The sequence below is a fragment of the Absiella sp. AM09-50 genome, from assembly GCF_003433845.1.
Taxonomy (GTDB): domain Bacteria; phylum Bacillota_I; class Bacilli_A; order Erysipelotrichales; family Erysipelotrichaceae; genus Hoskinsella; species Hoskinsella hominis.
The window spans coordinates 173,276-230,946 of sequence record NZ_QVFI01000002.1 but is presented as its reverse complement, the minus strand read 5'-3'; the positions used below and the strand labels follow the sequence as shown (position 1 = coordinate 230,946).

General features: G+C 35.9%; 52 protein-coding genes and 1 other annotated feature (2 of these 53 running past the window's edge). Of the genes, 48 read left to right on the top strand and 4 right to left on the bottom strand.

Translation table 11 applies throughout. The features are described from left to right. The 8 genes from DW114_RS03570 to DW114_RS03530 form a co-directional block, all read left to right on the top strand. Nucleotides 1-410, top strand: partial view of an ATP-binding protein gene (locus tag DW114_RS03570; RefSeq protein ID WP_117452422.1) — the 3' end only. The gene continues 505 nt to the left of window position 1, outside the view; 410 of the gene's 915 nt are visible here — the last part of the coding sequence; its start codon lies off the left edge, out of view; its stop codon occupies nt 408-410. A gap of 100 nt (nt 411-510) precedes the next feature. Beyond that, a complete protein-coding gene (gene pfkA, locus DW114_RS03565) occupies nt 511-1,473 on the top strand; it encodes a 6-phosphofructokinase (RefSeq protein ID WP_117452421.1) in 963 nt (320 codons plus the stop codon). A gap of 55 nt (nt 1,474-1,528) precedes the next feature. Next, entirely contained in the window at nt 1,529-2,950 is a 1,422-nt protein-coding gene (pyk, locus tag DW114_RS03560) for a pyruvate kinase (protein WP_117452420.1), read from the top strand. 153 nt (nt 2,951-3,103) lie between these two features. Next, nucleotides 3,104-3,697: a hypothetical protein gene (locus tag DW114_RS21225; protein ID WP_158552155.1), complete on the top strand. Its 594-nt coding sequence runs from the start codon at nt 3,104-3,106 to the stop codon at nt 3,695-3,697. A 146-nt stretch (nt 3,698-3,843) separates the two neighbouring features. After that, on the top strand, nt 3,844-4,758 hold the full coding sequence (locus tag DW114_RS03545) for an ROK family protein (protein WP_117452417.1): 915 nt from the start codon (nt 3,844-3,846) through the stop codon (nt 4,756-4,758). Further along, nucleotides 4,755-5,996, top strand: a complete 1,242-nt coding sequence (locus DW114_RS03540) for an aminopeptidase (RefSeq protein WP_117452416.1) — start codon at nt 4,755-4,757, stop codon at nt 5,994-5,996. The genes DW114_RS03545 and DW114_RS03540 overlap by 4 nt, the downstream gene beginning before the upstream one ends. Before the next feature lie 152 nt (nt 5,997-6,148). Further along, nucleotides 6,149-6,706, top strand: coding sequence for a LemA family protein (locus DW114_RS03535; protein ID WP_187426201.1), 558 nt, complete (start codon nt 6,149-6,151; stop codon nt 6,704-6,706). A gap of 61 nt (nt 6,707-6,767) precedes the next feature. Beyond that, a complete protein-coding gene (locus tag DW114_RS03530; protein ID WP_117452415.1) occupies nt 6,768-8,645 on the top strand; it encodes a DUF2207 family protein in 1,878 nt (625 codons plus the stop codon). A 32-nt stretch (nt 8,646-8,677) separates the two neighbouring features. Here DW114_RS03530 and DW114_RS03525 read toward each other — a convergent pair whose 3' ends face one another. Beyond that, nucleotides 8,678-9,292, bottom strand: coding sequence for a recombinase family protein (locus DW114_RS03525; protein ID WP_117452414.1), 615 nt, complete (start codon nt 9,290-9,292; stop codon nt 8,678-8,680). Between the two features lie 260 nt (nt 9,293-9,552). After that, nucleotides 9,553-9,762 (top strand) — a binding site (T-box leader). Nucleotides 9,763-9,808: 46 nt separating this feature from the next. On the opposite strand from DW114_RS03525, the gene thrS reads away from it, so the two are divergent. The 9 genes from thrS (at nt 9,809) to DW114_RS03480 (ending at nt 18,387) form a co-directional block, all read left to right on the top strand. Continuing rightward, a complete protein-coding gene (gene thrS, locus DW114_RS03520) occupies nt 9,809-11,542 on the top strand; it encodes a threonine--tRNA ligase (RefSeq protein ID WP_233509523.1) in 1,734 nt (577 codons plus the stop codon). Beyond that, nucleotides 11,539-12,456, top strand: a complete 918-nt coding sequence (locus tag DW114_RS03515) for a hypothetical protein (RefSeq protein ID WP_117452413.1) — start codon at nt 11,539-11,541, stop codon at nt 12,454-12,456. Before thrS ends, DW114_RS03515 begins: the two co-directional genes overlap by 4 nt. A 13-nt stretch (nt 12,457-12,469) precedes the next feature. Continuing rightward, nucleotides 12,470-12,856, top strand: coding sequence for a NifB/NifX family molybdenum-iron cluster-binding protein (locus tag DW114_RS03510; protein WP_117452412.1), 387 nt, complete (start codon nt 12,470-12,472; stop codon nt 12,854-12,856). Between the two features lie 58 nt (nt 12,857-12,914). Next, entirely contained in the window at nt 12,915-13,415 is a 501-nt protein-coding gene (locus DW114_RS03505) for a GNAT family N-acetyltransferase (protein ID WP_117452411.1), read from the top strand. Between the two features lie 244 nt (nt 13,416-13,659). Next, nucleotides 13,660-13,920: a GroES family chaperonin gene (locus DW114_RS03500; protein WP_117452410.1), complete on the top strand. Its 261-nt coding sequence runs from the start codon at nt 13,660-13,662 to the stop codon at nt 13,918-13,920. Nucleotides 13,921-13,939: 19 nt separating this feature from the next. Beyond that, the gene (groL, locus tag DW114_RS03495; RefSeq protein WP_117452409.1) at nt 13,940-15,559 is read left to right on the top strand and encodes a chaperonin GroEL; all 1,620 of its coding nucleotides are present in this window, start codon (nt 13,940-13,942) and stop codon (nt 15,557-15,559) included. A 135-nt stretch (nt 15,560-15,694) separates the two neighbouring features. Continuing rightward, nucleotides 15,695-17,572, top strand: coding sequence for a diguanylate cyclase domain-containing protein (locus DW114_RS03490; RefSeq protein WP_158552156.1), 1,878 nt, complete (start codon nt 15,695-15,697; stop codon nt 17,570-17,572). Nucleotides 17,573-17,585: 13 nt separating this feature from the next. Continuing rightward, nucleotides 17,586-18,056, top strand: coding sequence for a hypothetical protein (locus tag DW114_RS03485; RefSeq protein WP_117452407.1), 471 nt, complete (start codon nt 17,586-17,588; stop codon nt 18,054-18,056). Between the two features lie 127 nt (nt 18,057-18,183). Beyond that, nucleotides 18,184-18,387: a hypothetical protein gene (locus DW114_RS03480; protein ID WP_117452406.1), complete on the top strand. Its 204-nt coding sequence runs from the start codon at nt 18,184-18,186 to the stop codon at nt 18,385-18,387. A 24-nt stretch (nt 18,388-18,411) separates the two neighbouring features. Here the strand turns inward: DW114_RS03480 and bcp are convergent, their stop codons facing one another. Next, the gene (bcp, locus tag DW114_RS03475; protein ID WP_117452405.1) at nt 18,412-18,873 is read right to left on the bottom strand and encodes a thioredoxin-dependent thiol peroxidase; all 462 of its coding nucleotides are present in this window, start codon (nt 18,871-18,873) and stop codon (nt 18,412-18,414) included. Nucleotides 18,874-18,967: 94 nt separating this feature from the next. Between bcp and DW114_RS03470 the strand changes: the two genes are divergently transcribed. Both DW114_RS03470 and DW114_RS03465 read left to right on the top strand, forming a co-directional pair. Further along, entirely contained in the window at nt 18,968-19,819 is an 852-nt protein-coding gene (locus DW114_RS03470; RefSeq protein ID WP_158552157.1) for an HAD family hydrolase, read from the top strand. Nucleotides 19,820-19,886: 67 nt separating this feature from the next. Next, a complete protein-coding gene (locus tag DW114_RS03465) occupies nt 19,887-20,936 on the top strand; it encodes a LacI family DNA-binding transcriptional regulator (protein WP_117452403.1) in 1,050 nt (349 codons plus the stop codon). A gap of 37 nt (nt 20,937-20,973) precedes the next feature. Here DW114_RS03465 and DW114_RS03460 read toward each other — a convergent pair whose 3' ends face one another. Next, nucleotides 20,974-21,801 carry a phosphotransferase gene (locus tag DW114_RS03460; protein ID WP_117452402.1) on the bottom strand — a complete coding sequence of 276 codons (828 nt, stop codon included), beginning with the start codon at nt 21,799-21,801 and terminating at the stop codon, nt 20,974-20,976. 73 nt (nt 21,802-21,874) lie between these two features. On the opposite strand from DW114_RS03460, the gene DW114_RS03455 reads away from it, so the two are divergent. The 4 genes from DW114_RS03455 to DW114_RS03440 are packed head-to-tail and all read left to right on the top strand — an operon-like array spanning nt 21,875 to nt 25,225. Beyond that, nucleotides 21,875-23,548 carry a B12-binding domain-containing radical SAM protein gene (locus DW114_RS03455; protein ID WP_117452401.1) on the top strand — a complete coding sequence of 558 codons (1,674 nt, stop codon included), beginning with the start codon at nt 21,875-21,877 and terminating at the stop codon, nt 23,546-23,548. Then, entirely contained in the window at nt 23,545-24,132 is a 588-nt protein-coding gene (rdgB, locus tag DW114_RS03450; protein ID WP_117452400.1) for an RdgB/HAM1 family non-canonical purine NTP pyrophosphatase, read from the top strand. Before DW114_RS03455 ends, rdgB begins: the two co-directional genes overlap by 4 nt. 2 nt (nt 24,133-24,134) lie before the next feature. Then, a complete protein-coding gene (locus tag DW114_RS03445) occupies nt 24,135-24,644 on the top strand; it encodes a tRNA (cytidine(34)-2'-O)-methyltransferase (RefSeq protein WP_117452399.1) in 510 nt (169 codons plus the stop codon). Continuing rightward, complete coding sequence (locus DW114_RS03440) at nt 24,641-25,225, top strand: hypothetical protein (protein WP_117452398.1); 585 nt, start codon at nt 24,641-24,643, stop codon at nt 25,223-25,225. Before DW114_RS03445 ends, DW114_RS03440 begins: the two co-directional genes overlap by 4 nt. Nucleotides 25,226-25,249: 24 nt before the next feature. Here DW114_RS03440 and DW114_RS03435 read toward each other — a convergent pair whose 3' ends face one another. Continuing rightward, the gene (locus DW114_RS03435) at nt 25,250-25,498 is read right to left on the bottom strand and encodes a DUF3892 domain-containing protein (RefSeq protein ID WP_117452397.1); all 249 of its coding nucleotides are present in this window, start codon (nt 25,496-25,498) and stop codon (nt 25,250-25,252) included. A 327-nt stretch (nt 25,499-25,825) separates the two neighbouring features. Between DW114_RS03435 and DW114_RS03430 the strand changes: the two genes are divergently transcribed. The 25 genes from DW114_RS03430 to DW114_RS03315 form a co-directional block, all read left to right on the top strand. Next, nucleotides 25,826-26,407, top strand: coding sequence for a hypothetical protein (locus DW114_RS03430; RefSeq protein WP_117452396.1), 582 nt, complete (start codon nt 25,826-25,828; stop codon nt 26,405-26,407). 426 nt (nt 26,408-26,833) lie between these two features. Further along, a complete protein-coding gene (locus tag DW114_RS03425) occupies nt 26,834-27,451 on the top strand; it encodes a type III toxin-antitoxin system ToxN/AbiQ family toxin (protein ID WP_117452395.1) in 618 nt (205 codons plus the stop codon). A 239-nt stretch (nt 27,452-27,690) separates the two neighbouring features. Next, the gene (locus tag DW114_RS03420; protein WP_117452394.1) at nt 27,691-28,593 is read left to right on the top strand and encodes an aspartate carbamoyltransferase catalytic subunit; all 903 of its coding nucleotides are present in this window, start codon (nt 27,691-27,693) and stop codon (nt 28,591-28,593) included. Next, on the top strand, nt 28,590-29,870 hold the full coding sequence (locus tag DW114_RS03415; protein WP_117452393.1) for a dihydroorotase: 1,281 nt from the start codon (nt 28,590-28,592) through the stop codon (nt 29,868-29,870). The genes DW114_RS03420 and DW114_RS03415 overlap by 4 nt, the downstream gene beginning before the upstream one ends. Continuing rightward, on the top strand, nt 29,867-30,937 hold the full coding sequence (locus DW114_RS03410) for a carbamoyl phosphate synthase small subunit (protein ID WP_117452392.1): 1,071 nt from the start codon (nt 29,867-29,869) through the stop codon (nt 30,935-30,937). The genes DW114_RS03415 and DW114_RS03410 overlap by 4 nt, the downstream gene beginning before the upstream one ends. 3 nt (nt 30,938-30,940) lie before the next feature. Then, nucleotides 30,941-34,141 carry a carbamoyl-phosphate synthase large subunit gene (gene carB, locus DW114_RS03405; protein WP_117452391.1) on the top strand — a complete coding sequence of 1,067 codons (3,201 nt, stop codon included), beginning with the start codon at nt 30,941-30,943 and terminating at the stop codon, nt 34,139-34,141. A 1-nt stretch (nt 34,142) separates the two neighbouring features. Beyond that, a complete protein-coding gene (locus DW114_RS03400; RefSeq protein WP_117452390.1) occupies nt 34,143-34,889 on the top strand; it encodes a dihydroorotate dehydrogenase electron transfer subunit in 747 nt (248 codons plus the stop codon). Further along, nucleotides 34,889-35,800, top strand: coding sequence for a dihydroorotate dehydrogenase (locus DW114_RS03395; RefSeq protein WP_117452389.1), 912 nt, complete (start codon nt 34,889-34,891; stop codon nt 35,798-35,800). The genes DW114_RS03400 and DW114_RS03395 overlap by 1 nt, the downstream gene beginning before the upstream one ends. Next, complete coding sequence (gene pyrF / locus DW114_RS03390) at nt 35,797-36,498, top strand: orotidine-5'-phosphate decarboxylase (RefSeq protein ID WP_117452388.1); 702 nt, start codon at nt 35,797-35,799, stop codon at nt 36,496-36,498. The genes DW114_RS03395 and pyrF overlap by 4 nt, the downstream gene beginning before the upstream one ends. Continuing rightward, nucleotides 36,498-37,136, top strand: a complete 639-nt coding sequence (gene pyrE, locus DW114_RS03385; RefSeq protein ID WP_117452387.1) for an orotate phosphoribosyltransferase — start codon at nt 36,498-36,500, stop codon at nt 37,134-37,136. Before pyrF ends, pyrE begins: the two co-directional genes overlap by 1 nt. A gap of 42 nt (nt 37,137-37,178) precedes the next feature. After that, a complete protein-coding gene (carA, locus tag DW114_RS03380) occupies nt 37,179-38,255 on the top strand; it encodes a glutamine-hydrolyzing carbamoyl-phosphate synthase small subunit (protein WP_117452386.1) in 1,077 nt (358 codons plus the stop codon). A 1-nt stretch (nt 38,256) separates the two neighbouring features. Continuing rightward, the gene (carB, locus tag DW114_RS03375; protein ID WP_117452385.1) at nt 38,257-41,460 is read left to right on the top strand and encodes a carbamoyl-phosphate synthase large subunit; all 3,204 of its coding nucleotides are present in this window, start codon (nt 38,257-38,259) and stop codon (nt 41,458-41,460) included. Between the two features lie 76 nt (nt 41,461-41,536). Continuing rightward, nucleotides 41,537-41,869 carry a hypothetical protein gene (locus DW114_RS03370; protein WP_117452384.1) on the top strand — a complete coding sequence of 111 codons (333 nt, stop codon included), beginning with the start codon at nt 41,537-41,539 and terminating at the stop codon, nt 41,867-41,869. Nucleotides 41,870-41,891: 22 nt separating this feature from the next. Next, nucleotides 41,892-42,299, top strand: coding sequence for a DUF4259 domain-containing protein (locus DW114_RS03365; RefSeq protein WP_117452383.1), 408 nt, complete (start codon nt 41,892-41,894; stop codon nt 42,297-42,299). Between the two features lie 187 nt (nt 42,300-42,486). Next, complete coding sequence (locus DW114_RS03360; protein ID WP_158552158.1) at nt 42,487-44,421, top strand: diguanylate cyclase domain-containing protein; 1,935 nt, start codon at nt 42,487-42,489, stop codon at nt 44,419-44,421. A gap of 216 nt (nt 44,422-44,637) precedes the next feature. Then, entirely contained in the window at nt 44,638-46,047 is a 1,410-nt protein-coding gene (locus DW114_RS03355; RefSeq protein WP_117452381.1) for a cache domain-containing protein, read from the top strand. Nucleotides 46,048-46,068: 21 nt separating this feature from the next. Then, nucleotides 46,069-48,348 (top strand): EAL domain-containing protein, encoded by a 2,280-nt coding sequence (locus tag DW114_RS03350; protein ID WP_117452380.1) that lies wholly within the window; start codon nt 46,069-46,071, stop codon nt 48,346-48,348. A gap of 4 nt (nt 48,349-48,352) precedes the next feature. Next, nucleotides 48,353-49,636: an ABC transporter substrate-binding protein gene (locus DW114_RS03345; RefSeq protein WP_158552159.1), complete on the top strand. Its 1,284-nt coding sequence runs from the start codon at nt 48,353-48,355 to the stop codon at nt 49,634-49,636. 3 nt (nt 49,637-49,639) lie between these two features. Next, the gene (locus DW114_RS03340) at nt 49,640-50,461 is read left to right on the top strand and encodes a TIGR02452 family protein (RefSeq protein WP_117452378.1); all 822 of its coding nucleotides are present in this window, start codon (nt 49,640-49,642) and stop codon (nt 50,459-50,461) included. Beyond that, a complete protein-coding gene (locus tag DW114_RS03335; protein ID WP_117452377.1) occupies nt 50,458-50,982 on the top strand; it encodes a GNAT family N-acetyltransferase in 525 nt (174 codons plus the stop codon). The genes DW114_RS03340 and DW114_RS03335 overlap by 4 nt, the downstream gene beginning before the upstream one ends. A gap of 27 nt (nt 50,983-51,009) precedes the next feature. After that, a complete protein-coding gene (locus tag DW114_RS21950) occupies nt 51,010-51,141 on the top strand; it encodes a hypothetical protein (RefSeq protein WP_255411888.1) in 132 nt (43 codons plus the stop codon). A gap of 89 nt (nt 51,142-51,230) precedes the next feature. Beyond that, the gene (locus DW114_RS03330; RefSeq protein ID WP_117452376.1) at nt 51,231-52,406 is read left to right on the top strand and encodes an AraC family transcriptional regulator; all 1,176 of its coding nucleotides are present in this window, start codon (nt 51,231-51,233) and stop codon (nt 52,404-52,406) included. 78 nt (nt 52,407-52,484) lie between these two features. Continuing rightward, a complete protein-coding gene (locus DW114_RS03325) occupies nt 52,485-54,416 on the top strand; it encodes an FAD-dependent oxidoreductase (RefSeq protein ID WP_117452375.1) in 1,932 nt (643 codons plus the stop codon). Nucleotides 54,417-54,428: 12 nt separating this feature from the next. Then, a complete protein-coding gene (locus DW114_RS03320; protein WP_117452374.1) occupies nt 54,429-56,354 on the top strand; it encodes an FAD-dependent oxidoreductase in 1,926 nt (641 codons plus the stop codon). Nucleotides 56,355-56,481: 127 nt separating this feature from the next. Continuing rightward, nucleotides 56,482-57,671, top strand: partial view of a hypothetical protein gene (locus DW114_RS03315; protein ID WP_117452373.1) — the 5' portion only. The gene runs 931 nt beyond the window's last position; only the first 1,190 of its 2,121 coding nucleotides appear in the window; its start codon is at nt 56,482-56,484; its stop codon lies beyond the right edge, outside the window.

Below are 57,671 nucleotides of genomic sequence, written 5' to 3'. Positions count from 1 at the left end.
ATCTTGCGGCTGGTATGACCAATTTCTATACAAGAAGAAATGTGCCATGTGCATTTGTCCATGTGCCAAAGCTCATTTCGGATTTAAAACTGATGTTTCAAGATCCAGAAGGCATGGAACGAAAATTAAATATGTTAAAACGCATAGATGTTCTAGTATTAGATGATATCGGTGGAGAAAGTATTACCAGCTGGAGTCGTGATGATATCTTATTAACGATATTGGAAGCCAGAATGCAGGCAAAAAAGAAAACCATCTTTACAAGTAATTATTCTATGAAGGATTTAAAAGAACGTCTGCGTGTGACAACGAACAAATCATCCGAGCCGATTGCCGCAGAGCGATTAATGGAAAGAATTAAAGCGTTATCAGATGAAATATTCGTCAAAGGAGAAACGCGAAGATTCTAACTTGTACATAAATCGTAAATAAATACACGTAAAACGTAAAGAAATGCTAGTCAAAATTGTAAGAAAATGGTATTATAAAGAAGTGAATGGAGGAATTATTATGGTAAAGCGTATTGGTATTCTGACATCTGGTGGAGATGCACCGGGAATGAATGCTGCCATTCGTGCCGTCACAAGGGTTGCATTAAATAGTGGAATTGAAGTTTTCGGTATCTATGATGGATACAAGGGAATGGTAGAAGGCTATATAGAACCTTTGACGAAGGCCTCCGTTGGTGAAATCATTGACCGTGGCGGGACTATATTAGGATCTGCACGTTTGCCGGAGTTCAAGGATATTGAAGTTCGTAAAAAAGCTGTATCCCAGCTGAAGAAACGTGGAATCGAGGCAGTTGTTGTAATTGGTGGGGACGGATCTTATCGTGGTGCACTGGCCTTAACGGAAATGGGCATCAACTGTATCGGTCTGCCTGGCACGATCGACAATGATATCACATGTACTGATTTTACAATCGGTTTTGATACTGCACTTACGACTATCGTAGAAGCTGTCGATAAACTGAGAGATACCTCCAGTTCGCATCACCGCTGTTCTATTGTAGAAGTAATGGGAAACCGTTGTGGTGATTTAGCAATATGGGCAGGCATTGCCTGTGGTGCTGAAATCGTTATTACTTCTTCCACTGGCTTTGAGGAAGGCGAAGTGCTGGAGAGATTGCGTGATTTTGATTTGATCAAAAAGAAACGTCATGCAATTGTGGTAATTTCTGAAAAAATCACAGACGTACACCAGTTTGCGAAAAAGGTTAGTCTGAATACTGGATTCTCTGGTAGAGCCACGGTATTAGGCCACGTACAGCGTGGTGGATCACCGACACCAAGTGATCGAGTATTGGCAAGCCGCATGGGTGAAAAAGCTGTTGATTTATTGATGCAAGGCATTGGTGGACAATGTGTAAGCATCAAAGACAACCAGATTATATCAGTTCCTATTGAAGAAGCATTAAGTATGCCTAGAGAGTCACGTAAACGACTGCTTAACTTATTTGAAAGACTGGTTTAATCAGAAACAAAAAAAATTACAAACACGTAGGTAATTAGGAAAGGAAATTGAATTTATGCTGCAAAAAAGAAAAACAAAAATCATCTGTACCATTGGTCCAGCTTCTGAAAGCAAAGAAATGATGACCAAGCTGGTAAACAACGGAATGAACATCATCCGTTTAAACTTCTCTCATGGAGATTATGAAGAACATGGAAATCGTATTAAAACGATTCGTGAAGTTGTAAAAGAAACAGGAAAAAGTGTTGCGATTTTACTTGATACAAAAGGCCCAGAAGTACGTTTAGGTGACTTCGCTAATGGATCAGAAACTTATGAAAAAGGTGAAATCGTAAAAATCGTTCGTGAAAAAATCGAAGGAACACACGAAAAATTCCACATCCAGTGTCCAGAAATCTTTGACGATTTACAGGTTGATGGAACTATCCTGATTGATGATGGTAAATGCCGTTTAACAGTAATCGATAAAAAAGACGGTGAATTAACATGCCGTATTGAAAATCCTCATACATTAAAGAGCAAAAAAGGATGTAACCTGCCAGGCGTTAAATTAAGTATGCCATTCATCTCAGAAAAAGATGATGCAGATATCCGTTTCGGTTGTAAAATGGGTGTTGATTACATCGCTGCATCTTTCACAAGAAGAAAAGATGATGTATTAGCTATCCGTCAGATTTTAAAAGAAGAAGGAAGAGAAGATATTCAGATTATTCCAAAGATTGAAAACCAAGAAGGTTTCGATAATTTGGAAGAAATTCTTGAAGTTGCTGATGGTGTTATGGTTGCACGTGGTGACTTGGGAGTTGACGTATCTCTTGAATTAGTTCCTATTTATCAGAAGAAAATTATCAAGACTGCAAATGCATTAGGTAAACCAGTTGTAACTGCAACTCACATGTTGGAAAGTATGCAGGGCAACCCTAGACCTACACGTGCAGAAGCAAGTGATGTTGCGAATGCAATCCTTGATGGAACAGATGCAATCATGTTATCTGGTGAATCAGCAGCTGGTTTATATCCAGTAGAAGCTGTTCAGACAATGGATAAGATTGCAAAAGCTATGGAACCAGAAATTCCTTATGCAGTACGTTTAAAGAATGCAATCAAGACTAGCCAGAGAACAAAGAACGATGCAATCGCTATCTCTGTAGCGGATACTGCAATGGCACTTGATGTTGCTGCTGTTATCGCATTTACACAGAGTGGAACAACTGCAAGAAGAATCTCTAAATTCCGTCCAGAAGCACCAATCATCGCTGTTACTTTTGATGAAAAGACACAGCGTTCATTAGCTGCAAACTGGGGTGTTACAACTGTTCTTTCTGAAGTAACAAACAACCAGAACAATGAATGTGAATTGGCTCGTGCCATCGCAAAAGATATGGGAATCAAAGTTGGTGAAACAATCATCATCGTTGCTGGATATCCTGTAGGATGCGGTGCTACAAACACAATGAAGATCATTGAAGTAAAATAATCAAAACAGATTTTATGAAAGCATAGCAGAAACGCTATGCTTTTTTTGTCAGAATTGAACACTTTTATATACGGATATCCAAATTTTTTTTAATATCTAGACAGTAGCTATAAGAAATGATAAACTACTTGAAAAGAGAAATGAGGATGGACAATGAAGAAAAAGCTATCAGATCATTTATTTACAATGGTTGCAGTTGCGATTATCCTTTTTGCAGGTATTACCTATCTGAAACCGGAAGTACAGGAAAAAAAGCCTGGCTATGCTTTTCTGGATACCTTGGGAGAAACAAGGAACAGTTTAACACCACGTCTTGATCGAGAAGGACCTGTAGAAGAAATCAAACCAAAAGAAATAACCCCAGCCGAGTTGGAAGAGCGGATTGCGGCTAGTGAAAAAAAAGAAGAAAAAGTGGAACAGAAACAGGAACAGCCAAAAGAAGAAGTAAAAAAGGAAGATAAGAAAGAAGATAAAAAAGAAGAAAAGACAGAAACAAAACAAGAAGAGAAAACAGTGGTAAAAGAAGAAGTAACGGTTCCAAAAGAAGAAGTTGTCGTCATGAGTAATACACAATATATTGGAAACAGTGGACAGGTATTTATGACTTATGAAGAAGCGGAAAACTATGCGAAAAAAGAAGCAGAAGAATGTCCAGATACCATAAGCAGTTATCAAATCGTTCCATCATGGGAGCATCCAATTGATGGAAACCGTCAGTTTACTGTTGATTTTGTCTATCAATCATAGCATTTTCTGTATGATTGTGGTGTGAAAACAAAAACGTTTGTGATATCTTGTTTTATTTTTCTAAAATCGTTCATATTAAGTGGGAAAATACACATAAAAGTGGTAAAATATTGATATACAAGGATTTTAAAGGAGGAGTTTTTTTTATGAAAACGTATATTGGAGTAGACCTAGGTGGTACAAATGTCCGTGTAGCAAAAGTTGATGAAGAAGGTAATATTTTACAGATTGTAAAAGAACCTACAGAAGTTGCACAGGGAACAGAGCATGTGATTAATAAAATCATTTCTATGATTGAAAAAATTGATGGCTATGCTGATTGTGAAGGAATCGGTATGGGTGTTCCAGGACCAGTGAATACCATTGAAGGAAAAATGGTTTTAGCTACCAACCTTCCAGGATTTGAAGGCTTCCCAATCGCAAAAACAATCAGTGATCATTTCCATATGCCAACATTCGTTGACAATGATGTAAATGTTGCTGGTATGGGTGAAGCTATGCTTGGTGCCGGAAAAGGTCTGCCTGTAGTATATTATGTAACCATCTCTACTGGTATTGGTGGCGCATTGGTTGTAAATCAGCGTGTAGTTGCTGGTAAAAATGGTCACGCAGGTGAAGTAGCAAATATCATCATTGACCGTAACCGTGAAAAAGTAAATTACTTAAATGTAGGCGCAGTAGAAAATGAAGCTAGTGGAACTGCAATCACAAGAAAAGGAAAAGCAATCTTTGGTGATGACAAGATCAGACATGCAGGTGATGTTTTTGATTTAGCAAGAGAAGGCAATGAAAAAGCATTGAAGCTTTGTGATGAAGTTGCTTATGATTTAGCGGTTATGTTCTCAGCTATCGCACATGTTGTTGACCCATATGTATTCGTTGTTGGTGGAGGCGTTATGAAGGGTAAAGATGTATTCTTCGATAAGATGGAAGCTTACTATCGTACAATGATTCATAAAGGTATGCAGACAGTAGAATTCAAAGAAGCACAGTTGGAAGAACCAGGTATTGTTGGTGCAGCAATGCTGCCTAGATCTTATGTTGACAAGGAGAACATATGATTGACCAAAAAAGATTAGAGAAATATGCAGAGCTTGCTATCGTAAAAGGTGTCAATCTTCAAAAAGATCAGACACTGATGATCAACGCAAGCATTGATGCAGTAGATATGACACGTGCATGTGTAAAAGCAGCTTATGCACATGGCGCAAAACAGGTAATTGTAACCTATGTAGATGATTATAATATCAGAGAAGATTATATACACCAAAGTGAAGAAACATTAAGCAATGTTCATGCATGGCAGGTAGATAGTAAGCTGGATTATTTTAAAGAAGGTGGATGCATCCTGCATATCATCAGTGATATTCCAGGTATTATGAAAGATGTGCCAGCTGATAAAATCAGTAAACGTCGTATGGCAATGGCTTCAGCAAGTAAAGAAGTACGCGCATATACCAATGCCAATAAGGCACAATGGAGCATTGTCGCAGTACCAAATCCTGAATGGGCAGCCCTTGTATTCCCTGAATTTGAAGATGTGGATGCAGCTGTAGAAGAATTATGGGAACGCATTTTATCCTGTGTACATGTTCGTGAGGATAATGATCCAATTGAAGAATGGACAGAATTAAATGAAAGCTTCCAAAAACGTGTGAAGATTTTAAATGATCACAATTTCAAAGAATTGCATTTCACAAATTCTTTAGGTACAGATTTACATGTAGGACTTGTGAAAGGTCATATCTGGGCTGGTGGAAATGATGTCACAATTGAAACAAATATTCCATTTAATCCTAATATGCCAACCGAAGAAATCTTTACCACACCATCACGCAGTGGGGTATATGGTAAAGTTGTTGCTAGTAAACCATTAGATTATAATGGTACACTGGTAAAAGATTTCTGGCTGACATTTGAAGATGGCGTCGTAAAAGATTTTGATGCAAAAGAGGGAAAAGATGCTTTGGCAAGCCTTGTTCATTTTGATGAAGGCAGCAATCGCCTAGGTGAAGTAGCACTTGTTCCTTATGAATCACCAATCTCACAAAGCGGTATTTTATTCTATAACACTTTATTTGATGAAAATGCAAGCTGCCATCTGGCACTTGGAAGTGCCTATCCGGGCAATATTGAACATGGAACAGATATGAGTGAAGAAGAATTACTGGCAGCAGATGTCAATCAGTCATTAACGCATGTGGACTTCATGTTTGGTAATGAAGATATGAAAGTCATCGGTATCAAAGAAGATGGCACACAGGTAACTGTCTTTGAGAATGGAAACTTTGTATTTTAGACTAACGTATATGCGTTAGTCTTTTTTTGGATATTGCATATAAAATTGTAAGAAAACAGCAATCTGATGATATAAATTTCCATAATTACAAGAAATATTGCGTACTGTTTTCATAAATGGTATAATCAAAAAAACAAGAGAGGAGAATATATATGCAAATTGCGTTGATTGTTATAGGAATCGTATTAGTAATTGCAGTCATCTGGCTGATCAGCAGTTACAACAAATTTATCAAAATGGGGAATAAAGTAGAAGAAGCATTCTCTACTATGGATGTATTCTTGAAGAAACGTTATGATTTGATCCCTAATCTGGTAGAAACAATTAAAGGTTATGCCAAACATGAATCTCAAACATTGGAAAAGGTAATTGCAGCAAGAAGCAGTGCAATGAATGCCACATCAATGGATGAAAAAATCAAGTGTGAACAAAAATTCCAAAGCATGATTGGATCATTATTTGCAATCAGTGAACAATATCCACAATTAAAAGCTAATGAAAACTTCATGTCTTTACAGGCTGATTTAAAGTCAATTGAGGATGATATCGCGAATGCACGTAAATACTACAATGCTGTATGTCTGAAGTTTAATAACCTTGTCATGATGTTTCCTACCAATATATTAGCCGGTATCTTCCATTTTACAAAGAAACCAATGTATGAGGTAAATGACGCATCACAAAGAGAAAATGTAAACGTACAGTTTTAAATAATCTGAAGGAATCGTTTACCATATTATGCATACGATTCCTTTTTTCAAAGGAGGGACTATGAAAAAGATAAGTTTATGGATCATGATCATGGTTTGCTGCATGATGTCACTGACACCGCTGTCCGCAAAGGAAGCATTCGATATTGAAAAGGCGAACATAGAAATGGTCGTACATGAAAATGGCAGTATTGATATCACTGAAACCTATGATTTAAAGTTCCTGCAAAGACGTCATGGCTTTTATCGTAACATTCCAACCGTATATGATATGGATTGGAATGTAGATGGCGTAAAAGAAAAGAAGTCCTATTACTTTCCTATTAGTCATATAGAATGTGATGGACCATATAAGGTAGAAAAGAACTATGATGGGATTTCCATACGTTTAGGCGATGAAGATGAAGAAGTCATAGGAAAACAGTCTTATCGTCTTTCTTATCGTGTACAAACAAAAGATCTAGATCTTGATGGCATACAGATGCTGTACTGGAATCTGATAGGAAGCTTTGACACAACCATTAAGGACTTTACCTATCGTATTACCATGCCAAAAGTATTTGATAGTGAAAACATATATGTTTCTACAGGGCGCTATGGTCAAAATAACAATAAATTAAGTGTAAAAGTAGATGGTAATATCATCAGTGGACACAATACAAAAATGTTGTTTTCACAAGAGCAGGCGACCATTATGGTTAATCTACCAAAAGATTATTTTACTTTTACAAAAGATAAAAACTATGATACGTATGTGATTGGTATTACTCTGATCATCCTGCTTGGCAGTCTGATTTTATTTATTCGTTTTGGTAAAGATGATGAAGTCATTGTGACAGTGGAATTTGATCCACCAAAAGATTTAGATAGTGCAGGTGTGGGCTATGTAATCGATCATATCGTAGATGATCGGGATGCGGTATCTTTGATTTTGAAGTGGGCAAACAATGGGAATATTTTGATTCATGATGAAAATGAAGGCTTCCAGCTTGAGAAACGTAAAGAACTTGGCATAGAAGCTAATGATTATGAGCGAACGCTGTTTTCTGCAATCTTCTCTAAGGATTATATCGTAAAAGAAGATGATTTAAAAACGGAGAAAATGAGTAAAGCGATGAATGAAACAAAAATACAGATTCAAAATCATTTTAAAAAAGAGAATCAGGTATATATGAAAGCCTCTTTGGTATTACAATGTGTGATGTTGTTTATTGTTGTGTTGCCACAGGCAATCGCATCCTTTGCGGGGGCATATGCCAAATATGATGCAATATCACTTTCTTTACCATTTATGATACCATCATTGATTTTATTAATCACAATCATTCCATGGATTTTATTCATCAGAAAACGTTATGCGATGAAACGCTCTACTTTCTTTATCCTGATGATCGTTTTATTGATATGTAACGGCATCTGTATTGGTGCTGGTGTGATTTTACAAATGCAGCTGGAAACAAGCTGGTATGTAATCTTATTGACAACCCTTGTGACACTTGGACTATTGGTCATTATGGTTTTCATGGATAAACGCAGTAAGAAAGGCAATGCATGGCTGGGACAGATTCTTGGGTTAAAAGAGTTTATTGAAAGCTGTGAAAAAGATCGAATTGAAGCGTTGGCAAAGGATGATCCATATGCATTCTTTAAAGTACTGCCTTATGCGTATGTACTTGGAATCAGTGATGTATGGGTGAAAAAATTTGAAAACATCGGCTTGCCAAACCCTGGCTGGTATGTAGGCAATCAGGGAGATGTCTTTATGAGTATGTTGTGGTGGAATCATTTCCATTATTGTATGCGTGATATTTCAAAAGCAGTCTGTTATATCCCACCTGCGAAATCTGGAAGTGGAGGTGGAAGCTTCTCTTCTGGTGGATTTGGCGGTGGAGGCTTCTCCGGCGGCGGTTTTGGCGGCGGTAGTGGTGGAAGCTGGTAAGCTGTAGAAAAGGTAGGAGTTTTTCCTACCTTTTATGCTTTATGCATGATTTCTTTATACTCTTTTACTTTCTTATAAAAAGTTGAATACTTAAATCCTGATAATGCAATGGCCTCTTTGCTTTGCAGCTCACTTTTTTCCCATAAATAGATGATTTCTCCAAAGTCCTCTGGAAAGTCAATTTTTGGCCTTCCAAAATGAACACCGCGTATCTTTGCGGCACGAATGCCTTCTGCTTGTCGCTGTCGTATATTGATGCGTTCATTTTCCGCAACAAACGACAATAGCTGTAAAACAATATCCCCTATTAAAGTTCCAATTAAGTCCTTACTTTGATCCGTGTCTAATAATGGCATATCCAGAATTTTAATATCTACATTTTTTTCCTTTGTGATGTATTTCCATTCATTTAGAATCTCATTATAATTTCTGCCAAGACGATCAATACTTTTGATGACCAGCAGATCTCCCGGCTTTATTTTCTTATATACCAGCTGATGATAGGAAGGACGGTTAAAATCTTTTCCGCTTAATTTATCCATATAGATGTATTTTTCTTCAATCCCGAATTCAATCAACTCCAGATACTGTCGTGCTTCGTTTTGATCCTGGCTCGATACACGAACATAGCCATAAGTCTTTCTCATAATACACCCTCTTTCATGATGTCGATTATACTGAATATTGGTAAATTTCACAGTTACCAATATTTTGATGAAATCTACATGAGATTATTCTATCACAAGTACTCATAGAATGTTTAATTCATATAATGTTAATTTTTCTTATTTTTTAGCATTCTGAATGGTAAAATAGAAATCAAAATACTGGAATTGGAGGAAAAAGGAAGGAAAAAACGCGAAAGAATTGACATATCTTAAAAAAAGTTGTATAAAATAAAAGTAAAACAAAAACGAAGAAAAGGATATGGGTACAAATATTCTGATGTAGAGAGGAAAGCGGCAGGTGAAAGCTTTCTGAAAGATGTTGTACTTACTCCCTTGGAGTTGCCCCTGAAAAGGTGTGCCGCATATAACCAGCGTTAACAGGTAAGAGGGCATATTTCATTTGAAATATGAACAAAGGTGGTACCGCGTGTAAGACTGACGTCCTTTGATGGCAGTCTTTTTTATATGTATAAATGTAAGAAAGGAATGAAGAACATGATCGACATTAAAGAAAATGAAAGATTAAGTGTAATGAATCACAGCTGTGCACATATGATGGCACAGGCCGTTAAGCGTTTATATCCAAACGCAAAATTCTGGGTAGGACCAGTGATTAGTGAAGGGTTCTACTACGATATTGATTTAGGAGATGAAGTAATCCGTGATGAGGATCTTCCTAAAATCGAAAAAGAAATGAAGAAAATCGCAAAAGATGGAAAACGTATCGTACGTAAAGAAATCTCAAAGGCAGAAGCTTTGGAAATGTTTAAAGATGATCCTTATAAAATCGATTTGATTCAAGATTTAGAAGATGGAAACATCACTTGCTATCAACAGGGAGAATTCATCGACTTATGCCGTGGACCTCACGTAGATACTGTGAAAGAATTAAAGAACTTTAAACTGTTAAAACACTCAGGCGCTTATTGGAAAGGCGATGCCAACAATAAGATGTTACAGAGAATCTATGGTGTATGCTTTGAAACAAAAGAGGAATTAGAAGAACATTTAAATCTGTTGGAAGAAGCAAAAAAACGTGACCACAAAAAGATTGGTAGAGAATTAGGCTTGTTCATGATGAGTGAATATGCACCTGGTATGCCATTCTTCTTGCCAAATGGTATGATTATCCGTAATCTGTTAGAAAACTTCTGGTATGAAGAACATACAAAAGAAAACTATAAATTCATCAAAACACCAATTATGATGAGTAAGGAATTATGGGAAGTCAGTGGACATTGGGAAAACTATAAAGAAAACATGTATACAACAATGGTAGATGATCGTGAATTCGCAATCAAACCAATGAACTGTCCTGGTTCTTTATTAGTATTTAAAAACGCTTTACATTCCTATAAAGATTTACCACTTCGTATGGGTGAACTTGGACAGGTACACCGCCATGAAGCAAGTGGAGCATTAAATGGTTTATTCCGTGTACGTACATTTACACAGGATGATGCACATATCTTCATGCGTCCAGATCAGATTGAAAGCGAAGTTATGGAATTGATCAAATTTATTGACCGTGTATATTCCGTATTTGGATTAAGCTACCGTATTGAATTATCTACTCGTCCTGAAAAGAAATATATTGGAGATTTAGCAATTTGGGAAAAGAGTGAAAAAGCACTTGCGGATGCATGTGTTCACGCAGGTAAAGAATATAAAGTCAATCCAGGCGATGGTGCATTCTATGGCCCTAAATTAGACTTCCATATCAAAGACTCTTTAGGAAGAGAATGGCAGTGTGGAACAATCCAGCTGGATATGAACCTGCCAGAACGTTTTGATTTATCTTATGTAGAAAGTGATGGCAGCAAGGCACGTCCTGTTATGTTACACCGTGTTATCTTTGGTTCCATCGAGCGTTTCATCGGTATCCTGATTGAACACTTTGCAGGACACTTCCCAACTTGGTTAGCACCAACACAAGTCATGGTCGTACCCGTACACTATGAAAAACATGTAGATTTCGCATCAGAAATCAATGAAAAACTGAATGCTTTAGGATTTAGAAGCAAATTAGATGCAAGAAATGAAAAATTGGGGTATCGTATAAGAGAAGCACAGATGCAGAAGGTACCTTATCAGTTGGTCATTGGTGATGGTGAAATCGAAAATCGAAGTGTAACAATACGTAAAGCGATGAGTAAAGAATCCATCACAATGCCTCTTGATGAATTTATCACTATGTTGAGTGCAGAAGTGAAGGAGAAACGTTTATGAAATTATTCAAGGGAGCACTGGCAGCAGTATTAGCCTTAACGCTTACTGCATGCTCAACAGCAAAGCAAGAAGAACCAATCAAAGTATTGACACCAATGGGAGCACCAAGTCTTTCTTTATTAGGCTTATATGGAAATGACAAGGTGACCATGGAAACAGTAGATGGTGCGGACACGCTTGCGGCAGAGTTATCCAAGGAGGATGGCAGCTATGATATCATTGTAGCACCAATCAACCAGGGAGCAGCTTTGATGAATAAAGGAAAAAGCAATTATACATTGAGCCAGGTTGTGACTTGGGGTAATCTGTATATCGTTGGTACAAGTGATGATGCCTTAGATAAAGAAGGTACATTTGCAGTATTCGGTGAAAAAGCAGTACCTCAGAAAGTATTAAATGCAAGCATGGATTTATCCACAATCAAAGCAACACCTACATACTTCAATTCCGTGAATGATGTACAGGCACAGTTGTTAAGTGGTAAAGCTAGTGTTGGCTTAATGGCAGAACCTGCAGCGACTGCTACAATTGCGAAAGCAAAAGAAAAAGGTATTGAGTTAAAAATTATCAAGGATCTGCAGAAAGAATACAAAGAAAAAAACAATCTGGAATCCAGCGGATATCCACAGGCAGCATTGTTTGTGAAAAAAGGCAGTGAAGATAAAGTCGCAAGCTATATCGAAGAAGCCGCAAAATTCGCAAATGAAACAGCACCTAAAGACAGCGATAAAATCAAAGCGCAGGTAGAAGCCGCAACTGTTGAAAAACTTGGTATTCCAAATGCAGAAATCGCAGTGAAAACATGGGAACGTCAAAATATCCATATCAAAAAAGCAACAGATGTAAAAACCGATATTGAAACATTCTTAAAACAGTTTAAATTAACACTTACAGATGAGATGTATACAAAATAGGGAGATGAACAAAATGAGATATGCAATTACAATGGAAAACAATATGGTGTTCCAGCACTTTGGAAAGTGTCCTTCATTCTTATTAGTGAATATGGAAAATGGTGAAATCGTATCCAAAGAAGTATTATCAAGTGGAGGAAGTGGACATGGTGCACTTGCTACCTTACTTGCGCAGGCAAATGTAGATACGCTGATCTGCGGAGGTATTGGGCAGGGTGCTAGAGATGCTTTGGCACAAAACAATATCCAGGTGATTGCTGGAGCGAATGGAAACGTGGATGTCATCATTGATGCCTTAAAAGCAGGTACATTGAAAGATGATCCAAGTGGAAGCTGTAACCATCATCATGAAGAAGGACACACCTGTGGAGATCACAGTGAAGGTGGATGTCATCATTAATCACGCAGACAATCAGCGATTATTTCACTGATTGTCTTTTTTATAGGGAGGAGAATATATGCTAATAAATGTACAAGAAGAATACAAAGAAGCTATCATGCAGTATCGATTAGAGCATTTAGATGAAGCAGTTATCTGTGGAAGTGGTGATCTTCAAAACTATGAGCATTATGAAGATTGGAAGAAATGGATCGATTGTCATGAACAAAAGCAGACGCTGCCAGAAGGCAGGGTATGTGCCAGACAATATTTATTTGTGGAAGACCATCAATTATTGGGAATGGTTAATATCCGCTTAGAATTAAATGACTACCTTTTTCAATATGGTGGACATATCGGTTATAGTATCGCTAGAAATCAAAGAGGAAAAGGCTATGGCAAAAAGATGCTGAAGGAAGCTTTGGCAATATGCAGACGATTTGCAATTCATGATGTATTACTTGTGGCAAAGAAAGATAATTTGGCAAGCATTCATACAATTCTATCAAATGGTGGAGTTTTTGAAAATGAAGTAAAAGATGGAAAAGAAATATTAAAACGCTATTTTATACATATTTAAGAAGCTGTATGCGTAACTTATAATATTCATATCTTGTAGATGTTAGTTTCATTTCTTTATAAATATTGAGAAAACAACAGGTAAATATATCTTAACAACGTATTTTTATGTTTATTTTCATCCTTTTAAAATTTCTTCAAAAAATTTTAGCAATCCTATTGCATAAGTGCTAAAAGTGAGTATAATATATGGTGTTAGCAGTAATGAACTGCGAGTGCTAAAATGATGAAGGAGGTACTTTGAAATGTTAAAACCATTACACAAGAACGTCATTTTAAAGAAAGAAGAAGTAGAAAAGAAAACAGCAAGCGGAATTATCTTGACTGAGCCAAACAAGACACAGCCAAGCATTGCTACCGTAGTAGCAGTTGGACCAGACAGTGAAGCGGATATCAAAGAAAATGACCGCGTTGTTTACAAAGAATATTCTGGTACAAAAGTTAAAGTAGATGAAGTAGAATATATCATCATCGAAGATGAAGATATCTTAGCTGTGATGGCTTAATCAAGGAGGTAATGGAAAGATGGCAAAAGAAGTTCGTTTTTCAAAAGATGCAAGAGATGCAATGTTAAAAGGTGTAAATACACTAGCTGATGCTGTACGTGTAACATTAGGACCTAAAGGACGTAATGTCGTACTTGAAAAAGAATATGGTTCTCCATTAATTACCAATGATGGTGTCAGCATCGCAAAAGAAATTGAATTAGAAGATAAATTTGAAAATATGGGTGCAAAACTGGTTTATGAAGTAGCAAACAAAACCAATGATACTGCAGGTGATGGAACAACAACTGCAACAATTTTAGCCCAGAGCATGATCAGCAACGGTTTACGTCAGGTTGAAAAAGGCGCAAATCCAGTCCTGATGAGAGAAGGTATTGAATATGCCAGCAAGGAAGTTGCAAAACACATCCTTGATAAATCTCGTAAAGTAGAAACAAGTAATGATATCGCAAGTGTTGCGGCAATTTCTAGTGGAAGCAAAGAAATCGGTCAGATTATCGCAGAAGCAATGGAAAAAGTTGGACGTAGCGGTGTAATCTCTGTAGATGAATCTAATGGTTTTGATACAGAATTAGAAATCAGTGAAGGTATGCAGTATGACAAAGGATATGTTTCTCCATACATGGTAAGTGATCATGAAAAAATGGAAGCTGTTCTTGAAAATGCGTTTGTCCTTGTAACTGATCAGAAAATCAGCAATGTTCAGGAAATCCTGCCATTATTAGAACAGGTATTACAGGCAAACAAACCATTATTGATCATCGCAGATGATATTGAAAATGAAGTCGTATCTACTCTTGTTGTCAATAAATTACGTGGTACATTCAATGTTGTAGCTACAAAAGCCCCAGGCTTTGGTGACAACCAGAAAGATATCTTAGCAGATATCGCAACTCTTACAAATGCAACTTTCTATTCTAAAGATTTAAGCATGGATCTAAAAGAAATGAAGATTGAAGATTTAGGTACTGTGAAGAAAGTAGTTGTCACAAAAGACAATACAACTATGATCGGTGGTGCTGGTGATAAAGCAGCAATCGAAGCACGTATCAATGAAATCAGCGCACAGATGGAAAACTGCAAGAGCGAATATGATAAGAAACGTTATGCAGAACGTCTTGGTAAATTAAGTGATGGTGTCGCAATCATCAAAGTTGGCGCAACAACAGAATCTGAATTAAAAGAAAAGAAATTACGTATTGAAGATGCATTAAATGCAACACGTGCTGCTGTTGCTGAAGGTATCGTTATCGGTGGTGGCGCTGCTCTTGTGGAAGCTTATAAAGCATTAAAAGATGAATTGAAATCTGAAACAGTGGATGTTCAAAAAGGTATCAAAGTGGTATTTGATGCATTGTTGGCACCAATTGAACAGATTGCTGAAAATGCAGGATATAACGCTGAAGAAATCGTAGAAGCTCAAAAACATGCAGAAGAAAATGTTGGATTTGATGCGAAGAACGGTGTTTGGGTAAATATGTTTGATGAAGGCATCATCGACCCTACAAAGGTAACAAGAAGTGCATTATTGAATGCCGCAAGTATTTCTGCTCTGTTCTTAACAACAGAAGCTGGTGTTGCTGCTATCAAAGAAAAAGAAGCACCAATGCCTCCTATGCCACAGGGTGGAATGTACTAAGATAAAATCAAGGCAAGATACAAAACATCTTGCCTTTTTTATAACATAAATTTCCACGCATGCCCTAAATCATGATATACTTAAGCTGTATATATTTATGTTTTGTGCATGCATGTGTAAATGGGGTGGCTAGACATGAACAAAAGAAGGTCGTTTATCACAATCAGTATATCTGCATTAATGGCGGTTTCCATTCTGGTTTTATGCCTGTTAACATTTCAAACTAATCACAAGGTATTTTTTGATGCAGCAGTAAATCAAACATTAGAAACCATTCACGTGATCCGTGATCTTGGTGTAGAGAAGGTAGAATCACAAATTAAAAATTTAAAAATGGATGTTGAAGGCCAGATTAAAGAACACCATGATATCCTTTTACATGGCTCACAAATGGAACAAGCAGATGCGTTGTCTAATATGTTATTACCAGAAGATGGCATTGATTATGTTTTGGCTAATAGCGATGGTACAATGCTGGATGCAAAAGGAAATATCATAAATTGGAAGAATGAATTAGATTTAAACGAGGCATTTAAAAATAAGAATACTAGTGTGATTGAACCAGATTTTACATCTGATCAACAATATGTGTTTGCAATCGCTTCACCTCTTTTGGAAAATGGAAAAATAAAATCTTTACTGGTCATACGTCTAGATGGTTTTTGTATCAGTCATTGGTTAGAGAGTATTCAATTTGATACAGGAGAGGGCACTGCTTATATCGTAAGAAAAGATGGAAGAAATATTGCGTCCGCACGTGAAGAAAACTATGATTGGATCACGACAAAATACAATGCACAGGAAATTAAAGATCAGGATGAGGAATCTAAAACGGTTGCTGATTTAGAGGCACAGGCATTGAATGGAAAAACAGGATATGGATCATATTTGTGGGAAGGTTCTCGAAATTATCTGACTTATGCACCAATAAAGGAAACTGGCTGGGGATTATATGTTGGATTTTATGGAGAATTAATGAATAACTTTATTGAACAAAGCGCTGGAAGAAGTATGATTAGCAGTGCACCATTCTTTATTATTCTGGCAGCATTCTTAATTTTATTATATAGTTATACGAATTATAACTTAAAAAAAGAAAAACAATATGCCAATGAATTATTACTTCAAAAAAAGGAAATTCAACAACAGGCAGAAGATATAAAAATGAATGAAGAACGCTTTCGTGTAGCTCTTGCACAAACCAATAATATCCTTTTTGAATATGATTTACAAACAGGTGGTATTACAAAGTTTTACACCACAAAAATCAAACAAATCACCAGCTCTTTAAACGATTTAAAGGAACAGATTTTTATGAATGGAGAACTGGATGATGAATCATTAGAAAAACTGCAAAAGATGCTTTTAGAAACACGAAAAGGTATTTATGATAACGAATGTACCATAAAGGTCATGTATTCTAATGGAAAATTTGCATGGTATAAAGTATCTATTTCACCTTTATCTGAACAAAGAAAACGTGTTATTGGCATTATGAAAGACATCACAAAGGAAAAACTAGGAGAATTGGATCCATTAACCGGCTTATTGAATAAGCGAGTTATGAATGAAAAAACGGCTGCTTATCTTCAAAAGATTCAGGAGCAGGAAACTTGTGCTTTATTGATATTTGACATTGATGATTTTAAAAATATCAATGATCAGTTTGGACATCCAGAAGGCGACAAAGTCATTATGAAAACTGGTAATTATCTAAAACAGGTATTTAAAGATAATGCCTATGTTGGTAGAATCGGTGGAGATGAATATTGTGTATTCTGTTTTAATATCTCGAAAGAAGCATTAGAAGGAAAACTTAGATGTTTTTATCAGGAAGCTTTTAGAAATGAAAAAAAATATATCACGTTTAGCTGTGGCGTTGTGTTTGGTCATCATTTAAGAAATATCACTTTTGAAGAATTATATAAACAAAGTGATCAGGCATTATATAAAGCCAAACATCAGGGAAAGAATCAATATTGTATACAAGAGATTGCATCCTTAAAACAATAGAAAGAAGGATTATATGGCAGGTCATTTAGGATTTTCTTATATTGGTGTTATATTTTTGATGATGTTGATGATACCAAATATTATATGGACAAAGCATCAGCCAAAAGGATATGATCCTATTGGAGAAAATAAAATATTATTACTGTTTGAGCGGATTGGACAGGTGCTGGTATGCACATGTGCAATTATATTTTCAGATTTTAATATTCATGATACATGGCAGGCAAATATCTGGTTGATCATCGCTTTCATCTGTATGTTGTTATATGAAGGATTTTGGATGCAATATTTTAGAAGTGAGCAATCTTTGCACGATTTCTATAGTGATTTTTTACATATTCCACTTGCTGGCGCAACCCTTCCAGTACTTGCCTTTTTCTTGTTAGGAATACATGGTCAGGTAATTTGGATGTTGCTTTCTATCACGATTTTAGGTATCGGACATATTGGCATTCATCTTCAGCATGCATTACAATTGTCGTAATCACGCAATGTAACCGCCTCTATTGTACAAAAATGAAGGGTCATTTCCAAAATTTCTTTAACCCGTTGACCTATTTGTAGGTTTCAACTACAATTAAGGTATAACCAACGTTAAAGGGGGATTTTTGATGAACGTCAGAATAAAGACATCCGATAAGATTTTATTATTTCTTGCCACTATGTTAATGCTGTTGAATACTTTAGGATTTGTATTTCAGGTATTTGGCACAAAAATCGGTCATGTACTAAGTCTTTTTAACTGTATCAGCATTACAGCAATTTATTTTTTAGATAAAAAGCCATTTGATCGAAAACCCACGAAAGCATCATAAAAAAACCAGCACTGCTGGTTTTCTTTATAACTGATTTAAGAATGCTAAAATTTCACCAGCATTTTTATCCGGACTTGCTTTTGGATATGTCTGAATAATCATGCCATCTTCATCAATCACATAAGTGCTTCTGGTAATACCCATATATGTTTTTCCATATAATTTCTTTTCTTTCCAACAATCATAAGCCTCAATGACTTTGTGGTCTACATCACTTAATAAGATAAAAGGCAGTTCGTATTTCTTTTTGAAATTCTGATGAGCCTTCTGGGTATCTTTACTGATGCCAATAACCACAACATCTTCTTTTTTAAAGCCATCATAAGCAGCTTTGAAAGCACATGCTTCCTTTGTACAACCCGGGGTATTATCTTTTGGATAAAAATAAATTACAACTTTCTTTCCTTTAAAATCATGTAAAGAAACTTCATTTCCCAATTCATCTGGCAAGGTAAAATCAATTGCCTTTGTACCTATCTCTAACATATTATCACTCCTTGTTTTTATTTTAACATAAATTTGGTGTTGGAATACAGTGATTTGAATGGTAAAATATACCCTGGAGAAAGAGGTAGATAAAATGATCAAATTAGTAGCATGTGATTTGGATGGTACTTTGCTGGATGGTACCCACAGCATTCCAAAAGAAAATGCAGAAGCAATTAAACAGTTACAGGAAAAAGGAATCACCTTTATGAGTGCAACTGGAAGAACATATGACAGTGTTGTTTCCATATTTGAACCACATGGCATTACCTGTAATCATCTATTGGTAAATGGCGCAATGATCGCTGATGAAAAGGGAAATGTCTTATTTGAAAATCCAATGAAATTAGAAAATGTCAGGGTTGTTATGGAAATCATGCAGGGACAGGATTTGTGCTACAATATGTACACAAAAGAAGGAACTTGTACACCAGATATAGAAAAAGCCAAACGTGAATTTATCGAACATATGAAACAGCATGGCCTAGAAGAAACGGAAATCATAGATGTGATGGAGCGGAATGCTTTTTGTAAGTATGAACGTGAAATCAAGGATATCGATGCTTACTTAAGTGAGAAACCAGTCATTTATAAAATGGAAACATTCGGTGGGAATGTGGAAGTTGCACGCAAGGTAAAAAAACAACTGAGTGAACATAAAGAACTGGCATTATCTGATTCTATTTCAGAAAATATTGAGATTACAGAAGTCAGTGCACAAAAAGGTACGACTCTAATGCAATATATCAAACGCATTGGCATCAAACCTGAAGAAGTAGTGGTTATTGGAGATAGTATGAACGATCTTTCCATGATGCAATTATTTCCACACAGCATTGCGGTAGGCAATGCCACACAGGCAATTAAAGATGCCGCAAGTTATGTTACCAAAACAAATGACGAATATGCAGTCGCATATATTATAGAAACTATCTGTAAGGCTTAAAAAAGCCTTTTCATTTGAGAAAAAATAAGGTAAAATAAAAAGCAAAGGCAAAGAGAGGATGTTTGTTATGAAAAAACCTACCATTGCAGATGTTGCAGAGAAAGCGGGCGTATCAAAACCAACGGTTTCACGTTATTTGAAACAGGAAAACGTAAAGCCACAAATTGCAGAAAAAATTCAGGCGGCCATTGATGAATTGGGATATGTGCCAAAAGGCGCATCCGTAAAAGAAGAAACATTATTTAGTGCACCTGAGAAAAAAGAGCCAGTCAAAAAAGAAGAAGTGAAAAAACCAAAAGCCAAAGCAAAGAAAAGTGTTGAGAAAAAAGGTTATAAATTAGCACTTCTAACAAAAGATTTAAGTGATTATCGTACTAGAACGATGCTGAAATATCTTCAACAGACTTTATCTGCAGCTGGATGTATGCTTCAAATCGTTATGACAGAAGGAAAAGAAGAATTGGAAGAACAGTACCTGACAACTTTTATTGTACAAAATGTAAATGGTATTCTGATCGAAAGCTGCAGCAGTGCTGAATTTATCATGAAACAGCTTCGCACAACTGCGATTCCTTATGTATTCTTACGCAGTCATATGGAAGGCAATGATGTAGCGATGGATGAAGTGCATGCCGCAAATCTTCTGGCAAAATATCTGTTGGATAAACAGCATTTGATTATACGCTACCTTGGCAGTGATGAAGAATTGACGAAAGATCATTTAGAAGGTATCCGCAATGCATACCATGCTTTGAAACAGCCAATTGATATTATTCCTGTCATTAGTGATGGTACCTATGATGACCTGTTTGAAAAGATTAAGGATGTATTTAAAGAAAAAATCGATCTGCTGATTCTGCAATCAGATGAAATGGCAATTCCGGTAAACAAATATCTAAAAGAATATCATATTTCTGTTCCTCAAAATGTATCTATGGTATGTTTTGGTGGTACTTCCATTACGAATGTCATGTCACCGGCAATCACATCACTACAATATGATTATGAAGCTTATACATCATATGTATGTCAGTGTTTATTTGCCATGATTGAAAAGAAAATGCTGCCAGAAAAGAAACCATTCTATCGTGTAGAAGAAAAGGACAGTGTAAGATAACGAAAAAAGAACCACAACATGTAACGTGGTTCTTTTCTTATGCTTGATTCTTCTGCATCAATGCCTGATATTTATCCATTGCAATATCTTTATATACATCTTCACGGCGGCTTTCATACATCATCATTGCCCAATAACACCAAAGATAATTATGGAAGTTCTCCCATAAATCCAATTCTTTTCTTATCTGATCATTCATTTCATCAAAATAAACAGCATAGAAGCGTTCACGAAGAGTTTCATCTGTAATCTGATTTTCACTTAAAAAGCTCATAACATCAAATAAAGGATCATTATCAGCAGCATATTCATAGTCAATCAAATATACACGTTGATTACAAAATAACATATTACCATCGACCCAGTCATTATGACACAATACTTTTGGATTGTTTAAATGAGAAATGCTATCTTCTATCCATGCAAATTCTGATACATCCACACATGGATGCTGCACCTGAGATTGATAATTGCGTAAACGTTTGAGTGGGTCAAAATCTTCATGAATCAGTTTATGTAACCCATGAAATTTCTTCATCAAAGCCGCGACCTGTTCAATCTTATTTTCATCCTGACATTCTCCATATGTCAAAGCGTTTTCCATATAACGGGTTACTTTATAACCGCTGATTTCATCATAATAAATGGTTTCTACATCAATATCGGCATCTTTAATCGCTTCTAACGCCAGCGTTTCATGGTGTCGCTCCACGATTTGATCTGCATCACTGCCAGGTACTCTCAACACCAGTTTTTCATTGTTCATCTCTAATAAATAATTGTGGTTGGTCAATCCTTTTTGCATATCTTCCAACACAATATCTGTATTAAAAAATAAAGAATCCATTAAATCTTTATAGTCCATCAATAATCACCGCCTATTATCATAGCATATTTTACGTAAATTTGGTAAAATACTAACGAGAAGGTGAAAATAAATGAACATTATGCTTGCTAGTTGTAATGCCAAATATATACATAAAAACCTGGCTATCCGCTGGTTGTATACCACATCCCCCTGTAAGGAAGATGTTATCATCAAGGAATATACCATCAAAGATGATGTAAAACGTATCGCAAAAGAAATCATGGAACAAGGTGTTGATGTCTTATGTTTGAGCACATATATCTGGAATATTGAAATTCATAAAGCATTGATTAAAACCATCAAAGCATTAAAACCTGAAATACATGTCATTGTAGGGGGACCTGAAGTCACCTATGAATCTTATGATTTATTAGAGGAAGGCGTCGATGCCATTTGTATTGGAGAAGGAGAAAAATGCATTTGGGAATATATTGAAATGTTAAAACAGCCAGTTGCTTATGAAGTAAAAGGCATGTATACCAAAGCATATCCCAACAAAGAATATCAGCGTGTTGATTTAACATGGCTGGAAAGTTTTGATGATCCTTATTTTATGGAGATGGATCAATCCCATATGAAAGATCGTTATTTATATCTTGAAACAAGCAGAGGATGTCCTTATGGCTGTACCTATTGCTTAAGCAGTGCTGATCGTTGTGTACGTATGTTTTCTGATGATTATGTTTTTCATCTGTTGGAGAAAATCAAAGATAGTGATGTAAAACAGGTGAAGTTATTAGATCGTACGTTTAACAGTAATCCCAAACGTGCCCTTGCTATCGCAAGATATATGAATACATATTGCGTAAATCAAATATTTCAATTTGAAATTGTCGCAGAAACACTGAGTGAAGAATTATTAGATTTCTTTTGTGAAGAAGCCGATGTCACACGCTTTCGATTTGAAATCGGTGTACAATCCTTCCACCAACAGACCTTAGAATCTGTCGGCAGGATACAAAACAATAAACGTTTGAAAGAAGTCATAGAGCGCCTTCGTAAAGCAGGTTGTACAATGCATGTAGATTTGATTGCCGGCCTTCCTTATGAAGATTTAGAATGTTTTCATAAATCCTATGATGAACTATTCGCTTTACAGGCAAGTGAAGTACAATTAGGTATCTTAAAATTATTAAAAGGTACCAAACTAAAATCCCAGCAGGAAGAATATGGCTTTCAGTATTCTATCATACCACCTTATGATATCCAGAAAACCAATTGGCTGAGTGAAGAAGAATTACAATCCATTCATCATTGTGCCGATGCAACTGAAAAATTCTGGAACAGTGGAAAGCTTCGTTATACTTTATCACAAGTATTGAAACAAGGCTGGTATACAAGTCCTTTCACCATGTTTATGGCATTAGGAAAAGCATATGCGAAATTGCCACGTCCTTATCAGCCATATCAATTGTTTACCTGTGTAAAAGATATTCTAAAAGATCAAGATGAAATGATGGTGGATGCACTCTTATTGATGGAATATTATGCTATCCATAAACAGCGTCCAAAGCGCTTTATAAAATCTTATGTATCACTGGAAAAAAAGAAAGAATTGATGTATCATTGTGTAGATGCAGGCATTGGAAACCAGGACCAGCTGTTTCGTTATGGACTTATAGATCTTGGATATGATAATGGTCATATATGTTATCAGCTCGTAGTGTACAATACCTCACAAAGCTATCCAAAACAATACTTAATTGATAAAGATACGCTGGAAATAAAGGAGTGGAAACGATGAAACAGATTATGATTGCGACAAGTAATGCGCATAAAGTAGAAGAATTTAAACGTATGTTACAACCATATGGCTATGAAGTAAGAAGCCTGCTTGATTTAGATGAAGAAATAGATATTGAAGAAAATGGAACCACCTTTGAAGAAAATGCATTGATAAAGGCCAAAACCATTTATGATAAGTTGCATATCGAAGTAATCGCAGATGATAGTGGTCTTGCGGTCAATGCGATGAATGGAGAACCTGGTATTTACTCCGCACGTTTTTTAGGCAGAGATACCAGTTATGATGTAAAGAATCAATATATCATTGATCAGGTAAAAGATGCGCAAGATAAAGGAGCACAATTCGTATGTGCGATTGCCTATATCGATGCAGATGGACATGAAAATGTATTTACAGGTGTTGTAGAAGGAGAAATCTATGATCATATCGAAGGTGCGAAAGGCTTTGGATACGATCCAATCTTCTATTATCCGCCATTTAAAACTACATTAGCGAATGTGAGTGAAGATCAAAAGAATGAAGTCAGCCATCGTGGAAAAGCAATTCAAATGCTTTTAAATTATATGAAAGAAGGTAAATAACGATGTTACATTTGGTATTATATGAACCAGAAATTCCTCAAAACACAGGAAATATGATGCGTACATGTATGGCAACAGGAAGTGTGTTGCATTTGATCAAACCATTAGGCTTCTCATTAGATGAACAGCACTTAAAACGCGCTGGCATGGATTATGTAAAAGAGCTGGAATATCATGTATATGAAAACTGGGATGAATTTGTATCCCAGCACCCTAGTGAAAACTATTATTATATGACAAGATATGGAAAGAAAGCACCAAGCCAGTTTGACTTTACAGCATGTGAGGGAGATATTTATCTTGTATTAGGAAAAGAAAGTACAGGTATTCCAAAAGAAATACTTTCCCAGCATTTGGATCGTTGTATGCGTTTGCCAATGGTTGCCAATGCCAGAAGTCTGAATTTAAGCAATTGTGCAGCAATTATCATTTATGAAGTATTGCGACAGTTAGATTATCCAGGCTTATCCGGCGTAGAAGTCATCAAAGGGGAAGACTGGTTAGAAAAATGATGCTGCCTTATGATGCGTGGATCGATACAAGAGAAAAACGTGTCCATGTCTGTATGTTGATATTTCTGATTGTTTCTATCATCTTTATCATTCCATATATTTTATTAGGCATATTATTAGTATCCCGTGGTTCTTATACCTCATTATTTGAAATGCTGTCTTATCCAATTTTAGATTCTAGTTATATATCACGAGTCATCTTGGATGCGATATCATTGACGAAAGTAACGCCTTTAGGAATATTAAAGTTATTGTTAGAAAATATCGGAACAATGGAGTTGTTAGAAGGATTTGTCTGTATCATGGCATACGCACTCTATATCAATAAAAAAAAGACAACTTATGTCATCAGTTTGCTGTTGGCAGAATTTATTGTCTGTACGATTCTTGTTGTGATTGCTTTACGTGCTTCTTCTCTTAATGGCGCAATTATCTATATCCGATTGATTGGTCAGGTATTTTTAATTGTCAACATTGTATTATTGGTAATAGCATTTCTATCTTTGCATATAACGATAGGAAATTATAAAGAAAGCTTAGCTTATGAAGTAGAAGAAATAAAAGAACATATGGAAGATTAATTTCTCCATATGTTCTTTTTCATACTAGAATTCTTTTAAGTTTCTTAAGTTTGTTGATTCATCTCCGTCATTTACTCCACGGATATGACGTGCACCATCACGGCCAGTAAAAGGCAATGCATTTTCAATCAAACCTTGTTCAACTGCTTCTAATGCCTGTTCATAATCATAAGTGTTTCCTTCTGCATCTTTAAACTCACTTAGAGTTCCATCAGAATTACGACGTGCTGCCACAAACTTAGTGCTCTGTTTTTTAGATTTTTCTTTTTTCATTTTTAATTACCTCCTGACATTATTGTGAACCTGCATGTGAGTATTATGCGAAAAGTTTATTGATAAAATATGGAAAATGAGGGAGTATCCATTAGATTATGCAGATAGAATGCCTTCCTAATTATTGTATAGATAAAGAAATCTATAGTTTTTGCATAATGCAAGAGTATGAAAAACTTAAAAATTGCTATTTTAAATTTACCAATCCATACTCTTTGTTTAATCTGTTTTTTTGGATTTTTATAAATAATCTTTAATGCTGTAGAAATCATGATATAATAGTGGCGTGAACTGTTGTGAACTATAAAACAACTTAGGAGGTATACTATGAAATCGCAATCATTTATAAATAAGGATTTTGAGCTAAATTGGCAAGTTATCACTATGAACGATTTAAATCAAAGTGTTTCAGTAGAAGCAATGAGATATGATGACGAAGTGATAGGTAGTATAATAAAACAAATTTGTATGTATATGAAAACTTCAAAGAAAAGTGAATATATGAAAAAATTTGATGCTCTACACTATGATATATTTGATCAGATTGATGATCTAGATTTATCAGAACATCAATTACTTTATCAAACATTTCGAATAGGACAATTATTCGCTTTTATAAAAATCGAGGAATTTATGGATAACTTAAAAGAAGAAAGCGTAAATCCTAAAACAATATTAGATTTGAATTGTCATATGATAGATATTATAAAAATAGTTTATAAAGAAAGACGAATCACACACCAAGAATTAGCAGACAAGCTAGGTTTACAAAAAAATTATTTGACGAATATTATGAAAAAGGTATATACATATGATATATTCGATGTTGAAAAAATAGGAAAAAATAAATGGTATGAATTAACAAAAACAGGTATGGAAATTTATTTTTATATTATGGATAATGTTTGATGATGAATCATCATTTATGATTTTTTTGAAAATTGTGATAAAGATATAGATATAACAATACGAAATACAATATATATAAATATGCAAAAGTTAAGCTTTTCAATATATAGAAACGTATAGAAATAATAGAGAATAAACCATCATAAATTAGATATCCAATATATAGAATTCGTAAGGAAGAATTTATTAATGTTGTACAGACAACTGTGATGCAAAAAAGTTGATCTTTCCTAAATGGTTTGATTTGTATACTAATTGCAAATAGTTAATATTATCATTGACATTTCTTATATAAAATGTATAATATAAGTGAAGGTAGAAATACCTAAAAACGAGAGAGGTCCTGCTTTAGTGGACGATGTAAAACGAGAGAGGTCCTGCTTTAGTGGACGATGTAAAACGAGAGTGGCCTTGCTATAGTAGGCGATGAAAAACAGAGAAGGTCCTACTTTAGTGGACAAAAAAATTGAGATTGCATTAAGCAATCTCAATTTTTATTTAAAATTAAAAAGGGGTGAAAAAATGGATGAATTAACGCTGTTGGATCAAAAGATAAGGTTTTATGAAGTGGAAGATGAATATAGGCGATATTTATATCAATTTGATAAGAAAGTCAGTTTAAAAAGCGATAGAAAATATACGGGAATTATTGTATCTTTAGAAAACATTTTTTATGTAATTCCGTTAACATCAAAACCATTAAGAAAAGATGGTAGAAAAAGAAATAAAAGAACTACTGTAGAAATTTATAATGAGAGTGGTATATTAATTTCGGCGTTATTGATTAATAATATGATTCCTGTTGATTTAAGATATTGTAACTTAGTAAATATAGAAAAAGAAAAATATAAAGATTATTTGATAAGTGAATATACATATTTGAGAAAAAAAGAGGTGATAAAAGAGATATTATTAAAGGTGTCAAATGTATATGATATCGTTAAGCATGATAAAGATGATTTTTTAAAAAGTTTTTGTTGTGATTTTAAATTATTAGAAGATAAGTGTGTTATATATAAGAAACAAAAGCCACATTTAAAATAAGAAAAAACCTCCATAAAAGCAATTACTGAATATTGACATTATTAAGACATTCACCATTCTGCAATATTTTAAAAAAAATCTTGTAAAATGATGTAGAATAAGGTAAAATAGTAACGATAAAAAGGTCCTTTAAGATAATCCAGAGAGGTTATGAAGGCAACATATATTTCCGCTTTAGATATTATAGGTCCTTTTGCATATCAAAATGGACCTTTTTTGTGGTCTGATGGAGGTTGTTTATGAATCAGAATAGTTTGCTAAGAATCAGTGATTTAACGAAAGAAGAACTACTTGACATTCTTAACGATGCTCATGCTTTTTCATGTTCCCATAGAGATTGGCAATTACCTGATCGTACGTTAATTGCTAATCTTTTTTTTGAACCAAGCACCCGTACACATTATTCCTTTGCTTCAGCGGAATTACAGCTTGGTGCCAGGGTTGAAGATTTCAGCGCAGCCGGAAGCAGCGTGGAAAAAGGAGAAACCCTTTATGACACGGTTAAGACATTTGAAAGTATTGGGTACAACGCTGTTGTTATTCGTCACAGTAAAGATGAATACTTTAAAGAACTGGAAAATATCAATATTCCTATTCTGAATGCCGGAGATGGATGTGGAAATCATCCTACCCAGTGCTTATTGGATCTGCTGACGATCTATCAGGAATTTAAGACTTTTGAAAATATCAAGGTGGCTGTCATTGGGGATGTGACACATTCCCGTGTTGCTAACAGTATTAAAGAAGCCATGGCGATGCTGGGAGGAGAAACAAGATTTTCCGGTCCAGATGAATGGATACATAAAGACGAGTCTTATATGCCAGTGGATGAAGCTGTAAAATGGGCAGATGTGGTTATGATGCTTCGTATTCAACATGAACGTCATAAGGAAACCATGGCAATGAGTAAGGAAGAGTACTTGGAAAGATATGGATTAACCAAAAAACGTGCAGAAATGATGAAACCACATGCGATTATTATGCACCCAGCGCCAGTGAATCGTGGTGTAGAAATTGATAATGATCTGGTAGAATGTGAAAAGAGTAGAATCTTTAAACAGATGGAAAACGGTGTGCTAGTAAGAAAAGCTGTTGTGAAAAGAGCATTTGGCTTTGCGCCATTTAAGGATGTGAAACTATGAAGCTGATTAAAAACGCAAATATCCTGCAAGCGGATCATACGTATTGTAAGATGGATGTTGCATATGATGAAACAGGGATCAAAGAAATCAAAGAACATTTAGAGATAGATGCTGATGAAACAATCGATGCGAATGGTCTTGTATTGTTGCCTGGACTTATCGATGTGCATGTACACTTACGTGAACCTGGAAATGAACATAAAGAAACGATAAAAACCGGAACAATGGCAGCGGCACATGGTGGCTTTACAACAGTCATGGCAATGCCAAATGTCATTCCTTATCCAGATAATGTAGAAACAATGAAGGCATACCTTCAGAAAATAAAAGAAGATGCCGTTGTGAATGTCATTCCTTATGGATGCATTACAAAGGGTGAAAAAAGTAAAGAATTAAGTGATATAGCCGGTTTAAGCAAACTTGGCATCCACGCATTCAGTGATGATGGTGTTGGTGTTGCGAGCAAAGATATGATGAAGGCAGCTATGGAAGCCTGTAAGAAAGAAAATGCGATGATCGTGGCACATACGGAGGATATGGATTATCGAAAACCAGGTGCTTGCATGCATGAGGGGATCCGTAACAAAGAACTAGGTTATATTGGTATTCCAAGTGCTTGTGAATATGCGCAAATGCTGCGTGATTTAAAGCTGGCAAAAGAAACTGGTGTGAAATATCATGTGTGTCATATGAGCGCAAAAGAAAGTGTACAGTATTTAAAAGAATATAAAGATATGGGTGTAGATTGCAGTGGGGAAGTCACCGTGCATCACCTGTTGTTGAATGAGATGGATGTAGAAAATCCTAATCATAAAATGAATCCACCATTAAGGGGAAAAGATGATCAGGAAGCATTGATTCAGGGCTTATTGGATGGTACGATTGATATGATTGCAAACGATCATGCCCCACATAGTGAAGATGAGAAAAATAAAGGAATGGTAGAATCACCATTTGGCATAGTATCCATTGAAACTGCATTCCCTTTGTTATATACTCATTTTGTAAAGGATACAGGGCGCTTCACAATGAACCAGCTAGTTCACTTTATGAGTGAAGCACCAGCAAAACGCTTTGGATTTGATAAAAAAGGAAAACTTGCCCCTGGTTATGATGCAGATATGATCTTAGTGGATATCGATCATAAACAGACGATAGATAAAGAAAAATTCTTTTCAAAAGGAAAGAATACCCCATTTGATGGATGGGAAGTTTATGGAAACATAGTCACAACGATTGTGAATGGGACAATCGTATATAAGGAGGAGCGCAAATGAAAAGGCTGCTGATTTTAGAAGATGGAAGTGTTTATGAAGGTATTGGATTTGGTGGCAACAATTACCAGATGGGAGAATTGATTTTCCAGACGGGTATGAGTGGATACCAGGAAATCCTGAGTGATTTGTCTTATTATGGACAGATCGTTATGATGACATATCCTGCCATTGGAAACTGCGGGATCAACCGTGATGACTTTGAAAGTCTGATTCCTAATGTATTTGGATTCGTTGTTAAAGAATATTGTGAAGAACCAAGCAATTTCAGAAGTGATATGAGTCTGGATGAATTCTTGAAAATGAAAAATATTCCAGCAATCGCAGATATCGATACAAGAGAGATCACAAGAAAAATTAGAGATAACGGTGTAATGAAAGCTATGATGGCTGATGAAGGTGCAGATGTAAAAGCCATCGTTGATATGATGAAGCATACAGAACTACCAACAGGCGGTGTGGCAAAAGTTTCTACCCAGAAACCATTCCCAATTCCAAGTCGTGGTAAAAAAGCTGTAATGTTAGATATCGGCACAAAGTTTGCGGTGATTCGTGAATTTAATGAACGTGATATTGATTTATTGGTAGTACCTTACAATATGAGTGCAGAAAAAATTATGGAGCTTCAACCAGATGGTGTAATCTTAAGTGGTGGACCTGGTTCTCCTGATGAAATTCCTGAAACGATTGAAGCAACCAAACAGTTGTTAGGTAAAGTTCCTTTGTTAGGAATTGGCTTAGGTCATGAAGTGCTTGCTTTAGCTTTAGGCGCAAAGATAAAGAAAATGAAAACAGGACATCATGGAAACAGTATGCCTGTACGTAACCTGAAGAAAAACAAGATTGAATTTACAGCTCAGAATCATGGTTATGATTTAGATGAATCCAATATCGATGGTACAGGTATTGAAATCACATATCGTGCATTAAATGATGATTCTGTAGAAGGCTTTACACACAACAAATACGAATTGATTTCTGTCGCATTTGAACCAGAAGCAAGTCCTGGGGCAGATGATCTGAAATACATTTTTGATGAATTCATCGAACTGATGAAGGAAAGGGGATAAATCATGCCAAAGAGAACAGATATTCATAAGATCTTAGTCATAGGATCAGGTCCAATCATCATTGGACAGGCTGCAGAGTTTGACTATGCCGGTACACAGGCATGTACTTCCTTAAAGGAAGAAGGGTATGAAGTTATTCTGATCAACTCCAACCCAGCGACGATTATGACAGATACTGTCATTGCTGATCGTGTATATATTGAACCATTGACCGCAGAATTTGCGAAACGTATCATCTTTAAGGAACGACCAGATGCAATCCTTGGAAGTCTTGGTGGACAGACAGGATTAAATTTAGTTGTAGAATTAGCAGAATCTGGCATCTTGGATGAATTTAATGTAGAAGTATTAGGTACAGCATTAGATGCAATCGAAAAAGCAGAAGATCGTGATAAATTCCGTGAATTAATGTATGAAATCGGAGAACCAGTACCTGCCAGTGTGATTGTTCATACAGTGGAAGAAGCACTTGTTTTCGCAAATGAAAATGGTTATCCAGTGGTAGTACGCCCTGCCTATACCTTAGGTGGAACTGGTGGAGGTTTCGCCAATAATGAAGAAGAATTAAAAGAAATCTGTGCACATGGCTTAAAGATTTCACCAGCAACACAGTGTCTGATTGAACAAAGTATTGCCGGTTATAAAGAAATTGAATATGAAGTAATGCGTGATAATGCGGATAATGCCATCGTTGTCTGCAACATGGAAAATGTCGACCCAGTTGGTGTTCATACCGGAGATTCTATCGTCGTAGCACCTACACAGACACTTACAGATCGTGATTGTGGTATCATGCGTGCAAGTGCATTGAAAATCATTCGTGCATTAAAAATCTGTGGTGGATGTAACGTTCAGCTGGCATTAGATCCTAATTCATTTAACTATTATGTAATTGAAGTAAACCCTCGTGTATCAAGATCAAGTGCTCTGGCTTCTAAAGCAACCGGTTATCCTATCGCAAAACTTGCCGCAAAAGTTGCTGTTGGATTAACACTTGATGAAATCATCAATCCAATTACGCAGACTAGTTATGCCTGTGTAGAACCAACCATTGACTATGTAGTCGCAAAATTCCCACGTTTCCCATTTGATAAATTCCCAAAAGGCGATCGTAAACTGGGAACTCAGATGAAAGCAACTGGTGAAGTTATGTCCATTGGACGTACTTTTGATGAAGCGATGTTAAAGGCTATCCGTTCATTAGAAATGAAAGTGGATTACCTTGAAAAAGCAGAAATCAATGAAATGGATGTCGAAGATTTATGGAAGAAACTGCGTGATAATGATGATGAACGTATCTTTGTGATTACGGCATTGTTAAGAAAAGGTGTCACAGTAGAGGATATTCATAAAGTCACCATGATGGATGAATACTTCTTGAACCGTTTTAAAAATCTTGTAAAATTTGAAACGGTATTAAAAGAAAACAAAGGCAATCTGGAAGTATTGAAGGAAGCTAAGAAAAAAGGCTATGCGGATAGTTATATCGCAAGAGCATGGGATATGAAGGAACGTGAGGTATATGACTTACGTAAGTCTAATCACATCATTCCAGTTTATAAGATGGTAGATACCTGTGCGGGTGAATTTGAATCACATACACCATATCTATATTCTACGTATGAACATGAAAATGAAAGTATCCCAAGCAATAACAAGAAGGTAATCGTATTAGGTGCGGGACCAATCCGTATTGGACAGGGTGTAGAATTTGACTATGCGACGGTTCATTGTGTGAAAACACTTCGTGAATGTGGTTATGAAGCTATCGTTATCAATAACAACCCAGAAACTGTATCAACTGATTACTCTATCTCTGATAAATTATACTTTGAACCATTGACAATCGAAGATGTTATGCATGTCATCGATTTGGAACAGCCATTGGGTGTCATCGTTCAATTTGGTGGACAGACTGCTATCAACTTAGCGGATAAATTAGTAGAACGTGGTGTGAAGATTTTAGGTACTTCTTTACAGAGCATTGATGAGGCAGAGGATCGTCATGAATTTGAAGAAATGTTACACAAATTAGATATCCCTCAGCCAAATGGCGCAACTGCGACAACGGTGGAAGAAGCACTTGTCATCGCGAATCGTATCGGTTATCCAGTGCTTGTTCGTCCAAGTTATGTATTGGGTGGACGTGCAATGGAAATCGTACACAATGATGATGATTTGAAAATCTATATGGCAACAGCTGTAAAAGAAATTAGTCATGATGCACCAATCCTTGTCGATAAATATATCGTAGGTAAAGAACTTGAAATCGATGGTATCTGTGATGGAGAACATGTATATATTCCAGGTATCATGGAGCATATCGAACGTGCCGGTGTTCACTCAGGTGACTCTATCAGCGTGTATCCAGCACCAACCGTATCACAGAAAGTAAAAGATACAATTTTAGATTATGCAATTCGTATCGGTAAAGGCTTTAAATTTATCGGATTATATAACATTCAGTTTATTGTAGATAAAGAAGAAAAGGTATATGTATTGGAAGTAAATCCAAGAAGTTCACGTACCGTACCATTCTTAAGCAAGGTCACAGGTATTCCAATGAGCTATATCGCTACACGTTGTGTACTTGGTCATTCCTTAAAAGAACAGGGATATGAAGAAGGCATTCACAGTGAAAGTGATCGCTGGTTTGTAAAAGCACCAGTATTCTCATTTGCGAAACTGCGTCATGTCGATACAACCTTAGGACCTGAAATGAAATCTACAGGAGAAGCTTTAGGAAGTGATGTGACACTTGAAAAAGCATTATATAAAGCATTACTTGCCAGTGGCATCCGTATTCCAAGTCATGGCAATGTCTTAATGACGATTGCGGATCAGGATAAAGATGAAGCATTATCTATCGCAAAACGTTTCTATGCGATTGGCTATGGTATCTATGCGACAGCTGGTACAGCTGCTTACCTAAAAGAGCATGGCTTATTTGTGAAAACCGTTGGTAAGATCAGTGAACATGGGGAAGATAATGTAGAAGATGTGATTCGAAGTGGTAAAGTCAACTATGTTGTCAACACAATGAGCGTTGAAAAGGAAGCAAACCATGATGGATTTGTGATTCGTCGTACAGCAGCAGAAAATAATATCAGCTGTTTCACATCTCTGGATACAGCCAATGCCATCTTAAGTGTATTGGAAAGCCAGAACTTTACAACAATTTCAATGAATGAACTGGAGGATTAATATGCAGGTAGAAACATGTCTGATCATGCGCAATGATAAGATTGCGAAAAATACGTACCGTATGCAGCTGCAGGGCAAGATTGCCCAGGATATGAAGCCCGGACAATTTGTGAATATCAAAGTGGATGGGTACATGTTGCGCAGGCCAATCAGTATCTGCAGTGTAGAAAGTAAAAATGAATTCGTCATCGTCTACAAAGTTGTAGGCGATGGCACTAAGGTATTAAGTGAGCTAAGCGCTAGAAGAATGCTGGATGTCTTTGGACCACTTGGCAGCAGCTATCCGATTCATGAAGAATTAGATGAAGTGCTGTTGATTGGTGGAGGTGTTGGTGTTCCTCCTTTATATGAACTGGCGAAACAATATCGTGCCATCAATAAAAAAGTTAACGTTGTCTTAGGCTTCAATGATGCCGCAAGTGTGTTCTATGTGAATGAATTTGAAAGACTAGGCGCAAGTGTTGTTGTGGCGACCATGGATGGAAGCTATGGTGTCAAAGGTACCGTCATGGATGCCATCAAAGAAAAAGGAATCACTTGTGATTTCACCTACAGCTGTGGTCCGATTCCAATGTTAAAGGCAGTCGAAAATGCTTATTCAAAAGGATATATGAGTTTTGAAAGCCGTATGGCATGTGGTATTGGTGCCTGCATGGCATGTGTTGCCAAAGATAAAAAAGAGGAAAACATGTATCACCGTATCTGTAAAGAAGGTCCGGTGTTCCCTATCGGAAAGGTGGAATACTAATGGATTTATCAGTAAAACTGCCAGGATTAAACCTGAAAAACCCAATCATTCCTGCAAGTGGATGCTTTGGATTCGGTAGAGAATATGCTGAATTATATGATTTATCAAAGCTAGGTGGTATCGCCATTAAAAGTGCGACACCACAAAAACGTTTTGGTAATCCAACCCCTCGTGTTGCGGAAACACCAAGCGGTATGTTGAATGCTATTGGACTTCAAAATCCAGGTGTTGATGTAATCATGGAAAAAGAACTGCCATGGCTGGCACAGTTTGATACAGAAATCATTGCCAATGTGGCAGGTGCCAGTGAGGAAGATTATGTTGAAGTCATCAAAAAATTAAACAGCAGTGATGTTGTGAAAGCTTATGAATTAAACATCAGTTGTCCAAATGTAAAACATGGTGGGATTGGTCTAGGCACAAAACCAGAGCTTGCCGCAAAAGTAACACGTATGGCAAAAGAAGCTGCCACAAAGCCTGTCTATGTGAAGTTATCTCCAAATGTTACGGATATCGTAGAAATTGCGAAAGCTGTAGAAGAAGCAGGGGCAGATGGTATCGTCATGATCAATACCTTGATGGGTATGCGTTTGGATTTAAAAACAGGAAAACCAATTTTAGCAAATCTTACTGGAGGATTAAGTGGACCTGCCATCAAGCCAGTTGCGATTCGTATGATTTATCAAGTATCACAGGCTGTCAATATCCCAATTATTGGCGTTGGCGGTATTACCAGAGCAGAGGATGTATTAGAGTTTTTGTATGCAGGGGCAAGTGCTGTAGAAGTTGGTATGCAGAACTTTATCGATCCTTATTGTTGTGTTAAAATAATAGAGGAATTACCAGAAGTGTTCAAAAAGTATGGTATTTCAGATATCAAGGAAGCAATCGGAAGGAGTCATAGAGGATGAGTAAAACAATCGTAGCGCTGGATTTTTCAAAAAAAGAAGATGTGATCAGTTTCTTGGATAAATTCAGTGAACCAATTTATGTAAAAGTGGGAATGGAATTAACGTATGCATTTGGATTTGAAATGATTCGTGAAATCAAGGCAAGAGGACACAAAATCTTCTTGGATCTAAAACTGCACGATATTCCAAATACTGTAAAAAACGGTATGAAGAATTTAGCAAAATTAGATGTCGATATCGTAAACTTGCATGCAGCTGGTGGCAGTGCCATGATGAAAGCGGCTATGGAAGGCCTTGTGGAAGGTGCAGTAAATGGAAAACGTCCATTATGTATCGCTGTTACACAGTTAACTAGTACAAGCAAGGAAGCGATGAACAACGAATTATTGATTCCTGGAGAAGTTCAGGACGTAGTCATTTCTTACGCAAAACTTGCGAAAGAAAGTGGTTTGGATGGGGTTGTATGCTCTGTTCATGAAGCAAGAGGCATCCATGAAGCATGCGGTGATGATTTCTTAACCGTGACACCTGGTATTCGTTTGGCAAGTGATTCAAAAGATGATCAAAAACGTGTCGCAACACCAGCATTTGCCAAAGAAGAAGGCTGTGACTACATCGTTGTAGGAAGAAGTATCACAAAGAGTGAAGATCCTTATAAAACATATAACGAAATTGAAGCAATTATGGAGGGAAAATAATGAGCGTAGAAAAAATCGTAGCAGAAAACCTGCTTTCTATCAAAGCTGTATCTTTACAGCCAACAAGTCCATTTACATGGGCAAGTGGAATCAAAAGTCCAATTTATTGTGACAACCGTCTGGTATTAAGCTTTCCAGAAAAAAGAAGTGTTGTTGTGGAAGGTTTTGTAGAAGAAATCAAAGCAAACTACAATGATGCAGACGTCATCATTGGTACTTCTACTGCAGGTATCCCTTGGGGTGCGATGGTTGCGGATAAATTAAACAAACCATTTGGCTATGTAAGAAGTAGCAATAAAACACATGGAAAAGGAAATAAAATTGAAGGTAAAGTAGAACCAGGACAAAAAGTTGTCGTTGTAGAAGATTTAATCTCTACAGGTGGAAGTGTAAAAGATGTTGTTGATTCACTTCGTGAAGCTGGTGCCATCGTCATTGGCGTTGTCGCTATCTTTACATACTTATTGCCAGCAGCTGATGAATGCTTCAAAGCACTGGATGTACCATATTCTACATTAAGCAATTATGATGTATTGATTGGTGTTGCTTTAGAAAACAACTATATCGAAGAAAGTGATTTAGAAAAACTGAAAGCATGGAAAAAAGACCCTAAAGATGAGTCTTGGATGAATAAATAGTAACAATAAAATATAAACAAAAAAGGAGGTTGCTCTCGTTTTATGAAGACAAGATATTTAATACTGGAGGATGGCAGCTGTTATAAGGGATACGCATTTGGTTCAGATAATTATCAAGTGGGAGAATTAGTATTCAATACAGGGATGAGTGGATATCAGGAGGTATTAAGTGATTTGTCGTATTGTGGGCAAATCGTCATGATGACCTATCCATTGATCGGTAACTATGGCATCAACCGTGATGATTTTGAAAGCCTGAATCCAGCAGTGTTTGGATTTGTGGTGAAGGAAGCATGTGAAAAACCAAGCAACTTCCGCGGCGATATGAGTGTCGATGAATTTTTAAAGTTAAAGCATATACCTGGTATTTATGGCGTGGATACCCGTGCCATTACCAGAAAAATTAGAAATAAGGGTACCATGCGTGCCATCATGGCAGATGAAGGTGTTAATGTGGAAGAAACTGTTTCCATGTTAAAGAATACAGACTTCTTACATGATCAGGTAAAACGTGTGTCTACCCAAAAGCCTTTCCCTATTCCAAATCGTGGAAAGAAAGTCGTATTGATGGATTTTGGCGCAAAACATGGCATTATTCGTGAATTATCAAAACGTAACTGTGATTTAATCGTCGTACCATATGATACAAGTGCAGAAGAAATTATGGCACTTCATCCAGATGGTGTGATGTTAAGTAATGGTCCAGGAGATCCTAAAGATATGGAAGGTCCAATCAAAGAAATTCAAAAACTGATGGGACAGGTACCAATCTTTGGTATCTGTTTAGGACACCAGCTAATTTCCTTAGCATGTGGCGCCAATACCACAAAGTTGAAATTTGGTCATCGAGGATGTAACCACCCAGTAGTCAATCTTGCAAGTGGCAAGGTAGAAATCACTTCCCAAAACCATGGGTTTGCGGTAGAAGAAGAAAGCCTTGCAGGTACTGATTTAGTGCTAACACATCGTGCCTTAAATGACAAAAGTGTGGAAGGTGTAAAACACAGTAAATACCCAGTATTCAGTGTGCAGTATCACCCAGAGGCAAGTCCTGGACCAGAAGATGCCAACTATTTGTTTGACGACTTTATGAAACTGATGGAAAAGGAGAATATGTAATATGCCAAAACGTACAGATATACATAAGATCATGGTGATCGGATCTGGACCAATCGTTATTGGACAGGCCGCAGAATTTGATTATGCGGGAAGTCAGGCATGTCAATCGCTTCGTGAAGAAGGTTATGAAGTGATCTTGATCAACTCCAATCCTGCGACGATCATGACCGACACCGCGATTGCCGATCGTGTTTATATTGAACCATTAACGCTGGATTTTGCCAGCCGTATTATCTATAAAGAACGCCCGGATGCAATCCTTGGAAGCCTTGGTGGGCAGACAGGATTAAATCTGGTCGTAGAATTAGCGAATTCTGGAATTTTGGATGAATACAATGTAGAAATCTTAGGAACAGATTTAGAAGCAATCAATAAGGCAGAGGATCGTGAATTGTTCCGTAATCTGATGTATGAAATCAATGAACCAGTACCAGAAAGTGATATCGTACATACAGTAGATGCAGCTGTAGCTTTTGCTAATCAGATTGGTTATCCAGTCGTTGTGCGTCCTGCCTATACCCTGGGTGGTACTGGTGGAGGATTTGCGGATGATGAAGAAGAACTTCGCATTATCGCAGACAATGGATTAAAAATATCACCAGTACATCAATGTCTGATTGAAAAAAGCATTGCCGGCTTTAAAGAAATCGAATATGAAGTTATGCGTGATTACAACGATAATGCTATCGTTGTTTGTAACATGGAAAACATTGACCCGGTTGGTATCCATACCGGAGATTCCATGGTTGTGGCACCTGTGCAGACCTTAAGTGATCGTGAACATCAGATGCTGCGTAACGCAAGCTTAAAAATCATTCGTGCATTAAAAATCTGTGGAGGCTGTAATGTACAGCTTGCCTTAGATCCAAATTCCTTTAAATATTACATTATCGAGGTAAATCCTCGTGTATCAAGATCTAGTGCTTTAGCTTCTAAAGCAACGGGTTATCCAATCGCAAAACTTGCAGCAAAGATTGCTGTTGGTTTAACATTAGATGAAATCATCAATCCAATTACCAAAACAAGTTATGCTTGCTTTGAGCCAACATTAGATTATATCGTCACAAAACTTGCACGTTTCCCATTTGATAAGTTCCCACATGCCGATCGTCGTTTAGGAACACAGATGAAGGCAACCGGAGAAGTCATGTCTATAGGACGAAGCTTTGAAGAAAGTTTCTTAAAAGCAGTACGTTCCTTAGAAATGAAATGCGATCATATCGACAATAAGGAGATTGACGCATTATCTACCGAAGAACTTTGGAAAAAGATTCATGTCAAAGATGATTTGCGTATGTTTGGTATCGCAGAACTGATTCGTCGAGGCGAAAGTGTAGAAAAGATTCATGAGATCACATTGATTGATGATTGGTTCTTAGATAAATTTGCACACATCATTGCGCTTGAAAAAGAAATGATGGCACATCCACAAGATATAGAAACATTGCGCCTTGTGAAGGAAAACGGCTTTGCGGATAGCTTTATCGCTCGTAAATGGAGCATGAAGGAACGTGAAGTCTATGATTTGCGTAAAGCAAATGGTATCATTCCTGTATATAAAATGGTAGATACCTGTGCGGCAGAATTTGAAAGTGCAACACCATACTTCTATTCTACTTATGAAGATGAAAACGAATCTGTTCGTACAGATCGTAAAAAAATTATTGTATTGGGTAGTGGACCAATCCGTATTGGTCAGGGTGTAGAATTTGACTATGCGACTGTACACTGTGTCATGACACTTCGTGAAGCAGGATATGAAGCAATCGTCATTAACAACAACCCAGAAACAGTATCTACCGATTTCTCTATATCAGATAAGCTGTATTTTGAACCATTAACGATTGAAGATGTTATGCATATCGTTGACTTGGAACAGCCTCTTGGTGTCATAGTACAATTTGGTGGACAAACAGCCATTAACTTAGCGGATAAATTAGTAGAACGCGGTGTTAAAATTTTAGGTACTTCGCTACAAAGTATTGATGAAGCAGAGGATCGTCATGAATTTGAGGCAATGCTTCATAAATTAGATATTCCTCAACCAACTGGTGAAACAGCTGTAACAGTAGAAGAAGCCCTTGTCATTGCCAATAAGATTGGTTATCCAGTACTTGTTCGTCCAAGTTATGTATTGGGTGGACGTGCGATGGAAATCGTACATAATGATGATGATCTAAAGATTTATATGGCAACAGCTGTAAAGGAAATCAGTCATGACGCACCTATCCTTGTCGATAAATATGTTGTCGGAAAAGAACTTGAAATCGATGCGATCTGTGATGGAGAACATGTCTTTATCCCAGGCATCATGGAGCATATCGAACGTGCTGGTATTCACTCCGGAGATTCTATCAGTGTCTATCCACCACAATCCATTTCACAAAAAGTGAAGGATACCATCATTGAATATGGTATTCGTATTGGAAAAGGCTTTAAGTTCATTGGATTATATAACATTCAGTTTATCGTAGATAAAGAAGAAAAGGTATATGTACTGGAAGTAAATCCAAGAAGCTCTCGTACCGTACCATTCTTATCTAAGATTACAGGCGTAGCAATGAGTCATGTCGCAACACAATGTGTATTGGGGCATAGCTTACAAGAACAGGGATATCCATTAGATGCAGTAAAAGAAGAAGGCGATCGTGTCTTTGTAAAAGCACCAGTTTTCTCTTTTGCGAAACTAAGAAGTGTCGATACGGTACTTGGACCTGAAATGAAATCAACCGGTGAAGCACTTGGTGGAGATGTCACACTTGAAAAAGCACTTTATAAAGCATTACTAGCAAGTGGTGTTAAAATTCCAAATCATGGCAATGTCTTAATGACCATTGCGGATATGGACAAAGAAGAAGGTTTAGCCATCGCAAAACGTTTCTCTAACATTGGTTATGGAATCTTAGCAACAGCAGGAACTGCGGCCTTCTTAAATGAACATGGTATTCATGTGAAAACGGTTAAGAAAATCAGTGAAGATGATGAAAACAATGTGTTAGATATCATCCGTAAAGGAAAAGTCAACTATGTCATCAATACGATGTCAAATGAAAAAGAAGTCACGAATGACGGTTTCTTGATTCGTCGTGTATCTGCGGAAAATAACATCAGCTGTTTCACATCTTTTGATACAGCCAATGCTATTTTAAAGGTATTAGAATCATTGAATTTCACAACCATTTCTATGAATGAGTTAGAAGATTAAGTAAAAGCGATAACTTCAGTAAATTACTGATTGTTATCGCTTTTTGTGTTATCATATATCCGAAAGGACAATGCTTATGAAAACCTTAAGGAAGATTGTGAATGTCGTATCATGGATTATCATCGTAATGATTGGCTGTATGATGTTATATAAATGGAATGAGATTGGACAACAGGTAAAGGCTCATAGTAACTTAACTGGTGGGTTTTCCATGGGTGATAAATCTATATTAGTTGCGATTTTTATGATGGAGATTATCGTAAATATCATTTTCACTAAAGGATATGATTTACCAATCACAAAGCAATTACGTCAAAACAATGCATCTATATTACCGGATATCATCAATCTTTTCTTACAGATAACAGCATTACTTGTCTTATCAGCTTTTGTGCTAGCTGCGATATAAGGAAAATTAGGAGAAAATAATTATGGGCGCATGGAATTATGGAGTTTTTGATGATGATACAGCTTATGATGCTTTAGAAGATTTAATGGCATCCAAAGATTTGTTGAAAGATATGGGACAGTATCTTGATGATGTAATCACAAGTGAATATGTAGAGTATGATGATGGACAATATGCGATTGTTTCTGCCGCAATCATGGATACCATTTTAAATGGTACAGAACAGCGTTGTGATGATGATACATACATTCGCTGGATGGAATCTATCAAAAATCTTGAAGTTCACCCTTTGAAACAGAAAGCTGTAAAAGCTTTAGAAGCCGTTTTATCGGACCATAGTGAATTAAAAGAATTATGGGAAGATAATGAAGAATTATATTCTTCATGGAGGGAAGATAAACTTTCCATCATAAAAAGACTTCAGGCATAAGGATAAAAAAAGATGAAATTTCATCTTTTTTATGTATTGTTAAGAACTTGTGAACTTTATATGCAAATAAGTGATAGGAAAGCAAATGAAAATGTAAAAACAACCGAATTAAATCGTATATAGCTATATTTATTTTCAAATAAGTAGTATGATTAATATAATAAAGATCATAAAGCGGGGGGATACTATGCAGAAGAAATTATTACCTGTGACGCTGACGCTGGCATTGATTTTATCTGTGTTGGTTGCTCTTTTCTCGATTAAAAATGTACAAGGAAACGCAAGGGTTGTGAATTATGCAGGGGTTGTTCGTGGAGCTTCTCAGATGCTTGTAAAACAAGAGCTTTCTGGTATGCAGGATGATGCATTGATAAAACGTCTGGATAAACTTATTCTTGGTTTACAAAAGGGTGATGATGAGAATGATTTGATTTGTTTAGATGATAAGGATTTCCAACAGCAGCTGCTTGTGGTAGATGAATTATGGAAACAGATCAAAGCGGAAATCAATCTGGTACGCAAGGGAGAAGATAAGCAACAATTGTTCACTTTAAGTGAACAGTTTTTCACAGAAACAAACGCTGCTGTAAATGCGGCAGAAGTATACACAGAAAGAACCGTACGACGAGCAATGCATGGATTGATTATCTTAATCAGTATATGTCTTTTTATTGCGGCATTAATTGCGATTTATACATCAAAAGTCACAAAACAAAAGATGGAAGTTGAGAAAGCAGAAGAAGAGAATCGTAAAAAACGCGAATATTTATCAATGATGGCAGATCAGTTACAAGCACCGTTAAATGAGATATCTGAACTGCTTTATGTAAGTGATATAGAAACTTATGAATTGTTATTTTTGAATCAAGCAGGACAGGAAACATTTCATGCAAATGATTTCTATGGTAAAAAGTGCTATGAAGTGTTGCAGGGAAGAACAAGTCCCTGCCCATTCTGTACAAATCCATTATTGAAAGAAAATGAAATTTATTCATGGGAAATTGATAATCCCATCACTAATAAGCATTATATGTTGAAGGATCGTAAGATTTTATGGGATGAACGTATTGCACGTTTAGAAATTGCCTTTGATATGACAAAGCTTGAAAATGAAAAAAACGAGTTACAGAGAACGTTGGAAGCACAACAGATCATCGTAGAATGTATCCATATTTTATATGATATTCATGATATCAATCAGAGTATCAATATTGTTTTAGAAAAAATTGGTAATTATTTATGTGCTGATCGTGTTTATTTAGTCAGCCTAAAAGGTGAATTAGTCAATAAGGATTGGGAATGGTGTAAGTCTGGGGTAGGCTCTATACTGGATTTAAAAGATTTACCATTTGCTGTAATTGAACGCTGGTTAAGATCTTTTAAAGAACGAAATTATATGATATTAAATAATATAGAAGAATTAAAGGAAAACTCAAAAGAAGAATATGAACTGTTAAAAACCAATAATATTTATCGTCTGGTTTCATCTCCATTGAAAAGCAATGGACAGATTGCAGGCATCATTGGTGTAGATAATCCACCGATTGAGAAAATACAGAATATTGCGTCTTTATTAGAAACGTTATGTTATTTCATTAGTTTATCAATTAAGCGAAATCAGGCAGAAGAAGAATTATCACGCTTAAGCTATCATGATACTTTAACATCTTTTTATAACCGTAATCGTTATATTGAAGACATTGAACAATTTAAACATCAACAGATAACGATGGGATTAGTTTTCTTAGATATCAATGGATTAAAGGATATCAATGATATGTATGGACATGCAAAGGGTGATGAAATTATCATTCAGGCAGCTGCTTATATGAAAGAAGTATTTGTGAAAGCTAGAATTTATCGTATTGGTGGAGACGAATTTGTGATTATTTATCGAAATATTGAGGAAGCGATTTTCTATCAGAAAATAAAGGAAATGCGGGAAAAGATACAGGAAAATGATATGCTTCAGATAGCGTTGGGTGCGATATGGTTCAAGGAGCCTGCCCAGCTTGATAAAATGATTGCGGCAGCTGATGCAGCAATGTATAAAGATAAACGAGAGTATTATGATCATCATAAGAGCTCAAAACGATATCGTCATTATGAGGAAAATAAGTGAAAATATGAAATATAACTGGCATTTTTTTGTCTTTTTTCAAAAAAATATGATATAAATATGATATAACATCGAAAGTGCATTGTTATCAGTAGGTAACTGTTATATAATAAAAGTAGAACATAGAAACCGGTTACAATAGGAAAAGAGAAAGATATGCTTATAATCTTTTTCTAAAGCTGTCATTGTTTGGCCCAGGGTGAGAGGCAGGTTAAGGATATGAATAAGGAGAAGTTTCATTATAAGAAGAACACAGGATTTTTTATCATCATTCTGCTTTTCGTCATCGCTTTTCTTGGTATAGGAGCTTATCGGGTAAAGGATAATGTGATTGCGCAGATCAATGATACTTCTTATGATTATCTGTTAAGTACAACGGAAATCGTAGAAAGTAAAGTGGTCAGTTCATTAGAAAAAGATGTACAGAAATTGAATTATCTTTCAGAGTCAATTCTTTTTGATCACAATACATTGAAATATGCTTTAAAAGAATTTACACGTAATAATGATTTATATAGTACCTTCTATCTGGATATGGATGGGAAGGGAATTAACCATAATGATGATACCATCGATTTCAGTTATATCAAAAATGAAGAAACAGCGATTTCCAAAGGGGAAAGCAGTATATCACCTGCGTATATGAATGAGGCAGGAGATACGATTGTGTTGATTCAGACACCAGTATATCGAAATAATGTACAAAAAGGTGCTTTATATTGTGAAGTTATGGTTCAGCGTTACTATACCAATGAGTTATTTGCTTTCCAGGAAGGAAAGGGAAGAACCTTTATTGTGAATAGTGAAGATGGTGCCTGGTTATTAAAAAGTCCTGCATCAGATATGATCAAATTAAATGATGATGGTCTTTATGCAACCATCAAGGAAAATGGAAATAATGACTCCACTGTGAAGCAGTTAAAAGACAGTATTGCCAAACAGAAAACCGGTGTATTTGAAATCCAGGGAAATGATGCGACATTGATTCTTTGTACAACACCGGTACATGAAATTAACGACTGGCAGATTGTGACAATTATGCGTGCGGATATGTTTGCGACACAGATTGCACAGGTTGAGAGAAATACGGTTTTTATAGTGGTTTTATTAATTGCTATGATACTTGTATCCATCATTACTATCTATTTAATTTTCCATGGTCAAAGAAAGAAATATCGAGATCAGTTAGAAAACCAATACCAGATGGAAAAAGACGCTATAGAAATGATGAATCGTGAGATTATTATGCGCAACTGTGATTTTTCTGTATGTGTTGATTTAGATGAAGCATTATGTAGTGTAAAGATTTACCATGATAACAATGAAAAAGCAAATCTTTTTCATGATACATATGATCAGGCACTGCGTGCTTATAGTAAGGAAATTTATATGGATGATGTAGATGAATTTATTGAAACATTTACTTTATCTTCTCTGAAAAAAGCCTATCATGAACATAAAGAAATCAAGCATATACATTATCGGATCATGTCAGATGAAACCCTCTGGTATGAATGTTATAGTACATGTTATCATCAAAAAGATCATCATTATGTTTACCTGTTCCATCGTAACATCAGTCAGGAAATGAAACAACAAATACAATTGATTCAGGAAAAATATCACTAAAATAAGACAGGATGTGACAGTATGAATAATAATCAAAAGCAGTTTGCGTTCAAAAAGCAAATATGGACATTTATTGGTGCATTGGTAATCGTGATATGTATTACAATGGGTTTAAGCTATACATACCTGAAAAATACAAACCATGAGATTTTTATGGACGCTACAAAACACTTACAGGATATGAATCAACGTGTAGTAGAGCTGTTAGATTTACAAATGGAAAATGATCTGGATGTGTTGGCCCATGTAGCACAAACTTATCAAATTGATCAAATGAATGAAAAGATATTATCCAGTGTACAACAAAATGATTTTATCATGGTCACTGCTGTCAATGATGAAGGAAAATTCTATACGGATTTTCATCAAAAGATATCCACCAAAGAACTTTTTGATACATTAAAAAAAGATAAACAGCCACATATCTACAACAATACCTTTACTGTTGATGAAGGACTGGTGTATGTATATCCAATGATGGATAAAAAAGGAGAAGTCAACGGGGCCATTATTGCGATTACGGATTTTTCAAAAGGAACTGCAAAATTATGTGAGTCATATAATAATGAAGATATGTTTTTACATGTGATGGAACGTGATGGTACTTTTGTGATCAAGTCTAAACAAGAAGGTGTCATAATCAATTCTAACAATATGTATTATTCCTTAAATGAACAAACCGAATTGGAAGAAAGTGATATTACAGATTTAAAAAAGGCACTTTCTGATAATCAAAGCGTAGTGGTGGAGATAAAGTTTAAAAACAATGTAGAAAAACTGGCTTCTTATACACCGATGAAACTGGGAAATTTATATGCAGTGCTAGTAATTGATCGTACAGCTGCGATATCTGATACTTTCCATACAATCTTTGATGAATCGTTACGCAATACTATTATTATTTTCATTTTGATGCTGATAATCTGGTCTGCCTTATTTTATAATTATTATACCAATAATCACAGACTGTTTAACATCGCATATATGGATCCTGTGACAAAGGGATACAATACCACACGTTTTTATAATGAAGCAGAAATAAAAATTAAAGCACATCCGAGTAATTATTATTCCATGATCATAATTGATATCCAGCATTTTAAATATATCAATGAAACTTTTGGCACAAGTCGTGGAAATAAGATGTTAAAGCATGTATATAAGAATATTGAACAACAGCTGTTACCTGATGAATTGATGTGTCGAAGTTTTGCGGATAAATTCTTATTGCTTGTGAAAACGCAGAGTGATCAGGAAATATTAAATAAAATGGATCAGATTTCCCATAGCATTAATGCTTTCAATGAGGGATTGGAAGAAAAATATTATCTGGTATTAAGCGCAGGTGTATATATTATTGATAACCCACAAATGTCCATCTATCTGATTCAGGATCGGGCAAATACAGCCCGTCGTAATGAAAAAGGTGCGAAAGGAACGTTCTTATATAAATGCATGTTTTTCTCTGATTTGGAGCGTATTCGTATGCATAGAGAAAAAGATTTGGAGAATCGTATGGAGGAATCTTTGGCTAATCATGAATTTGAAGTATTTATTCAGCCAAAGGCGAATCTAAAAGAATCCCGTATTGATGGTGGGGAAGCACTTGTACGCTGGCGGGCAAAAGATGGTTCACTGATTCCACCAAATGAATTTATCCCGGTATTTGAAAAAGACGGCTTCATCATTAAATTAGATTTATATGTTTTTGAAAAAGTATGTCAATATTTAAGAAACTGGATGGATACAGGTATTACCCCTGTACCGATTTCCGTAAATCTTTCACGTGTTCATTTAAATGATGCTGACTTTATCCGGCCATATCAAGAACTACAGGAAAAGTATAAAATACCAACAGGACTGTTAGAAATAGAATTAACAGAATCCATGTTCACAGAAAATATGAAGATTGTGACAGATGCGGTAAATAAAATTCATGATGCTGGCTTCATGTGTTCGCTGGATGATTTTGGCAGTGGCTATTCTTCATTGAATATGTTGATTGATGTAAATGTAGATACAATCAAACTGGATAAAGCATTCTTCCGTTCCGATAATCTAGATGATCCAAAAGAGAAAACCGTCATTTCCTCTGTCATTGACATGGCGAATAAATTAAAGCTTTCTACCGTATCAGAAGGCATTGAAACAATTGAACAGTTTAAAATTCTTCAGAAGATGAATTGTGACATCATTCAGGGATATGTAGTATCAAAACCAATTCCAGAAGAACAGTTTAAAGAGTTGTTAAAACATCCACAAATTCATATCAGTGATGAAGAATCATATGGAAAGGAGTAGTTTTATGTTGAACAAAAAGCGTGGTTTGCTTAGTATGCTCTGTATAGGTGCGTTATTGCTTGGTGGATGTAATAGTGAAAAACAGGGACTAAAAAAAGAATACGATACACAAAAAGAAGTAACATTGACGATGTTTGAAATAGACGTATTAAACAGTAAAGTATGGAATGATGCACTGTTAGCGAAAGATGATTCTAAAATCCATATTATCGAACGTACAGCTAGCTATTATTCCAAAGATGGAGAAAAAGAAGACTATCGTTCCTACTTGGATACCCAGTTAAAACAAGACAATGATATTGATTTATATGTTGTGCTGGATGAAGATATCAAAAAGCTGGGAGATGCTGGATTATTCACAGATCTAAGTGATCTGGAAGGCATTGATAACTTAACCAAAACGGCTTTGAATACGGCAACGTACAATGATAAAATATTCGCCGTTCCACTAGTTTATGCAGCATATGGAATGTATTGGAATGTGGATGTGTTAAATCAATATGGACTAAGTGTCCCAAAAAATCAAAAAGAAATGTTGTCTGTATTTGAAACATTAAAGAAAAATGGCATTACTCCATACGTTGGAAATAAAGGTTATGGATTAACCGTACCTGCCATGGTAAGTGGATTATCACAAGTGTATACTTCCGATAAAAAAGATCAGCTCTTAAATGATTTAAAAGATGGGAAAACACCTATCAGTACTTATATGAAAGATGGATTTGATTTACTGGAACTGTTTATAGATAAAGGATATATGGATAAAAAGTATGCGTTGGAAAAAACACCTGATGAATCTTTAGCTGATTTTAAAGCCGGGCATGGCGTTTGTATTGCGGCATCCTCCAACTATGATATGAGTGATATTACTTTCCATTATGAAATGACGAGCGCCAATGTGTTGGCTGATGGAGGAGGATTTGTTGTGACAAGTGCCAGAAAGTTTGCCATCAATCCTTCAAGTAAACAAATTGAATATGCAAAAGAAGCATTAAGTTATATTTTAAAAGAAGATAATATGATGCAGATTGCCAAAGAATTAAAAGCTTTGCCACCAGTTGAAACAGATCAAATGGATTTCTCTTATATGGGAAATGAAAGAAAAGATGCAATTCATGATATTTATCATGGCATCACGATCCCGATGGAAGATACCAGTTTGCCATTTGGTGAATGGGAAGTCATACGAAATCTGGGAAGAGAAATGCTGGAAGGAAAATCTTCAAAAGACGTGTGTAAAGAATATGATCAAATACAACAGGATGCTATCAAAACAGAAAAGGAATAACCTATGAAAAGAAATGAATTAAGTACGATTGCCCAACAGACATTAGACTGTTTCAGGCAGGGGTATTATTTATATCATGAACAAAAAATTGACTTGAAAGAAAAGCATGCCCATAGTCTGGATGTATGCAGATTAATATCTGTATCACAAAGTGAACAGTTACAGTTCCCTTTAACAAAACCACTTGCTGGAAAGATTACAATTGAAAACATTGATATCATTCAGGCAATTACTAGAACAAATCAAAAATACGGTGTATTGAATTTCGCCAGTGCCTATCATCCTGGTGGTGGATTTTTAAATGGTTCACTAGCACAGGAGGAAAGTTTATGTTTTGGCAGTAATCTGTATGTAACACAGCTTCGTTTTCAAAAAGAATTTTATGACTATCATCAATCCATTAAGACAAAATGTTACAGTGATACCATGATTTATTCCCCGGATGTTGTCTATATCCGTGATGAACAATATGCGTATTTACCAGAACCAAAGTTAGCGGATATCATTACCAGTCCTGCAGTAAATCTTGGCGTTGCATTGTCACGAGGGGAAGATGAAGAAGCATGTTATCGGATGATGAAAACCAGAATGCGAAAGATTTTGATGTTGTTTCATGAAATGGGAAATACACATATCATCTTAGGTGCATTTGGTTGTGGGGTATTTCGCAATGATCCCAAACGAATTGCGCAGATATGGAAAGAATTATTAATAGATGAAGATATGAAATCAGGTTTTCATGAAATCTTGTTTGCGGTATATGATAAAAGTAAAACGCAAAACAATATTCAGGCATTTACATCTGTTTTTGGGCAAGCAGCATGAATATATTAAAAACAAAACGCTTATCTATCAGAAAGCCATGTGATGAGGATGTTGATGCAATTTATGAAATACAAAACACGCCTTATGTATTACGTTATAATGGTTTAAAAGAAATGAATAAAAAACAAATTCACACCATGTTGATGGATAAAGATGAACCAGTGTATATGTTAGAAATGGTCAATTCACAAAAAGTTATTGGGGCAATTTTTGTGGAACGTGATAGTCTTCGATATGGCGCGAAAGCATGTAGTTTATCCTGTTACTTAGAAGAAGCATATGCACATCAGGGATATATGAAAGAGGCAATGACAGCATTGATACATCATATCTTTTATGATGATGAAATGGATGTGATATCTGTAAGGGTATTATGTGAAAATACGGCTTCTATGCATTTGGTAGAAGCTTTGGGATTTCAAAAAGAAGGTGTCATCCGCAGATGTTTAAAAGGATATCAGGGAATTGTGTATGATGATATGATTTATAGTATTTTAAAAGAAGAATACGTTTCAGGGTAAACATCCATAATAAGATGGGTGATGAAAATGAAAGAAACGAAAAAACCTGCATATGAGCAGGACAACAAGAAAACAGCTGGCAATAACCAATGGACCAATAACAACCTGAAATATTATCCTGATACCAGAGAACGTAAGGATGGTCCAGGCGGCAACTAACCGGTATTAGAAAATGCGTGGCGAATATGCCACGTTTTCTTTTGCCGGTGATGAAAAATATAGTATAATAAGAAAAAAGGAAAAAGCATATGAAACAACAAAAGGATTGGTTTACAGGCATTGATTATTATGATCAATATAAAGAAAAAGAAATTCAGGTCATACATACCATGATCAAAAAAGATATTCCCTTACATCGACATATACAGGCAGAACTTTGGTATGTATTGAATGGAAAAGGGGATATCTGTATCAATGGGGAACACTTTCCATTAGAAAAAGATACATTTTTATGTATGTATCCTTATCATCTATATGAAGCATCCATTATTTCATCCGTAGAAGTCGTGATCATCCGTTTTTATATCGGGGTGTTTATGCATATGATCTGGGAGAAGCATGAACGTGGCAAAAATGCACAGTTGGTATATGAAACAAGACCATATATGAAATGTGAGGAGCCATATATCAAAAAATGTATTATGCGACTTTGTAAGGAACAGCAGGAAAAACAATTTGGCGCTAAGAATCTGATTTTATATCTAACCATGGAAATCCATATGCTGTTTTGCCGCTATGCCTTATCATCAAAAAATAAACAAACACATGATGAAATCTGGAAAGCCATTCAACATATTCTGTGTGCACCGGCAAGTGATGTATCACTACAGGATATCGCAGATAAAATCAATCGCAATCCCCATTATGTAAATCAAATGATCAAAGAACGCTGTGGATATACATTAAAAGAACTGACCCAGTATGGCAAGGTAATCAACGCCTGTGCTTTACTGCATTTTGAAGAATTATCAATATCTTATATTTCAGATTTAATGAATTTTGACAGTACAGCTACATTCTATCGTGTATTTGAAAGCTATACTGGTATGCATCCCTTACAATATCGAAAAGAACATATCATGGATGAATTGCATATCTATGAGCATCAGGATTTATTTTTGAAAATTGAACAGTATTTATACCTGCATTTTTTCCAAGCTGTCACAATAGAATCTTTAGCAGTTGCTTTAGATACCACTCCACATGCCATATCACAATTGTTGAAGGAAAGCTATGACACAAGTTTTTATCAGGAATTACAACGTATCCGTATCCACTTTGCGAAAGCATTACTAAAAGCTACGGATATGCAGATTACCCATATCGCCTTAGATTGTGGATTTGAGAGTATGATGACATTTCAGCGAGCTTTTCAAAAAGCTGTTGGCTGTACGCCCAGTGCCTATCGAAATCTACAAAAATGAGAATTTCACAATACTATATGATAAGAAGCCTCTGATTGTAAGCGCTATAATAGAAGTAACAATAAGGAGGTTTTTTCTATGTTTGAAAAACTATTTACACCCATTGATATCAAGGGAATGCATTTAAACAATCGTGTTGTATTTCCTGCCATGGGAACCAAAATGGCTGCGGAGGATGGAAATGTGACGCAGCAGATCATTGACTATCAGGTCGCAAGAGTCAAAGGAGGATGTGGGCTAAATCTTAGTGAAGTTTGTAGCGTGCATACACCAAGTGCCCCACGTAAGTTTTTAGGTATTCATCAAGACAGCTACATTGCTTCTCATAAGCGCTTTTGTGATGCGATTCATGAAGCAGGTGGAAAATGCGGTGTTCAGTTATGGCAGGGAAGTATTGCTGCAGGTATGGATCCTAAAGCCCAGATATTAGTAGCCAGTGATATGAATGTACATGGTTATACAATACCTGCAGTCACAATAGAAACACTGCATGAAGTCGTAGAATGCTTTGGACAGGGTGCAAGACGTGCTGTGGAAGCAGGATATGATTGTATCGAATTTCATTGTGCGCATAACTATTTGCCACACTCCATGTTATCCCCTGGCTTAAATCATCGTGAAGATGAATATGGAGGAAGCTTTGAAAATAGAGCACGTTTCCCATTAGAATGTATTCGTGCCATTCGTGCGCATATGCCAGAAGATATGCCATTACTTATGCGTATCGATGCGCAGGACGATTATTTCAAGGAAGGCTTAAGTATTGAAGATATCATTGCTTTCTGTAAACTTGCCAAAGAAGCAGGTGTAGATGTATTAGATGTATCCCGTGGAAATATGATCACGGCAGGATTGAAATATGAAGTACCACCTATTGATATTCCAAACGGTTTTAATGTAGACAATGCTGCACGTATCCGTAAAGAAACCGGCATGCTGACAATTGCTGTTGGTCGTATCAATACACCACAATTAGCAGAATCTATCCTGGAAGAAGATAAAGCAGATATGATTGTAATGGGACGTGCACAACTCGCGGATGCAAACTTCTGTAACAAAGCAAAAGCTGGAAAAATTGATGAAATTACCTATTGTATCGGTTGTGATCAGGGATGTTATGATGGATTCACAGATCCAACCATGCCATTTATTACTTGTTTAAGAAATCCATATTTAGGTAAAGAAGCACAAGATATATTACACCCTGTACAACACAAAAAGAAAGTATTGATTGCAGGAGGCGGTGTGGCAGGTCTTGAAGCCGCATGTATCCTAAAAGAAAGAGGACATGAACCAGTTGTCTATGAAGCAGGCAATCATTTAGGCGGACAGTTTTTAACCGCAGGCAAAGCACCAAGAAAAAATGAAATGAAAGAAGCAGCATTATCTTATGGAGAAAAAGCAAAGCGTCTGGGCGTAGAAATTCATATGAATCAGAAAGTGAGCGATGAATTGATAAAGGAAATAAAACCAGATGAAGTAATTATTGCGATTGGCGCTGAACCAATCAGCTTACCAATTCCTGGTGCAGATGGAAAACAGGTATACCAGTCACATGATGTACTAAATGGCATGACAGAAACAAATGGACATTGTGTTGTCATTGGTGGTGGTCTTGTTGGTGTAGAAACTGCGGAATATCTAAAAGCACATGGATGTGAAAATGTAACCATTATAGAAATGTTAGATGAAGTCGCAAAAGATTTAGGCTCCCTTCGTAAAATATGTGTCATGGAATCCCTATACATGAATCAAATCAATTCTATCGTGAATGCAAAAGTCACAGAAATATTACCAGATGGTGTCATGATTGAAAAAGATGACAAAGAAGAAAAGGTACTATGTGACAGTGTGATTATGGCAGTAGGTTCAAAGGCAAGAAATCATGAAACCCTGAGCAAGGCATGTGAAGAACTATCCATTCCTTATCATATAATTGGAGATGCAAAACAAGCCAGAAGAGCATTACATGCAATCAAAGAAGCACACGAAGTTGCTAGAGCATTATAATTAGGAGGAAATATGAAATCAAAATTATTTGAAGAACTCACAATTGGTTCTATGAAATTACGCAATGCCACTTTTATGGCGCCAATGTCTTTAGGATATGAAAGTCAAGAGGGCACAGTCAATGATATTATGCAGGAATATTGGCTTGCACGAGCAAGAGGTGGTGTTGGCTGTATCATATTAGATGCATTAAGTGTAGATCCAAACTTTCCTTATTTAGGCAATACCTTATGTTTTAGAAGTGAAGCATCCATTGAGCACTATAAAGCATTTACAGATAAGATACATGAAGCAGGCGCAAAAATTATTCCTCAGATCACGCATCCAGGACCAGAAAGCATCAGTGCCTTTATGGGTATTCCACCTCTTGCCAGCAGTGTGTATTTAAATTCAATGGCGCAGAAAACAAGAGCTGTAACACTAGAAGAAATCCCTCATATCATTGAGCTATATGCGCAGGCTAGCTATAACGCAAAACTTGCGGGCTTTGATGGTATTGAATTACATTGTGCCCATGCCTATATGCTGCTAGGCAGCTTCTTATCACCACTTCGTAATAAACGATGTGACCAGTATGGTGGCAGTTTAGAAAATCGTGCCAGATTATTGCTAGAGGTGATGGATGCAATCAAAGAACGCTGTGGTAAAGATTTCCCAATCATTTTAAGAATCAGTGGGGATGAAAAATTAGATGGTGGCAATCATGTATCGGATATTTGTCAATTAGTACCATTATTAGAAGCCCATGGTGTAGATGCCTTAGAAATTAGTGGTGGTACCCAATATGAATCACCAAATAAAATTATTCCAAGTCATGGAGAAATCGAAGGTGTCAATGTTGCACAGGCAAAAGCTATCAAACAGGTCGCTTCCATTCCTGTGATTGTTGTAGGAAAAATCACAGATCCAATGATGGCAATGAAGATTGTAGATCAGGATCATTTGGATGGTGTTGTATTAGGTAGAAGTTTATTGGCTGATGAAAACTTTGTAAACAAAGCAAAAGAAGGCAAATACGAAGAAATCGCACCTTGTACAGGATGTGTATTAGGCTGTGTTGGTGAACAGACAAAACGTCGTCATGCGACCTGTGTCATCAATCCATCTGTAGGCAGAGAAAAAGAGATGCAAATTATTCCTTGTACCACAAAGAAACATGTGGCAATTGCTGGAGGAGGAATTGGCGGTCTTGCGGCAGCTCGCTGGGCAGCACTTCGAGGACATGATGTCACACTATATGAAAGCAGTGATCACTTAGGTGGACAATTATGTTTAGCATGCATCCCACCACATAAACAATCCATTAGCAAATGGGTAATCTATTTGAAAAATGAATGTCAGCGTTTAGGTGTCAACATTCATCTACAGACACCATTTACAAAAGCAATGGCTGATGAATATGATGCAATCATCTGTGCTACAGGTGCGAAAGAAAGCATTCCACCAATTCCAGGTGTAGATAAAGAAACCGCAATCACTGCATGGAATATCATTGAAAACAATGTTGTCATTCCTGGTGGAAATGTCTTAGTTGTCGGTGGAGGCATGGTTGGATGTGAAGTCAGTGAACATTTATGTCATCAAGCTAGAGGACCACTTGCGATTACCATGATCGAAATGGAAGATGAAATTGCCAAAGGTATGGTGATCAATGATCGTATCGGTATGATGAAACGTCTGTATGCATCCGGTATCAACATGATGACGAATACACGTCTATGTAAAGTAGAAGGCAATACTGTCACACTTGAACAAAATAACGAGTTGATCAAAAAGACTTTTACACATATCGTTTATGCGACAGGTTCTAAATCAGATAGCACATTGTATGAAGAATTAAAAGATCATAAAGAAGTATATAATATCGGAGATAGTAAGGAAGTTGCACAGGCATTAGAAGCAGTACGTGATGGTGCACTTGCGGCGATGAAATTATAAAATAAGAGAAGAGTACCAGATGAAATTGTATTTGGTGCTCTTTTTTCTCTTTTTGGTAAACATTTTATAGAGAAAATTTGGTATAATTAATTCAGATAAGTTTTTTGATAATCTAGGGGGAATTCATATGTACATAAGCTTAATAAAAAATGAAATTAATAAGAGAGTGATGATTTGTCTTAGTCCTTTAATAATCTCTTTGATTCCTAGTTTATTTTATATATTCAATAAAAATATGAATATATATGTATTGACATTTTCAAGTATCTTCCTTTTGTTTCTAGGAATAGGATTAATGATGCTCACTATACACATCTACTCAATAATGACTGCTAAAACAATACATACTATTAAAATGTTTTTTAATAGTATTGTCATTCATATATCTTGCTTAATAATATATCTTTTCTTTATAGTGTATGAAAATATAAAAGTCTTAGGTTTTGTTTATAGCATTTTATCGTTTTTTTTCTTTATACCTTTGTTTTTTATTTTCAAATCCATAATACAGACATTATCAAATGATCTGTTATTTAAAATTACACAAACGAATTTAATATGTCTAATTAAAAAAACTCCCTATTGGCTTTTTATTGTTTTATTCAATTTAGTACTTTTTTTATTTGATCTTTTTAATGTTTACGATAATATATATTTAATAATATTATTCGTTTTTGCAGCTTTTGAGTTCTTTTTAATTGACAATCTAAATAAGCGGTATGAGGATATAGATGTTAATTATTTTAATCTTGATTTTATAGATATAATAAATAAACCTATTTTTTTAGAATATCATGAAAGAATAGAAAATATGAGGATATTCAAAATAGATATCAGTTCTATAATTGAAGATAATGCAGAAATTTATATACTAAACCATCAATATCTTTTACATCCTGATAAAGGAAATAAAGATATAACAGGAAATTATATCTATTATGCTATTAATAAGAGGTACTATTTTAAAACTATTAAAATAAAAATATTTACAAAAGCTCCAAAAAGTTCGAAATATACAAAAAATAAAAAATATATCATCAATCTTTATTTTAATATAGATAACAAAAGTAATGAATTGATTTTAAGTGAGCCTTATATAGAAAAATATAGAAATATTTTTAAATTTGTGTTAAGAGAAAAAAAGCTAAATAAGAAAATCAATATTAAAGATTATGTAACACATCTATCATCTATGTTAAATAATGCATACTATTATAATAAAGATATTATGGACGAAGGTAAAAAATTTTTTAAGCAAAATTTGTGTGATAATAGAAAATGGCTTTTACATGATGATAAGATGGGGTACGGTAAAAG

Bases quoted from the DNA above. Each gene is read 5' to 3' on its own strand.
- DW114_RS03400 (WP_117452390.1), top strand. From the start codon at position 34,143: ATGCAGGTAGAAACATGTCTGATCATGCGCAATGATAAGATTGCGAAA.
- DW114_RS03445 (WP_117452399.1), top strand. From the start codon at position 24,135: ATGTTACATTTGGTATTATATGAACCAGAAATTCCTCAAAACACAGGA.
- DW114_RS03455 (WP_117452401.1), top strand. From the start codon at position 21,875: ATGAACATTATGCTTGCTAGTTGTAATGCCAAATATATACATAAAAAC.
- DW114_RS03545 (WP_117452417.1), top strand. From the start codon at position 3,844: ATGAAAACGTATATTGGAGTAGACCTAGGTGGTACAAATGTCCGTGTA.
- DW114_RS03320 (WP_117452374.1), top strand. From the start codon at position 54,429: ATGAAATCAAAATTATTTGAAGAACTCACAATTGGTTCTATGAAATTA.
- groL (WP_117452409.1), top strand. From the start codon at position 13,940: ATGGCAAAAGAAGTTCGTTTTTCAAAAGATGCAAGAGATGCAATGTTA.
- DW114_RS03330 (WP_117452376.1), top strand. From the start codon at position 51,231: ATGAAACAACAAAAGGATTGGTTTACAGGCATTGATTATTATGATCAA.
- DW114_RS21225 (WP_158552155.1), top strand. From the start codon at position 3,104: ATGAAGAAAAAGCTATCAGATCATTTATTTACAATGGTTGCAGTTGCG.
- DW114_RS03370 (WP_117452384.1), top strand. From the start codon at position 41,537: ATGAAAACCTTAAGGAAGATTGTGAATGTCGTATCATGGATTATCATC.
- DW114_RS03440 (WP_117452398.1), top strand. From the start codon at position 24,641: ATGATGCTGCCTTATGATGCGTGGATCGATACAAGAGAAAAACGTGTC.
- pfkA (WP_117452421.1), top strand. From the start codon at position 511: ATGGTAAAGCGTATTGGTATTCTGACATCTGGTGGAGATGCACCGGGA.
- DW114_RS03395 (WP_117452389.1), top strand. From the start codon at position 34,889: ATGGATTTATCAGTAAAACTGCCAGGATTAAACCTGAAAAACCCAATC.
- DW114_RS03535 (WP_187426201.1), top strand. From the start codon at position 6,149: ATGCAAATTGCGTTGATTGTTATAGGAATCGTATTAGTAATTGCAGTC.
- DW114_RS03420 (WP_117452394.1), top strand. From the start codon at position 27,691: ATGAATCAGAATAGTTTGCTAAGAATCAGTGATTTAACGAAAGAAGAA.
- pyrE (WP_117452387.1), top strand. From the start codon at position 36,498: ATGAGCGTAGAAAAAATCGTAGCAGAAAACCTGCTTTCTATCAAAGCT.
- DW114_RS03415 (WP_117452393.1), top strand. From the start codon at position 28,590: ATGAAGCTGATTAAAAACGCAAATATCCTGCAAGCGGATCATACGTAT.
- DW114_RS03530 (WP_117452415.1), top strand. From the start codon at position 6,768: ATGAAAAAGATAAGTTTATGGATCATGATCATGGTTTGCTGCATGATG.
- DW114_RS03355 (WP_117452381.1), top strand. From the start codon at position 44,638: ATGAATAAGGAGAAGTTTCATTATAAGAAGAACACAGGATTTTTTATC.
- DW114_RS03425 (WP_117452395.1), top strand. From the start codon at position 26,834: ATGAAAAACAGAGAAGGTCCTACTTTAGTGGACAAAAAAATTGAGATT.
- DW114_RS03470 (WP_158552157.1), top strand. From the start codon at position 18,968: ATGATCAAATTAGTAGCATGTGATTTGGATGGTACTTTGCTGGATGGT.
- DW114_RS03360 (WP_158552158.1), top strand. From the start codon at position 42,487: ATGCAGAAGAAATTATTACCTGTGACGCTGACGCTGGCATTGATTTTA.
- DW114_RS03340 (WP_117452378.1), top strand. From the start codon at position 49,640: ATGAAAAGAAATGAATTAAGTACGATTGCCCAACAGACATTAGACTGT.
- DW114_RS03335 (WP_117452377.1), top strand. From the start codon at position 50,458: ATGAATATATTAAAAACAAAACGCTTATCTATCAGAAAGCCATGTGAT.
- pyrF (WP_117452388.1), top strand. From the start codon at position 35,797: ATGAGTAAAACAATCGTAGCGCTGGATTTTTCAAAAAAAGAAGATGTG.
- DW114_RS03435 (WP_117452397.1), bottom strand. From the start codon at position 25,498: ATGAAAAAAGAAAAATCTAAAAAACAGAGCACTAAGTTTGTGGCAGCA.
- DW114_RS03505 (WP_117452411.1), top strand. From the start codon at position 12,915: ATGCTAATAAATGTACAAGAAGAATACAAAGAAGCTATCATGCAGTAT.
- DW114_RS03490 (WP_158552156.1), top strand. From the start codon at position 15,695: ATGAACAAAAGAAGGTCGTTTATCACAATCAGTATATCTGCATTAATG.
- DW114_RS03410 (WP_117452392.1), top strand. From the start codon at position 29,867: ATGAAAAGGCTGCTGATTTTAGAAGATGGAAGTGTTTATGAAGGTATT.
- DW114_RS03430 (WP_117452396.1), top strand. From the start codon at position 25,826: ATGAAATCGCAATCATTTATAAATAAGGATTTTGAGCTAAATTGGCAA.
- pyk (WP_117452420.1), top strand. From the start codon at position 1,529: ATGCTGCAAAAAAGAAAAACAAAAATCATCTGTACCATTGGTCCAGCT.
- DW114_RS03525 (WP_117452414.1), bottom strand. From the start codon at position 9,292: ATGAGAAAGACTTATGGCTATGTTCGTGTATCGAGCCAGGATCAAAAC.
- DW114_RS03540 (WP_117452416.1), top strand. From the start codon at position 4,755: ATGATTGACCAAAAAAGATTAGAGAAATATGCAGAGCTTGCTATCGTA.
- carA (WP_117452386.1), top strand. From the start codon at position 37,179: ATGAAGACAAGATATTTAATACTGGAGGATGGCAGCTGTTATAAGGGA.
- DW114_RS03500 (WP_117452410.1), top strand. From the start codon at position 13,660: ATGTTAAAACCATTACACAAGAACGTCATTTTAAAGAAAGAAGAAGTA.
- DW114_RS03510 (WP_117452412.1), top strand. From the start codon at position 12,470: ATGAGATATGCAATTACAATGGAAAACAATATGGTGTTCCAGCACTTT.
- DW114_RS03480 (WP_117452406.1), top strand. From the start codon at position 18,184: ATGAACGTCAGAATAAAGACATCCGATAAGATTTTATTATTTCTTGCC.
- DW114_RS03365 (WP_117452383.1), top strand. From the start codon at position 41,892: ATGGGCGCATGGAATTATGGAGTTTTTGATGATGATACAGCTTATGAT.
- bcp (WP_117452405.1), bottom strand. From the start codon at position 18,873: ATGTTAGAGATAGGTACAAAGGCAATTGATTTTACCTTGCCAGATGAA.
- DW114_RS03325 (WP_117452375.1), top strand. From the start codon at position 52,485: ATGTTTGAAAAACTATTTACACCCATTGATATCAAGGGAATGCATTTA.
- DW114_RS21950 (WP_255411888.1), top strand. From the start codon at position 51,010: ATGAAAGAAACGAAAAAACCTGCATATGAGCAGGACAACAAGAAAACA.
- DW114_RS03485 (WP_117452407.1), top strand. From the start codon at position 17,586: ATGGCAGGTCATTTAGGATTTTCTTATATTGGTGTTATATTTTTGATG.
- thrS (WP_233509523.1), top strand. From the start codon at position 9,809: ATGATCGACATTAAAGAAAATGAAAGATTAAGTGTAATGAATCACAGC.
- DW114_RS03350 (WP_117452380.1), top strand. From the start codon at position 46,069: ATGAATAATAATCAAAAGCAGTTTGCGTTCAAAAAGCAAATATGGACA.
- DW114_RS03465 (WP_117452403.1), top strand. From the start codon at position 19,887: ATGAAAAAACCTACCATTGCAGATGTTGCAGAGAAAGCGGGCGTATCA.
- carB (WP_117452385.1), top strand. From the start codon at position 38,257: ATGCCAAAACGTACAGATATACATAAGATCATGGTGATCGGATCTGGA.
- DW114_RS03515 (WP_117452413.1), top strand. From the start codon at position 11,539: ATGAAATTATTCAAGGGAGCACTGGCAGCAGTATTAGCCTTAACGCTT.
- DW114_RS03460 (WP_117452402.1), bottom strand. From the start codon at position 21,801: ATGGACTATAAAGATTTAATGGATTCTTTATTTTTTAATACAGATATT.
- rdgB (WP_117452400.1), top strand. From the start codon at position 23,545: ATGAAACAGATTATGATTGCGACAAGTAATGCGCATAAAGTAGAAGAA.
- carB (WP_117452391.1), top strand. From the start codon at position 30,941: ATGCCAAAGAGAACAGATATTCATAAGATCTTAGTCATAGGATCAGGT.
- DW114_RS03345 (WP_158552159.1), top strand. From the start codon at position 48,353: ATGTTGAACAAAAAGCGTGGTTTGCTTAGTATGCTCTGTATAGGTGCG.